Annotated in this window: 53 protein-coding genes and 1 tRNA gene (2 of these 54 cut by a window edge); 27 read left to right on the forward strand and 27 right to left on the reverse strand. The window is 66.1% G+C overall.

Translation table 11 applies throughout. The features are described from left to right. The 5 genes from G7Y82_RS13070 to G7Y82_RS13090 all read left to right on the forward strand — a co-directional run. Positions 1-454: the 3' portion of a peroxiredoxin gene (locus G7Y82_RS13070; RefSeq protein WP_168148576.1), read on the forward strand. It extends 5 nt beyond the left edge of the window; the window shows 454 of its 459 coding nt (coding positions 6-459); its start codon lies off the left edge, out of view; it ends in the stop codon at positions 452-454. A gap of 269 nt (positions 455-723) precedes the next feature. Further along, on the forward strand, positions 724-2157 hold the full coding sequence (locus tag G7Y82_RS13075; RefSeq protein ID WP_168148577.1) for a PhoH family protein: 1434 nt from the start codon (positions 724-726) through the stop codon (positions 2155-2157). Between the two features lie 71 nt (positions 2158-2228). Next, positions 2229-2561, forward strand: a complete 333-nt coding sequence (locus tag G7Y82_RS13080) for a hypothetical protein (protein WP_240954281.1) — start codon at positions 2229-2231, stop codon at positions 2559-2561. A 13-nt stretch (positions 2562-2574) separates the two neighbouring features. Beyond that, the gene (locus tag G7Y82_RS21730) at positions 2575-2937 is read left to right on the forward strand and encodes an MmcQ/YjbR family DNA-binding protein (RefSeq protein ID WP_168148578.1); all 363 of its coding nucleotides are present in this window, start codon (positions 2575-2577) and stop codon (positions 2935-2937) included. A gap of 1 nt (position 2938) precedes the next feature. After that, positions 2939-3715 (forward strand): sulfite exporter TauE/SafE family protein, encoded by a 777-nt coding sequence (locus G7Y82_RS13090; protein WP_436286675.1) that lies wholly within the window; start codon positions 2939-2941, stop codon positions 3713-3715. Between the two features lie 23 nt (positions 3716-3738). On the opposite strand, the gene epmA is transcribed toward G7Y82_RS13090, so the two are convergent. Beyond that, on the reverse strand, positions 3739-4701 hold the full coding sequence (epmA, locus tag G7Y82_RS13095; RefSeq protein ID WP_168148579.1) for an EF-P lysine aminoacylase EpmA: 963 nt from the start codon (positions 4699-4701) through the stop codon (positions 3739-3741). Positions 4702-4793: 92 nt separating this feature from the next. Next, complete coding sequence (efp, locus tag G7Y82_RS13100) at positions 4794-5363, reverse strand: elongation factor P (protein WP_168148580.1); 570 nt, start codon at positions 5361-5363, stop codon at positions 4794-4796. 88 nt (positions 5364-5451) lie between these two features. Between efp and epmB the strand changes: the two genes are divergently transcribed. After that, positions 5452-6489: an EF-P beta-lysylation protein EpmB gene (gene epmB / locus G7Y82_RS13105; RefSeq protein ID WP_168148581.1), complete on the forward strand. Its 1038-nt coding sequence runs from the start codon at positions 5452-5454 to the stop codon at positions 6487-6489. Between the two features lie 216 nt (positions 6490-6705). Continuing rightward, complete coding sequence (locus G7Y82_RS13110; protein ID WP_168148582.1) at positions 6706-8817, forward strand: EAL domain-containing response regulator; 2112 nt, start codon at positions 6706-6708, stop codon at positions 8815-8817. A 65-nt stretch (positions 8818-8882) separates the two neighbouring features. Here the strand turns inward: G7Y82_RS13110 and htpX are convergent, their stop codons facing one another. The 7 genes from htpX to G7Y82_RS13145 form a co-directional block, all read right to left on the reverse strand. Further along, a complete protein-coding gene (htpX, locus tag G7Y82_RS13115) occupies positions 8883-9767 on the reverse strand; it encodes a protease HtpX (RefSeq protein WP_168148583.1) in 885 nt (294 codons plus the stop codon). 105 nt (positions 9768-9872) lie between these two features. After that, positions 9873-12107 carry a DNA topoisomerase IV subunit A gene (parC, locus tag G7Y82_RS13120; RefSeq protein WP_168148584.1) on the reverse strand — a complete coding sequence of 745 codons (2235 nt, stop codon included), beginning with the start codon at positions 12105-12107 and terminating at the stop codon, positions 9873-9875. Between the two features lie 70 nt (positions 12108-12177). Further along, positions 12178-14061, reverse strand: coding sequence for a DNA helicase RecQ (gene recQ / locus G7Y82_RS13125; RefSeq protein ID WP_168148585.1), 1884 nt, complete (start codon positions 14059-14061; stop codon positions 12178-12180). A 51-nt stretch (positions 14062-14112) separates the two neighbouring features. Further along, positions 14113-16041, reverse strand: coding sequence for a DNA topoisomerase IV subunit B (gene parE / locus G7Y82_RS13130; protein WP_168148586.1), 1929 nt, complete (start codon positions 16039-16041; stop codon positions 14113-14115). 118 nt (positions 16042-16159) lie between these two features. Beyond that, positions 16160-16546, reverse strand: a complete 387-nt coding sequence (locus G7Y82_RS13135; RefSeq protein WP_168148587.1) for a hypothetical protein — start codon at positions 16544-16546, stop codon at positions 16160-16162. After that, the gene (locus G7Y82_RS13140) at positions 16543-17103 is read right to left on the reverse strand and encodes an RNA polymerase sigma factor (protein ID WP_168148588.1); all 561 of its coding nucleotides are present in this window, start codon (positions 17101-17103) and stop codon (positions 16543-16545) included. Before G7Y82_RS13140 ends, G7Y82_RS13135 begins: the two co-directional genes overlap by 4 nt. A gap of 20 nt (positions 17104-17123) precedes the next feature. Next, on the reverse strand, positions 17124-17537 hold the full coding sequence (locus G7Y82_RS13145; RefSeq protein ID WP_168148589.1) for a DUF6249 domain-containing protein: 414 nt from the start codon (positions 17535-17537) through the stop codon (positions 17124-17126). Positions 17538-17718: 181 nt separating this feature from the next. On the opposite strand from G7Y82_RS13145, the gene xseB reads away from it, so the two are divergent. The 3 genes from xseB to dxs all read left to right on the forward strand — a co-directional run bounded on the left by xseB (position 17719) and on the right by dxs (position 20837). Further along, positions 17719-17976 (forward strand): exodeoxyribonuclease VII small subunit, encoded by a 258-nt coding sequence (gene xseB, locus G7Y82_RS13150; RefSeq protein WP_168148590.1) that lies wholly within the window; start codon positions 17719-17721, stop codon positions 17974-17976. After that, entirely contained in the window at positions 17973-18866 is an 894-nt protein-coding gene (locus tag G7Y82_RS13155; RefSeq protein ID WP_168148591.1) for a polyprenyl synthetase family protein, read from the forward strand. Before xseB ends, G7Y82_RS13155 begins: the two co-directional genes overlap by 4 nt. A gap of 90 nt (positions 18867-18956) precedes the next feature. After that, positions 18957-20837, forward strand: coding sequence for a 1-deoxy-D-xylulose-5-phosphate synthase (gene dxs, locus G7Y82_RS13160; RefSeq protein ID WP_168148592.1), 1881 nt, complete (start codon positions 18957-18959; stop codon positions 20835-20837). A gap of 39 nt (positions 20838-20876) precedes the next feature. Here dxs and G7Y82_RS13165 read toward each other — a convergent pair whose 3' ends face one another. The 3 genes from G7Y82_RS13165 to G7Y82_RS13175 form a co-directional block, all read right to left on the reverse strand. Then, a complete protein-coding gene (locus G7Y82_RS13165; RefSeq protein ID WP_168148593.1) occupies positions 20877-21773 on the reverse strand; it encodes a hypothetical protein in 897 nt (298 codons plus the stop codon). A gap of 301 nt (positions 21774-22074) precedes the next feature. Beyond that, on the reverse strand, positions 22075-23475 hold the full coding sequence (gene cysG / locus G7Y82_RS13170; protein WP_168148594.1) for a siroheme synthase CysG: 1401 nt from the start codon (positions 23473-23475) through the stop codon (positions 22075-22077). A gap of 24 nt (positions 23476-23499) precedes the next feature. Next, the gene (locus G7Y82_RS13175) at positions 23500-24321 is read right to left on the reverse strand and encodes a sulfite exporter TauE/SafE family protein (protein ID WP_366515662.1); all 822 of its coding nucleotides are present in this window, start codon (positions 24319-24321) and stop codon (positions 23500-23502) included. 61 nt (positions 24322-24382) lie between these two features. On the opposite strand from G7Y82_RS13175, the gene cysB reads away from it, so the two are divergent. The 5 genes from cysB to G7Y82_RS13200 all read left to right on the forward strand — a co-directional run bounded on the left by cysB (position 24383) and on the right by G7Y82_RS13200 (position 28830). After that, a complete protein-coding gene (cysB, locus tag G7Y82_RS13180) occupies positions 24383-25366 on the forward strand; it encodes an HTH-type transcriptional regulator CysB (RefSeq protein WP_168148595.1) in 984 nt (327 codons plus the stop codon). A gap of 100 nt (positions 25367-25466) precedes the next feature. Beyond that, positions 25467-27137, forward strand: coding sequence for a nitrite/sulfite reductase (locus G7Y82_RS13185; RefSeq protein WP_168148596.1), 1671 nt, complete (start codon positions 25467-25469; stop codon positions 27135-27137). Further along, positions 27134-27643 carry a DUF934 domain-containing protein gene (locus tag G7Y82_RS13190; RefSeq protein WP_168148597.1) on the forward strand — a complete coding sequence of 170 codons (510 nt, stop codon included), beginning with the start codon at positions 27134-27136 and terminating at the stop codon, positions 27641-27643. Before G7Y82_RS13185 ends, G7Y82_RS13190 begins: the two co-directional genes overlap by 4 nt. A 143-nt stretch (positions 27644-27786) precedes the next feature. Further along, the gene (locus G7Y82_RS13195) at positions 27787-28527 is read left to right on the forward strand and encodes a hypothetical protein (RefSeq protein WP_168148598.1); all 741 of its coding nucleotides are present in this window, start codon (positions 27787-27789) and stop codon (positions 28525-28527) included. Between the two features lie 30 nt (positions 28528-28557). Continuing rightward, positions 28558-28830, forward strand: a complete 273-nt coding sequence (locus G7Y82_RS13200; RefSeq protein WP_168148599.1) for a hypothetical protein — start codon at positions 28558-28560, stop codon at positions 28828-28830. 148 nt (positions 28831-28978) lie between these two features. On the opposite strand, the gene G7Y82_RS21735 is transcribed toward G7Y82_RS13200, so the two are convergent. The 3 genes from G7Y82_RS21735 to G7Y82_RS13215 form a co-directional block, all read right to left on the reverse strand. After that, positions 28979-30280 carry an N-acetylmuramoyl-L-alanine amidase gene (locus tag G7Y82_RS21735; RefSeq protein WP_168148600.1) on the reverse strand — a complete coding sequence of 434 codons (1302 nt, stop codon included), beginning with the start codon at positions 30278-30280 and terminating at the stop codon, positions 28979-28981. A gap of 102 nt (positions 30281-30382) precedes the next feature. After that, positions 30383-30877: a tRNA (adenosine(37)-N6)-threonylcarbamoyltransferase complex ATPase subunit type 1 TsaE gene (gene tsaE / locus G7Y82_RS13210; protein ID WP_206370682.1), complete on the reverse strand. Its 495-nt coding sequence runs from the start codon at positions 30875-30877 to the stop codon at positions 30383-30385. Then, positions 30874-32361, reverse strand: coding sequence for an NAD(P)H-hydrate dehydratase (locus G7Y82_RS13215; RefSeq protein ID WP_168148601.1), 1488 nt, complete (start codon positions 32359-32361; stop codon positions 30874-30876). Before G7Y82_RS13215 ends, tsaE begins: the two co-directional genes overlap by 4 nt. Before the next feature lie 80 nt (positions 32362-32441). On the opposite strand from G7Y82_RS13215, the gene queG reads away from it, so the two are divergent. Beyond that, on the forward strand, positions 32442-33509 hold the full coding sequence (queG, locus tag G7Y82_RS13220) for a tRNA epoxyqueuosine(34) reductase QueG (RefSeq protein ID WP_168148602.1): 1068 nt from the start codon (positions 32442-32444) through the stop codon (positions 33507-33509). Between the two features lie 12 nt (positions 33510-33521). Here the strand turns inward: queG and pgi are convergent, their stop codons facing one another. The 7 genes from pgi to pcnB all read right to left on the reverse strand — a co-directional run bounded on the left by pgi (position 33522) and on the right by pcnB (position 40253). Continuing rightward, entirely contained in the window at positions 33522-35162 is a 1641-nt protein-coding gene (pgi, locus tag G7Y82_RS13225; RefSeq protein WP_168148603.1) for a glucose-6-phosphate isomerase, read from the reverse strand. A gap of 68 nt (positions 35163-35230) precedes the next feature. Beyond that, positions 35231-35851 (reverse strand): TIGR02466 family protein, encoded by a 621-nt coding sequence (locus G7Y82_RS13230; RefSeq protein ID WP_168148604.1) that lies wholly within the window; start codon positions 35849-35851, stop codon positions 35231-35233. A 4-nt stretch (positions 35852-35855) separates the two neighbouring features. Continuing rightward, positions 35856-36242, reverse strand: a complete 387-nt coding sequence (gene panD / locus G7Y82_RS13235) for an aspartate 1-decarboxylase (protein WP_168148605.1) — start codon at positions 36240-36242, stop codon at positions 35856-35858. Between the two features lie 157 nt (positions 36243-36399). Beyond that, entirely contained in the window at positions 36400-37251 is an 852-nt protein-coding gene (gene panC / locus G7Y82_RS13240) for a pantoate--beta-alanine ligase (RefSeq protein ID WP_168148606.1), read from the reverse strand. Positions 37252-37265: 14 nt separating this feature from the next. Then, complete coding sequence (panB, locus tag G7Y82_RS13245) at positions 37266-38201, reverse strand: 3-methyl-2-oxobutanoate hydroxymethyltransferase (RefSeq protein WP_168148607.1); 936 nt, start codon at positions 38199-38201, stop codon at positions 37266-37268. Between the two features lie 217 nt (positions 38202-38418). Beyond that, positions 38419-38904, reverse strand: coding sequence for a 2-amino-4-hydroxy-6-hydroxymethyldihydropteridine diphosphokinase (gene folK / locus G7Y82_RS13250; protein WP_168148608.1), 486 nt, complete (start codon positions 38902-38904; stop codon positions 38419-38421). Further along, positions 38901-40253: a polynucleotide adenylyltransferase PcnB gene (gene pcnB, locus G7Y82_RS13255; protein WP_168148609.1), complete on the reverse strand. Its 1353-nt coding sequence runs from the start codon at positions 40251-40253 to the stop codon at positions 38901-38903. Before pcnB ends, folK begins: the two co-directional genes overlap by 4 nt. Before the next feature lie 52 nt (positions 40254-40305). Here pcnB and G7Y82_RS13260 point away from each other — a divergent pair. Further along, a tRNA-Glu gene (locus G7Y82_RS13260) sits at positions 40306-40381 on the forward strand. Positions 40382-40444: 63 nt separating this feature from the next. Here G7Y82_RS13260 and G7Y82_RS13265 read toward each other — a convergent pair. Next, positions 40445-40966, reverse strand: coding sequence for a DUF4405 domain-containing protein (locus tag G7Y82_RS13265; RefSeq protein WP_168148610.1), 522 nt, complete (start codon positions 40964-40966; stop codon positions 40445-40447). A gap of 312 nt (positions 40967-41278) precedes the next feature. Between G7Y82_RS13265 and G7Y82_RS13270 the strand changes: the two genes are divergently transcribed. Both G7Y82_RS13270 and G7Y82_RS13275 read left to right on the forward strand, forming a co-directional pair. Beyond that, positions 41279-41671, forward strand: coding sequence for a hypothetical protein (locus G7Y82_RS13270; RefSeq protein WP_366515663.1), 393 nt, complete (start codon positions 41279-41281; stop codon positions 41669-41671). After that, a complete protein-coding gene (locus G7Y82_RS13275; RefSeq protein ID WP_168148611.1) occupies positions 41668-42990 on the forward strand; it encodes a di-heme oxidoredictase family protein in 1323 nt (440 codons plus the stop codon). Before G7Y82_RS13270 ends, G7Y82_RS13275 begins: the two co-directional genes overlap by 4 nt. 18 nt (positions 42991-43008) lie before the next feature. On the opposite strand, the gene G7Y82_RS13280 is transcribed toward G7Y82_RS13275, so the two are convergent. Then, positions 43009-43920, reverse strand: a complete 912-nt coding sequence (locus tag G7Y82_RS13280) for a recombination-associated protein RdgC (protein ID WP_168148612.1) — start codon at positions 43918-43920, stop codon at positions 43009-43011. A 232-nt stretch (positions 43921-44152) separates the two neighbouring features. Between G7Y82_RS13280 and G7Y82_RS13285 the strand changes: the two genes are divergently transcribed. Both G7Y82_RS13285 and G7Y82_RS13290 read left to right on the forward strand, forming a co-directional pair. Next, positions 44153-45421, forward strand: coding sequence for an MHYT domain-containing protein (locus tag G7Y82_RS13285; protein WP_168148613.1), 1269 nt, complete (start codon positions 44153-44155; stop codon positions 45419-45421). A gap of 94 nt (positions 45422-45515) precedes the next feature. Further along, positions 45516-46064 carry an RDD family protein gene (locus G7Y82_RS13290; protein WP_168148614.1) on the forward strand — a complete coding sequence of 183 codons (549 nt, stop codon included), beginning with the start codon at positions 45516-45518 and terminating at the stop codon, positions 46062-46064. On the opposite strand, the gene G7Y82_RS13295 is transcribed toward G7Y82_RS13290, so the two are convergent. From G7Y82_RS13295 to lptF, 3 genes are all read right to left on the reverse strand, one after another. Further along, the gene (locus tag G7Y82_RS13295) at positions 46061-46582 is read right to left on the reverse strand and encodes a CC0125/CC1285 family lipoprotein (protein WP_206370684.1); all 522 of its coding nucleotides are present in this window, start codon (positions 46580-46582) and stop codon (positions 46061-46063) included. The genes G7Y82_RS13290 and G7Y82_RS13295 overlap by 4 nt on opposite strands. Positions 46583-46707: 125 nt before the next feature. Then, positions 46708-47772, reverse strand: a complete 1065-nt coding sequence (lptG, locus tag G7Y82_RS13300) for an LPS export ABC transporter permease LptG (RefSeq protein WP_168148615.1) — start codon at positions 47770-47772, stop codon at positions 46708-46710. Next, positions 47769-48875, reverse strand: a complete 1107-nt coding sequence (gene lptF, locus G7Y82_RS13305; RefSeq protein ID WP_168148616.1) for an LPS export ABC transporter permease LptF — start codon at positions 48873-48875, stop codon at positions 47769-47771. The genes lptG and lptF overlap by 4 nt, the downstream gene beginning before the upstream one ends. Before the next feature lie 251 nt (positions 48876-49126). Here lptF and G7Y82_RS13310 point away from each other — a divergent pair, with 251 nt between their 5' ends. From G7Y82_RS13310 to G7Y82_RS13335, 6 genes are all read left to right on the forward strand, one after another. Then, a complete protein-coding gene (locus G7Y82_RS13310) occupies positions 49127-50638 on the forward strand; it encodes a leucyl aminopeptidase (protein WP_168148617.1) in 1512 nt (503 codons plus the stop codon). Positions 50639-50706: 68 nt separating this feature from the next. Then, positions 50707-51141 (forward strand): DNA polymerase III subunit chi, encoded by a 435-nt coding sequence (locus tag G7Y82_RS13315; RefSeq protein ID WP_168148618.1) that lies wholly within the window; start codon positions 50707-50709, stop codon positions 51139-51141. Continuing rightward, complete coding sequence (locus G7Y82_RS13320; protein ID WP_168148619.1) at positions 51138-51503, forward strand: hypothetical protein; 366 nt, start codon at positions 51138-51140, stop codon at positions 51501-51503. Before G7Y82_RS13315 ends, G7Y82_RS13320 begins: the two co-directional genes overlap by 4 nt. 211 nt (positions 51504-51714) lie before the next feature. Next, entirely contained in the window at positions 51715-54546 is a 2832-nt protein-coding gene (locus tag G7Y82_RS13325) for a valine--tRNA ligase (RefSeq protein WP_168148620.1), read from the forward strand. Between the two features lie 70 nt (positions 54547-54616). Beyond that, a complete protein-coding gene (locus G7Y82_RS13330; RefSeq protein ID WP_168148621.1) occupies positions 54617-56362 on the forward strand; it encodes an ABC transporter ATP-binding protein in 1746 nt (581 codons plus the stop codon). Positions 56363-56643: 281 nt separating this feature from the next. Next, positions 56644-57233, forward strand: partial view of a fatty acyl-AMP ligase gene (locus tag G7Y82_RS13335; RefSeq protein ID WP_168148622.1) — the 5' end (the start) only. The gene runs 1141 nt beyond the window's last position; only the first 590 of its 1731 coding nucleotides appear in the window; the start codon lies at positions 56644-56646; the stop codon falls past the right edge of the window.

A 57233-nucleotide genomic window follows, 5' to 3' on the forward strand; every position in this document is an offset into this window, starting at 1 on the left:
GCCCGGCGACAAGATTCCCGACCTCAAGCTGGCGGCCAGCGGCGGCCAGACCATCGGCCTGCGCGGCTTCAAGGGCAAGGCCCTGGTCGTCTACTTCTATCCGAAGGACAACACGCCGGGTTGCACGCAGGAAGGTCAGGATTTCCGCGACCTGTATGCGCAGTTCACCAAGGCCGGCGCCGAGATCGTCGGCGTATCGCGCGACAGCGTGAAGTCGCATGACAACTTCATCGCCAAGTTCGAATTCCCGTTCGCGCTGCTGTCCGACGGCGACGAGGCGATGTGCCAGGCCTTCGACGTGATCAAGGAAAAGAGCCTGTACGGCAAGAAATATCTGGGCATCGAACGCAGCACCTTCCTGTTCGACGCCAAGGGCGTGCTGAAGCGCGAGTGGCGCGGCGTCAAGGTCAAGAACCACGCGGCCGAAGTGCTGGCCGCGCTGAGCGAAATTTGACCAATTCTGGCGCGCGGCGAATAGCCAACTTACCGGCAATTCGCGCGTCTGAAAAGCACTTTCTTTCTGCGGACCGCCTGCGCTAGATTGAGGCCGGACGCCGCCGACGCGGCGCCGCATCTCCACCCAGGCTGCACCGCCAACATTACGAACGACCGCTTCAGCGCAGGCCAGACACACCGGGTTCCGAACGGAGCCGGTTGGCCTTCCACTCCGATTCCAGTCAGCGCCACGCCGTCCGGACGTGCGCGCAGGATTCCCTATTGCCGATGAGCAAGCGCAAGATCTTCGTCCTCGATACCAACGTCCTCCTACACGACCCGTCCTCGCTGTTCCGATTCGAAGAGCACGATCTGTTCGTGCCGATGGTGGTCCTTGAAGAGCTCGATGCCGCCAAGAAGGGCACGAGCGAAATCGCCCGCAACGCGCGCCAGGTCAGCCGTTTCTTCGACGAGCTGATGCAGGACAAGAACCACGCGCAGATCGAAAAGGGCCTGCCGCTGCCCAGCACGCGGACCGGGCCGGCCAACAGCAGCAATCGCACCCGCAGCGGCGCACCGGCCAGCGGCAAGCTGTTCTTCCAGACGCGGCCGGCCGAAGCCGTGCTGCCGGGCATGATGCCGGGCAACAAACCCGACAACAGCATCCTGCTCAACGCGCTGGACCTGCAGACCAAACACCCCACGCGTCGCGTGGCGCTGGTCAGCAAGGACATCAACCTGCGCATCAAGGCCGCCGTGGTCGGCGTGCATACCGAGGATTACCACAACGATCAGGTCCTCGACGATCTGGATCTGCTCTACACCGGCTACAAGGAAGTGCCGGCCGACTTCTGGCAGACGCACGGCGAGAAGATGGAAAGCTGGCAGGACGCGCGCGGCCGCGCCTGCTATCGCATCAAGGGACCGCTGGCCAAGGAATGGCACGTCAACCAGTTCCTCTACATCCCCGACGATGACGACGACAAGGGCCTGGAACTGGTCGTCAGCAAGGTCGAAGGCTCGATGGCCGAGCTGCGCGTGGTGCGCGACTACCGCGCGTCGAAGACCGCGGTCTGGGGCATCCACGCCAAGAACCGCGAGCAGAACTTCGCGCTGAACCTGCTGCTCGACCCGGACGTCGATTTCGTCACCGTGCTCGGCACCGCTGGCACCGGCAAGACGCTGCTGACGCTGGCGGCGGGTCTGGCGCAGACCATGGACGAACAGCGCTATCGCGAGATCATCATGACCCGCGTGACCGTGCCGGTCGGCGAGGACATCGGCTTTCTGCCGGGCACCGAAGAGGAAAAGATGGCGCCGTGGATGGGCGCGCTGATGGACAACCTCGAAGTGCTGACGCAGAACAGCTCCAGCGGCGACTGGGAACGCCAGGCGACCAACGACATTCTCGCCAAGCGCATCAAGATCCGCTCGCTGAACTTCATGCGCGGCCGCACCTTCCTCAATCGCTACATCATCATCGACGAGGCGCAGAACCTGACCGCCAAGCAGATGAAAACGCTGATCACGCGTGTCGGCCCCGGCTCGAAGATGATCTGCCTCGGCAACCTCGGACAGATCGACACGCCGTACCTGTCGGAGACCACGTCCGGCCTGACCTACGTCGTCGACCGCTTCCAGGGCTGGCCGCACGGCGGGCACGTAACGCTGGCGCGCGGCGAAAGATCGAGGCTTGCGGCCTACGCTTCGGATATCCTTTAGCCCCCCGGCCGCGCCGCTGATGGCGGCGCGGCCGGAAAAACAAGGAATACGAATTCATCGGAGACGGCCGCATGCTCGGACGCCTGGGTACATCTATGAAGGAAGGCGCGCTCGCGGTCGCGCTGCGTGCTTACGTCAACGACCGCTACAAGGAATACGGCGAGGTCCTCGACTGCCAGGTCGACACCAAAGAAGGCCGCCTGCAGTTCCGCGTGCTGCTGCGCGGCGAGAAGGAACCGGCGAGCGCGTCGATCGACCGCTACGAGATCGAAAAGGAGGGCGAAGACGTCTACCTGAAGCTGCGCAGCTTCTCGACCTCGCGCGAGTGGATCACGCTGCTGCTGAACCAGCTGCTGGCTGGCAAGCGCTTCAAGATCCCGTCCAAGGTCGCATCGCTGCTCTGAGCCGGCACGCGCCGTGGCCTTAAGCCAAGCCCAGTACCGCAAGTGCGTCTCGCCCTGGCCGGGCGTGACGCTCGACGTCAAGTGGATCGATCATCTCGTGGCGTCGGTCGACGGCAAGATGTTCGCGATGCTCAATCTCGGCGGCAAGTATCCCGACCGCGTGCACTTCAAGGTCGAGGACGATCTGTTCCTGTCGTTGACCGAGCAGCCCGGCATCGCGCCGGCGATGTATCTGGCGCGCGCGAAGTGGGTGACGGTCGTCGAACCGAAGCGCTACCCGCTCGACTGGTACGCGCAAAGCCTGCGTCGCGCTTACGAGATCGTCGCCGCCAAACTGTCGAAAAAACGCCAGCGCGAGCTTGGATTGCTGAGCTGATGTGATCGACCTGTCCTGGTCGCTCGCGGCGCTGTGCGGCTTCGCGTTTCTGGCCGGCTTCGTCGATTCCGTGGTCGGCGGCGGCGGCCTTGTGCAGATGCCGGCGCTATTCGTGATGCTGCCACACGTGCCGCCGGTCACCATCCTCGGCACCAACAAATTCGTCAGCACCTGGGGCACGGCGGCGGCGGCGATGCAGTACGCGCGGCGCGTGCGCATCGAATGGCGGGCAACGATCCCGACATTCGTCGCCGCGCTGCTGTTCGGCTTTCTCGGCGCGCGCATCGCCGCACTGGTGCCGAGCGAGGCCTTCCGGCCGATGGTGCTGGTGCTGCTGATCGCAGTACTGGCGTACACGCTGTGGAAGAAAAACCTCGGTGCACTGCACGCACCGCGCCTCAACCCGAGTCAAACACTGTGGGCCGGCCTGGCGACCGGCACGGTCATCGGCTTCTACGACGGCTTCTTCGGCCCCGGCACCGGCTCGTTCCTGATCTTCGCGTTCGTCGGTCTGTTCGGCTTCAGCTTCCTCGCCGCGTCGGCGTCATCGAAGCTGATCAACGTCACCACCAATGGCGCCGCCCTCGCCTTCTTCATCACGCATGGCCACGTCCGCTACGACATCGCGACACCGATGATCGCCTTCAACGTCGCCGGTGGGCTGGTCGGCTCGCGACTGGCGATCCGGCACGGCAGCGGCTTCGTGCGCGTCATCTTCATCGTCGTCGTCAGCGCGCTGATCGCGCGCTTCGCCTGGGACATCTGCACCCGGCACTGAGGGGCACGGCGCAGGATCGTCACTCAGGCGCGGTCGGCCGGAAATGCGATGACGTCCTCGATGCGCGCACAGCCGAGAATCTGCATCAGCAGGCGATCGGCGCCGAGCGCAACGCCGGCGCAGGGCGGCAAGCCGGCCTGCAGCGCCGCGATCAGCGCCGCGTCGTAAGGCGGCACCGCGCGGCCATTGGCCGCGCGCCACTGCTGATCGGCCTCGAAACGGCGCTGCTGCTCGGCAGCGTCGGTCAGTTCATGAAAGCCGTTGGCAAGCTCGACGCCATGCCAGAACAGTTCGAAACGCTCGGCGACCGGTGGCTCGTCATCGCGCACGCGCGCCAGTGCTGCCTGCGACGCCGGGAAGTCGTAAACGAAGGCCGGCGTCTGCGGCCCGAGCTGGGGGCCGATCACCAGCGACATCCACAGGTCCAGCCAGAAATCCGGATTGGCGATCTCGTCGTCGCTGAGCGCCTCGGGCTCGGCGATGCCGCGCTCGCCCAGACGACGGCGCAGTTCGGCGGCATCAGCCTTGAACGGGTCGAAGCCGGCGAAGATCACGAACACGTCTCGATACCGGTAGCGCTGCCAGCCGAACTCCGGCGCGCCGCAGCGGCGCAGCAATGCCTCGACCTCGTCCATCAGCGTCAAATGGTCGAAGCCCGGCCGGTACCACTCCAGCATCGTGAATTCGGGGTTGTGATCGCGGCCCTGCTCATCGCGGCGAAACACCGGCGCAGCCTGCCAGATCGGGCCGCTACCGGCTGCCAGGAGGCGCTTCATCGCGAATTCCGGCGAGGTCTGCAGCCACCCGCCGCCATCGGTGGCGAAGCTGTCGATGTGACGATCGACGGTCGCGTAGCGTGAACGCAGCGGCGTCGAGACCTCCAGCACGTCGCGCTCGGCGAAGAAGATGCGGAAAGTGTTGAGCAGTGCGGCGCGGGCACGCAGCACCTCGAAGCTCGCGGTCGGTTTCCAGTTCGTCGCAGTCATGGCGCAGTCCAAAATAACAAAGGCCGCGCGAGGCGGCCTTTGCGGGCGGGCGATACCGCAGGCCGGCCTGCGCCGGCAGCGGCTGACCGCAATTACTTGCCGACGCGGCTCAGGTACTCGCCGGTGCGCGTGTCGACCTTGATCTTCTCGCCTTCGTTGATGAACAGCGGCACCTTGACCACCGCGCCGGTTTCCAGCGTCGCCGGCTTGGTGCCGCCGGTGGCGGTGTCGCCACGCAGGCCCGGGTCGGTTTCGGTGATGGTCAGTTCGACGGTGTTCGGCGCGTAGACGATCAGCGGCACCTCGTTCCACAGCGTGACGCGGACGGTTTCCTCGCCCTTCAGCCACTGCGCGGCCTCGGCCATCGCTTCCTTGCCGGCCTGCACCTGCTCGAACGAGGTCGGGTCCATGAACGTCCAGAACTCGCCGTCGTTGTACAGGTACTGCATGTCGGTGTCTTCGACGTCCGCCGCTTCCCAGCTGTCGCCGGACTTCAGCGTCTTTTCGAGGACACGGCCGGTCTTCAGGTTGCGGATCTTCAGCGTGTTGGTCGCCTGGCCCTTGCCCGGCTTGCGGTACTCGTTGTCGATCACCGCGTACGGGTCGCCATCGATCAGAACCTTGGTCCCGGACTTCATTTCATTGGTGCTGATAGATGCCATGACAGCCTCGCAAAGTCTTTACTGAAAATGGATACGGGAAGTTTTCCCGGTTGCCGGGCCACGACGGCGCGGCGAAAATTGGCGGCGAATGATACCGTCCGCCCCCCAAAACGACCAGAGCGCCGCTGTCCGGGCGCCTGGCTGGCAGCACGAGCTGCGCCACGCGTTCAGCCGCCCGGCCGAGCTGCTGGCCCATCTCGAACTCGATCCCGAGCATCCCGACCTGGCGCTGAGCCGGCGCCGCAGCTTCGCATTGCGCGTGCCGCGCGGCTTTGTCGCGCGCATGCGCAAAGGCGACCCGCACGACCCGCTGCTGCGCCAGATCTGGCCGGCTGCCGACGAAGACATCGAAACACCGGGATATGTCGTCGACGCGGTCGGCGATCTGGCGCGCGTGCGCGGCGCCGGCCTCATTCACAAATATCACGGCCGGGTGCTGCTGGTCGCGACCGGCGCCTGCGCCGTGCACTGCCGTTACTGCTTCCGGCGCCACTTCCCGTACAACGAGCAGCTGGCCGCGCGTGATCACTGGGCCGAGGCGCTGGCCGAGATCGCCGTCGACACCAGCGTCGACGAGGTGATCCTGTCCGGCGGCGATCCGCTGTCGCTGTCGGACGACAAGCTCGGCGAGCTGATCGACGCGCTCGATGCGATTCCGCATTTGCGCCGTCTGCGCGTGCACACGCGGCAACCCATCGTGCTGCCGGAACGCATCGACGAGCGACTACTGGCCTGGCTCGACCGCACGCGCTTGCAAACGGTGTTCGTGCTGCACGCCAACCATCCCAACGAGCTCGACGACAGCGTAATGACGGCGCTGGAGCCGCTACGTCGGCGCGGCATCACACTGCTCAATCAGGCGGTCTTGTTGCGACAGATCAACGACGATGTCGAAACCCTGGTCGCCCTGTCCGAACGGCTGTTCGGCTGTGGGGTGCTGCCCTACTACCTGCATCTGCTCGACCGCGTGCAGGGCGCCGCGCACTTCGACCTGCCGGAGGCCGACGCACAAGCCTTGATGCGCGTGCTATCGTCTCGTCTGCCCGGATACTTGGTACCGCGGCTCGTGCGAGAAATCGCCGGGGCGCCATCGAAAACCTGGATCGACTGGGACACACGGGGATAAACGGGGTAGATGGGCCTGGTTCACTGCGGTTTCACGGACCAGCCATCGTCGGGGGTGGGGGCGATCACCAGCCATGAATGAAACGCACGGATTCGCTGACCGGTCGCGGCCAGCTGTATGCCGCCCGTCGCCGCAGGCGGTGCGCTCGGCAGGCGGCCGCCATCGTGCGGCCCCGGGGGGCGCATGCTGACCCCTGCCGTTGCTGTGAACACGCTGATGCCTACTGACTCGTTGCCACCGCTTCCCTCGATCGTCGCCGCCCAACAAACGGCCGGCAGCGTCATTCTTACCGTCATCGACTCCGAGAGCGTCGCCAAGCGCATCGAAAGCTATTTGCGCAATGCCGGTCACCCGGTGCGCACCGCCTGGGTCACCGACATCGAGGACGTCGAGGAAACGCTGCGCCGCAGCCCGCCCGACATGGTGCTCTGCGCCGACGGTCTGGCCGACGCCCCGTTGGCCGACGTCATCACGCTTTGCGCGCGCCTCGCGCCAGACCTGCCGGTGGTGTTGCTGAGCCCCAGCATCGTCGCCGAGGACAGCATCGCGGCCATGGCCGCCGGTGCCCGCGATCATGTTTCGTACGAAGATTTGCGCGGCCTGCGCCACCTCGAACTGGTGGCCCTGCGCGAATTCGCCGCGCACCGCCAGCAGCGCGAACTGCGCGCGACCCGCAAGCGCCTCGAAAACTTCGAGTCGCTGCATCACGAATTGCTCAGCGCGACCAATGACGCGGTCGCGCACATCCTCGAAGGCATCGTCTCCGACGCCAACCCCGCGTTCGCCGCCCTGCTCGGCTACGACGATGCCGCGTCGCTGGCCGGCGTGCCGCTGATGGATCTGGTGGCGCCGGGTTATGCGCCCAAGGTGAAGGAACAGCTGCGCCAGGTCCTGCGCGGCAAGACCGACAAGCGCTCGCTGGACTGCTCGCTGCAACACCGCGAAGGCGCGTCGATCGCGATCAATGCACGCCTGACGGTAACCGAAGTCGAAGGCGAGCAGATGATCGAGATGCTGATCCGCTCGGAAGCCGAGGCCGCCGCCACGGCGTCAGTCGACCACGTCAACGATCGCCTGCAGTTTTTTGAAAGACTGGAGGCCGCGGTTGCCACCACCGGCGCCCAGCAATCACAGCCGCACGCGCAGCGCACCGCGCTGCTGGTGTCGATCGATCATTTCGCCGCGCTCGAGGAGCGCATCGGCCTGCACGATGTCGAGCAGACCGTGGTCCAGCTCAGCGACTGGCTGAAATCACAGCTGCAGGCCGACGACTCGGTGTTTCGCTTCTCGACCTCGGAACTCGCCGTCATCGCCACGTTCAAGGACGGCGGCGCCATCGAGCCTTGGGGCGACAAGTTCGTCGCCGACACCGCGCGACGCATTTTCAGTACGGCCGGCCACGAAGCGCAGTTGTCGCTGACCGTCGTCGCCTATCCGTTCTCGGGCAGCGAGAAGGCCACGGCTGTCGCATCCGAGCTGGTCGCGACGACGCGCAAGCTGTCGGCACAGGGCGGCAAGCAGTTCGCCAATATCGGCGCCACTGCCGCCAATTCGCTGCAGGAGCGCGAGCTGCGTCGCCAGGCCGACATGGTGCGCAAGGCGCTGGTCGACGATCGCCTGAAGCTGGCCTATCAGTCGATCGCCAGCCTGGAAGGCGATACGCGCCACCACTATGACGTGCTGGTGCGCCTGATCGACCCCGAGGGCCGCGAGGTGCACGCCTCGGAGTTCATCGCCGGCGCCGAGAAGACCGACCAGATGCGCGCCATCGACCGCTGGGTCACCGCGCGCAGCCTGAAGATGCAGGCCAAGCGCGACGGCGCACAGGACAGTTCCAGCCTGTTCATCAAACTGTCCGAGGACACGCTCAAGGACAGCGAGAACTTCGTCGCCTGGCTGCGCACGCTGCTCGAGAACCGGCCGCTGCGCAACGGCGAGCTGGTCTTCCAACTACGCGAAAAGATTCTGCAGAACCACGTGCGCAAGGCCAAGCTGCTGATGCAGAGCCTGATGGAGATGGGCGCGCAGACGGCGATCGAGCATTTTGGTGCCGGTCCGAATTCGGCGCAGCTGATCGAGCATCTGCCATTGCGCTTCATCAAGTTCGATCAGAGCTTTGCCAAGCACTTCGGCGACAAGGACACGCAAAAGCGCATGTCCGCGCTGATGGAGCAGGCCAAGGCGCGCAACATCAAGGTCATTGTCAGCCACATCGAGGACGCCAACCTGATGGCGCGCCTGTGGCAGATGGGCGTCAACTTCATCCAGGGCTACCACGTCCAGGAACCGGAAGTGGTGCTGATGTCGGCCGACGTTGGCGTGCGCTGAACATCGCGCGACGCGCATGAAAAAGGCGGCCCTCGGGCCGCCTTTTTCGTTTGCCGCTTTCGATCTTAGACCGTCTGCGCCTTCTGCAACGCTTCGATGCGTACTTCGAGCGGCGGATGCGACGCGAACAGCTTGGCCAGCTGGCCGCCGGTGATGCCCATCGCCGTCATGTTCTGCGGCAGCGTCGACGGCTCATGCGCCGATTGCAGACGCTGCAGCGCGGCGATCATCTTGCGCTTGCCGGCCAGGTGCGCGCCGCCAGCGTCGGCGCGGAACTCGCGCTGACGCGAGAACCACGCGACGATCATGCTGGCAAGGATGCCGAACAGCACTTCGAGCACCATCACCGTGATGAAATAGCCGAAGCCCGGCCCGCGATCATCGGAGCCGCGGCGGAACACTGCCTGGTCGATCGCATAGCCGACCACGCGTGCGAGAAACATCACGAAGGTGTTGAGCACGCCCTGGATCAGCGTCAGCGTCACCATGTCGCCGTTGGCGACGTGGCTCATCTCGTGGCCGAGCACCGCCTCGACCTCATCCTGCGTCATCGAACGCAGCAGGCCGGTCGACACCGCCACCAGTGCGTTGTTCTTGCTCATGCCGGTGGCGAAAGCATTCGGCTCCGGGGCGTCGTAGACGGCGACTTCCGGCATACCGATGCCGGCGGCGCGCGCCTGGCGCTCGACCGTCTGCAGCAGCCACATCTCCGACGAGTTGCGCGGCTCCTTGAGGATTTGCGCGCCGGTCGACCACTTGGCGATGGTCTTCGACAGTGCCAGCGAGATGAACGCGCCGCCCATGCCGAACACGAAGCAGAAAATCAGCAATGCCTGATAGTTCAGGCCGTTGGCCATGATCCAGCGGTTGACGCCGAGGATCGACGTGACGACGCTGAGCACGAGGACGATCGCGAGGTTGGTCGCGAGGAACAGGAAAACGCGTTTCATAGGGTGTTCGAGACTGCCTTTTCAGTCGGGACTCAATCGACAGCTGGGGTCGGAATCGACGCCTTTCAAGACCGCGAAAGGCGTCGTCCGGTTCCGTCCGAACCCTTACTTGCCTTCCGCATACATGCCGTCGACGCGCTGGAATCCGCGCGGCAGATGGCTGCCGCGGCTGGCGCGCGAGCCACTGTAGTGCGCCAGATCGGTCGGCTTCAAGGTCAGCGTACGCTTGCCACAGACCAGCGTCAGGCTTGCGTCAGGCGGCAACACGCAGGACGCGAGAATGCGGTCTTCGCCCTTCAGCGCGACCAGTTTGTTGCCCTTGCCCTTGGCCAGTTCCGGCAGCTCGGCGAGCGGGAACACCAGCAGCCGCCCTTCGGCGGTGACCAGCGCGTAACGATCCTGCGAGACATCGGCGACGCGTGCCGGCGTCAGCACCTTGGCGGTCTCCGAAACATTGATGACCGCCTTGCCGGCCTTCAGCCGTGACTCGAGATCGCCGAGGCGGGCGATGAACCCGTAGCCCTCGTCACTGCCGAGCACCAGCTTGTCGCCGCCATCGCCCATCAGCAGGCCGTTCAGACGCGCCCCACCCTGAATGTCGATCTTGGTCGTCACCGGCTCGCCCTGCGAGCGCGCCGACGGCAGCTCGCGCGGATTGAGCGTGTAGCAACGACCCTTGTGATCGAGCAGGATCAGCAACTGGTTGGTCTTGCCCTGCACAGCAAAGCCGAACTCGTCACCGGACTTGTAGCTCAGCGCCGTCGGATCGAGTTCATGGCCCTTGCCGGCGCGAATCCAGCCGGCCTTGGACAGCACCACCGTGACCGGTTCGGCCGGCAGGATGTCGGTCGCCTCCAGCGCCGCGGCCGGCGGCCGCGCGTTGATCTGGCAACGACGCTCATCGCCGAATTTCTTGGCGTCTTCCTTGAGCTCCTCGCCGATCAGCTTCTTCAGCTTTTCGTCGTCGCCGAGCAAGTCTTCGAGCCTGGCGCGTTCGGCCGCCAGCTCTTCCTGCTCACCCTTGATCTTCATCTCCTCGAGCTTCTGCAAATGGCGCAGCTTGAGGTCGAGGATCCATTCGGCCTGCGCGTCGGACAACGCGAAGGTGCTCATCAGCTTGGCCTTGGGCTCGTCCTCGAAGCGGATGATGCGAATGACTTCGTCGATGTTCAGATACGCGATCAACAAGCCTTCGAGGATGTGCAGGCGATCGTTGACCTTGCCGAGGCGATGATTGAGTCGCTTGGTCACCGTCGCGAAGCGGTACTCCAGCCACTCGGTCAAAATCTCCTTGAGGTTCTTGACGCGCGGCCGGCCGTCGAGACCAATCATGTTCAGATTGACGCGATAGCTGCGTTCGAGATCGGTGGTCGCAAACAGGTGCGCCATCAGCTGTTCGGCGTCGACTCGATTGCTGCGCGGCACGACGACCAGACGCGTCGGATTTTCATGGTCGGACTCGTCGCGCAGATCTTCGACCAGCGGCAGCTTCTTGGCGCGCATCTGCTCGGCGATCTGTTCGAGGATCTTCGCCGGCGAGACCTGATGGCCGAGATGGGTGACGATGATGTTGCCGTCCTCGTCACGCTCCCAGCGCGCGCGCACGCGCACTTGGCCATAGCCGGTCTGGTAGATCTTCAACAGATCGTGCGGCTCAGAGACGATCTCGCAACCGGTCGGATAGTCCGGCGCCGGCACGAACTCGCAGAGCTTCTCGACGTGCGCGTTCGGATGCTTGAGCAGATACAGGCAGGCGTTGACCAACTCGCGGATGTTGTGCGGCGGAATGTCGGTGGCCATGCCGACCGCAATGCCGGTCGTGCCGTTGACGAGGATGTTCGGCAGGCGTGCCGGCAGCAGGCGCGGCTCGTCACGCGTGCCGTCGAAGGTCGGCAGCCAGTCGACCGTGCCCATGCCGAGTTCGGCGAGCAGCGTCTGCGCATACGGCGTCAACCGCGATTCGGTGTAGCGGTAGGCGGCGAATGACTTCGGGTCGTCCTGCGAACCCCAGTTGCCCTGACCGTCGACCAACGGATAGCGGTACGAAAACGGCTGCGCCATCGTCACCATCGCCTCGTAGCAGGCGCTGTCGCCGTGCGGATGGTATTTGCCGATGACGTCGCCGACGGTCAGTGCCGATTTGCGCGGCTTGGAACCGGCGTTGATGCCGAGTTCCGACATCGCATAGACGATGCGGCGCTGCACGGGCTTGAGGCCGTCGGCGACGTTCGGCAAGGCGCGGTCGAGCACGACGTACATCGAGTAATCGAGATAGGCCTTCTCGGCGAACACGCGCAGCGGCACGCGTTCGTTGTCGAGATTGTCGGTGGTATCGGTCATCGCGTGATTCCCTGGTGGGCTTGCATCCGGTCCGCGCCGTCAACGCCGTGGCGCTGCGAGGGGCGGCCGGTCATGAAAAATAGGTGCTGTCCGCATGCGCGCGGATCAGCTCGATAAAAGGTGTGCCGTACTGTTCGAGCTTGCGCGCGCCGACGCCGTTGATCTCGGCGAATGCGTCGAGATCGCGCGGTTGACGCTCGGCCATTTCGCGCAGGCTGGCGTCGCTGAACACCACGTACGGCGGCACGTTTTGCGCGTCGGCCAGCGTCTTGCGCAGGGCGCGCAGCTGCGTGAACAAGCTCTGGTCCTGTGGGCTCAGGCCGGTATCGACCAGCGAGCGTTTCTTGGCGCGACGCTCGGCGGCACTCTCGCGCTTCGGCGGCGGCACCACGTCGATCTGCCGCTGGCCCTTGAGCACGTCGCGACTGGCGGCGGTGAGGCGCAGCACCGGATAACCGTCGGTGGTTTCGTCGAGCACACCCTGATGCAGCAGTGTGCGCACCACCGCGCGCCATTCGTCGAGCGTGCGCGCACGGCCAATGCCGTAGGTCGACAGCTGCTGATGGCCGCGGTCGATCAGCTTCTGGTTTTCCGAGCCGCGCAGGATATCGATGACGTGCGCACTGCCGAAGCGCTCGCCGCGCTGTGCAAGGCGCGCGACACAGGACAGCAACTGCTGTGCTTCCAGCGTCCAGTCCTCCGTGACCTTGGGCTCCAGGCAGTTGTCGCAGGCGCCGCAATTGCCTTCGAAGGTCTCGCCGAAGTAGCGCAGCTGCACCGCACGGCGGCATTCGTGCGACTCAGCGTAGTCCAGCACCTGGCGCAGCTGCTGGCGGGCGACGCGCTGCTCCTGTTCGAGCGGCAGGCTGGTTTCCGGATGCGTCTTTTGCGCGATCAGGAACTCGGCAGTGCGAATGTCGCCGAGCCCGAAAAAGAGAATGCAGCGCGACGGCTCGCCATCGCGACCGGCACGGCCGGCCTCCTGGTAATAGCCTTCCATCGTGCGCGGCAGATCGTAATGCGCGACCCAGCGCACGTCCGGCTTGTTGATGCCCATTCCGAACGCGATGGTGGCGACGATCACTTGCGCGTCGTCGCGAATGAAGCGCTCCTGATTGTCGGCGCGCGTGTCGGCATCGAGACCGGCGTGATACGGCGCGACGCGCACGCCGTCGGCGGCGAGCTTGGCCGACAGTTCGTCGACGCGACGTCGCGACAGGCAGTAGACGATGCCCGAACCGCCATCACGCGCCAGCGCCAGCAGCTGCGTATAGGTCTGTTGCGTTTTCGGCCGCACCGCGTAGTAGAGATTCGGTCGATTGAAGCTGGCCAGATGCATGGCCGGCTCGCGCAGATGCAACTGCGCGGCGATGTCGCCGCGCACACGCTGTGTCGCAGTCGCCGTGAAAGCGAACATTGGCACGTCCGGCAGCTGCTCGCGCAATGCACCGAGCTGTCGGTATTCGGGGCGAAAGTCGTGGCCCCATTCGGACACGCAGTGCGCCTCATCGATGGTGATCGCCGACACGCCCGGCGACGCCATCAGCCGCATCAGCAGGCCCTCACGAAACTCCGGCAGCATCAAGCGCTCCGGCGCCAGATACAGCAGCTTGTAGTCGCCGCGCAGCAGCGCCGCGCTGCGCGCCGACGCTTCAGCGCCACTGAGCGTCGAATTGAGGAACGTCGCGGCGATGCCCATCTCGCCGAGCAAGCGCACCTGATCCTGCATCAGCGCGATCAGCGGCGAGACGACGATCATCACACCCGGCTTGAGCAGCGCCGGCAGCTGAAAGCACAGCGATTTGCCGCCACCGGTCGGCATGATCGCCAGCAGGTCGCGACCGGCCAGCGCATCGCGCACGACAGCCTCCTGCCCCGGCCGGAAATGGTCGAAGCCGAACCAGCGTTTCAGCGCAGCGCCGAGTTCGTTCTGGTTGGGAGCGGAAGCGTTCATGGGCACATCGTCGACGCTTGCGGCAGAGGCAGCGGCCTCGTCCGCCACGCCTTACGAAACTTCGGCGCGATTGCCCTCGCGCTCCAGCCATTCCTTGCGATCGGACGCACGCTTCTTGGCGAGCAACATGTCCATCAGCTTTTCGTCGGCACCGACATGCTCGGGTTCCTCGCCGCCCAGCGTCAGCTGCACCAGGCGCCGCGTGTCGCGCGCCATCGTCGTCTCACGTAGCTGCAGCGGGTTCATCTCGCCGAGACCCTTGAAGCGCGTCACCTGCGGCTTGGCGCGGCTGCCCTCGGCGATCAGCCGATCGAGCACGCCGTTCTTCTCCGCCTCGTCGAGCGCATAGAAAACCTGCTTGCCGGCATCGACGCGAAACAGCGGCGGCATCGCGATGAAGATATGCCCGGCCTCGACCAGCGGCCGGAAATGGCGCAGGAACAGCGCGCACAGCAGTGTCGCGATGTGCAGACCGTCGGAGTCGGCGTCGGCCAGCACGCAGACCTTGCCGTAGCGCAGACCGCTGGTATCGGAGCTGCCCGGATCGACGCCGATCGCCACCGAGATGTCGTGAATTTCCTGCGAGCCCAACGCTTCGCCCGAATCGACTTCCCAACTGTTGAGGATCTTGCCGCGCAGCGGCATCACCGCCTGATAGTCGCGGTCACGCGCCTGCTTGGCGCTGCCGCCGGCCGAATCGCCCTCGACCAGAAACAGCTCGGTGAGCTTGACGTCGCTGGACACGCAGTCGGCCAGTTTGCCCGGCAGCGCCGGACCGCTGGTGACCTTCTTGCGTACCACCTGCTTGGACAGCTTCAGGCGCGCATTGGCGTTGGCGATGACCAGTTGCGCGATCTGCTCGCCGACATCGGTGTGCTGGTTCAGCCACAGGCTGAACGAGTCGTGGACCACGCCTTGCACGAAAGCCGCGGTCTCGCGCGAGCTCAAGCGCTCCTTGGTCTGGCCGGCGAACTGCGGGTCCTGCATCTTGACGCTGAGCACGTAGGCGCAACTGCTCCAGACGTCTTCCGGCGTCAGCTTCATGCCACGCGGCAGCAGATTGCGGAACTCGCAGAACTCGCGAATCGCCTCGGTCAGGCCGGTGCGCAGGCCGTTGACGTGAGTGCCGCCCTGCGCGGTCGGAATCAGGTTGACGTAGCTTTCGGCGACCGGCTCGCTGCGCCCGCCCTCGGTGTTGAGCCAGACCAGCGCCCACTCGGCTTCCTCGCGTGCGGCCTTGAACTGACCAACGAACGGCTCGGCCGGCAACGTCTCGGCACCGGCCAGCGCGTCCTTGAGATAGTCCGGCAAGCCGTTTTCGTACTGCCAGGTGATTTCTTCACCGTGCGCCTTGTCGATCAGCGTCACGCGCAGATTCGGGCACAGCACGGCCTTGGCGCGCAGCACTTGCTTGACGCGCGGCATCGAGAATTTCGGCGAGTCGAAATACTTCGGATCGGCCCAGAAACGCACCGTGGTGCCGCGCTTGCTCTTCGGTGCGGTGCCGACCGGACGCAGCTTTTCGGCGAGCTCGCCGCCTGCGAACTCGATCAGGTATTCCGTGCCGTCACGGAACACCCGCACATCGAGCTTGGTCGACAGCGCATTGACCACCGACACGCCGACGCCGTGCAGACCGCCGGAGAACTGGTATTGCTTGTTCGAGAACTTGGCGCCCGAATGCAGCTTGGTCAGGATCAGCTCGACACCGGTGACGCCGTGCACCGGATGCACGTCGACCGGCATGCCGCGACCGTCGTCGGAGACCTCCAACGAGCCGTCCTCGTGCACGGTGACGACGACGTTCTTGCAGTAGCCGGCAAGTGCCTCGTCGACCGCGTTGTCGATCACTTCCTGCGCCAGATGGTTGGGGCGCGTGGTGTCGGTATACATGCCCGGACGCTTGCGCACCGGGTCCAGGCCCTGAAGAACTTCAATTGCTTCAGCGCTGTAAGAGCTATTGTTCGGGTTGGCAGCCATCGTTAGGGTCGCGTTTCGGACGCGCGAAGGTAGCCAATGCACCGGCTGCCGGCAAGGTTGCCAGCGGCCCGATCTTCGGGCAGCGCGTCCGACGCCGATCGTACCCGCAATGGCGCCGTCAGTCGTCCAGCAGCGCCGTTCCGGTAAAACCCAGCGCCAGCAGCATGCCAAGCCACGGCCACAGCTGGTCGAGACGAAAATCGAGCAGATGCGCAAACAGCTGGCGAACCGCATGACCGGCCAGTTCGGCCGCGTGATCGGCCGGATGCACCAGCAGACCGGTCACGAACAGCAGCGCGAAACCGAGCATGCCGATCATGACCAGACCGCCGATCCAGTCCGGCCCATGGTCGCGCGGCGGCGGCAGCGTCTGCAGCACCTGCATCGTGAAGCCGGCGTCGTCGAGGTGCGGGGCCTGCTCACCGTCTTCACGCAGCAGCTGGCGCAGCCAGGCGTCTTCGTCGTCGCGGTGCGTGTCGGCGCGGGAATCGGAATGGGAATTCATGATGCCAGCTCCCAGGCCCGCAGGCGGGCCTTCAATTTCTGCTTGCCGCGCGAGATGTGCGACTTCAGCGTGCCGACCGGACAACCGAGCGCGGCGGCGGCTTCCTCGTGACTCATGTCGAGATGGTAGCACTGCACGATCGCCGCTCTTTCCGCCGGCGACAGCACCGCGAACGCGCGATTCATGTCGAGCTGCAGATCGGCGCGCGGCGCCTCGTCGTCGGCCGCCAGGCCCTCATCGACTGCCGGCACGTCGTCGAGCGACAGCTCGATGCGGCGCGCGCGCAGGTGCTGCAGCCAGGCGTTGGTGGCAATTCGGTGCAGCCAGGTCGAGAACCGCGCGTCGGCGCGAAACTGCGCCAGCTTGCGATAGGCCTGCAGGAAGGTCTCCTGTGCCAGATCGTCGGCCAGCGCGTGCTGGCCACCGGTCAAGCGGCGCAGCAGGCTGCGCACCGCCGACTGATGGCGGCGTACCAGCGCGGCGAAGGCCATGCGATCGTCACCCGCGAGCACGCGGGCGATCAGCGTCGCATCGGCCGGTTCGGCAGCGATGGGCACGGGGCGAGTCCAGCCGGCCTTCAGCGACCCTTGCTGTCCGAATGGCGATCCTCGACGCGCCAGGCGATCAGCCGCGCAACACCGACCGCCAGCGGCACCAGTGCCCACGGCCAGGCATCGTTGTCGGTGAAATACAGGGCCAACCCGCCCGCGACCCCCACGCCGAGCATGGTCAACGCGCGGCTGAGGCTGGAGCGTTGCGTGCGCGTCATCATCATCAAAATTTCCGGCGGAACCGGCTGGCCGGCAGCGATCAGCTTGTCGACCATCTCGTTGAGCAGACGTTGCTGGCGCAGGCGATAGATGGTGATGACGATGACGAGTACCGCGGGCAGCGTGAACGCCATGATCACCGCAGTCAGGCCGGTCACATCCAGCGAGTCGACCGGTTCGATCGGCAGGCTGGCCGTCGCAGTGGCAAGAACATTGAGCATCGGCAACTCCGTAGCGAATAAGGGGCACGGCCGGATTGTCACGACCGGTTTCATGCATTGGATGCGGGTTGCACGCGTTTTGGATGCACGGCGACCGCAACCAGTCGATGCAGGTCCCGCGCTGCGCGGTGCCGCGCCCTCGGCGGGCGTTTACAATATCGCCCCGTTCCGTATGCCTGCCATGCCCGCCAAGACCCCGCCCCAGGAATCCGCGCCCGACACCGTCGGCCAGTTCGAGGACGCGATGAAGGAGCTCGAAACGATCGTGCAGTCGCTTGAACGCGGCGAACTGCGCCTCGACGAGTCGCTGCGCCTCTTCGAGCGCGGTGTCGCCCTCGCCCGCCAGTGCCGCGGTTCGCTCGACAGCGCCGAGCTCAAGGTTCACGAACTGCTGGCCAGTGCCGGCGACACGCGCGACGGCGAGGATCCGGCGGCGTGAGCGCGCCGTTCGCGGAGCGACTCGCCCCCTACCGTCAGCGTCTCGACGACAGTTTCGCGCGCTGGCTGCCGACCGCACAGACCTATCCGGCGCGCCTGCACGAGGCGATGCGCTACGCCAGCGACGGCGGCAAGCGCCTGCGACCGCTGCTGGTCTACGCCGCGGGCGAGGTATTGGGCCTGCCGGCCCGCGCGCTCGACGCGGCGGCCTGTGCGATCGAGATGATCCACGTCTATTCGCTGGTTCATGACGATCTGCCGGCCATGGACGACGACGCGCTGCGGCGCGGTCGGCCGACGACGCATGTAGCGTATGACGAAGCGACCGCGATCCTGGTCGGCGACGCCCTGCAGACCCAGGCGTTCCATGTGATCGCCGCCGATGACGCGTCCGGCATCGACGCCGCGCAGCGCCTGCGCATGATCGCGGTGCTGGCCGAAGCGGCCGGCTCGCGCGGCATGGTCGGCGGCCAGGCCGTCGATCTCGAGTCCGAGGGACGGACGCTGAGCCTGGCCGAACTCGAAGCCCTGCACGTGCACAAGACCGGCGCGATGATCCGTGCCTGCCTGCAACTGGCGACACTGGCCGCCGGCGAGCGGCCGCCGGCGCAGGTCGAGGCGCTCGACCACTACGGAAAATGCATCGGTCTGGCGTTTCAGATCCAGGACGACATTCTCGACATCGAGTCCAGCTCGGCGGCGCTCGGCAAGACCGCCGGCAAGGACGAAGCACACCTGAAATCGACCTATCCGTCGGTGATGGGCCTGCCCGCCGCCAAGGTGCGCGCCGCCGAACTGTTCGAATCGGCACGCGAATCGCTTGCGATTTTCAGTGACGCTGCGGAACCCTTGCTGTGGCTGTCGCGCCATATCGAAGGTCGTGATCGCTGAGCGACAGTCCGGCCATGCACTGGTTCGGGGCGCCGTGTTTCCCGATAATCCCCGCTTTGATCCTGAGGGTGCCACGGGCACCGGAGTCTCATGACTGACATCCCCGGTTACGCCCTGCTCGGGCGTATCCAGACGCCGGACGATCTGCGCAAGCTGCCAGCCGATGAACTGCCAGCGCTTGCGGTCGAGATGCGGCGCTACCTGATCGAGACCCTCGGCCGCATCGGTGGCCATTTCGCCGCCAATCTCGGCACCGTCGAGCTATCGCTGGCGCTGCACGTCTGTTTCGACACGCCGTACGACCGCGTCGTCTGGGACGTCGGCCATCAGGCCTATCCGCACAAGATCCTGACCGGCCGGCGTGAACGTCTCGAGACGATCCGCAAACTCGGCGGCCTGGCGCCGTTCTGCCATCGCGCCGAAAGCGAATACGACACCTTCGGCGTCGGCCACTCGTCGACGTCGATCTCCGCCGCCGCCGGCATGGCCGCTGGTGCGCGCCTCAAGGGCGAGCCGCGTCGCGTGGTCGCCGTCATCGGCGACGGCGGCATGACCGCCGGCATGGCGTTCGAAGGCCTCAATCACGCCGGCCACCTCGGCCTCGACATGCTCGTCATCTACAACGACAACGACATGTCGATTTCCGAGAACGTCGGCGCCCTGCGCGACCACTCGGCGCGACTGATGCAGAAGCTCGGCCTGACCGCGCCGCATCACGCGCGCGCGCCGCAGGCCGCACATAACGAGGCGCACCTCGAGCACCCCGGCGCACTATTCGAGACCTTCGGCTTCACGTATTCGGGGCCCGTCGACGGCCACGACCTGCCGTCGCTGACCGCAACGCTGGAACGCCTGCGCAACGCCAAGGGCCCGCAGCTGCTGCACGTGGTGACGACCAAGGGCAAAGGCTTCGAGCCGGCCGAGGCCGACCCGATCAAGTATCACGGCATCACCCAGTTCGACCCGGTGACCGGCGCGTTCCCGGCCAAGAAGGCCGCCGCCGCGCCGACCTACACCCAGGTGTTCGGCGACTGGCTGTGCCAGGCCGCGGCCGCTGATCCGCTGGTGGTCGGCATCACGCCGGCGATGCGCGAGGGCTCGGGTCTGGTCGAGTTCTCGAAGCGCTTTCCTGACCGCTATTTCGACGTCGGCATCGCCGAGCAACACGCGGTGACGCTGGCCGCCGGCCTGGCCTGCGAAGAACTGAAACCGGTCTGCGCGATCTACTCGACCTTCCTGCAGCGCGGCTACGACCAGTTGATCCACGACGTCGCAATCCAGAATCTGCCGGTGGTGTTCGCGATCGACCGCGGCGGCCTGGTCGGCGCCGACGGCGCCACGCATCACGGCGCCTTCGACCTGTCGTATCTGCGCTGCATTCCGAACATGGTGGTGATGGCACCGTCCGACGAAAACGAGTGCCGGCGCATGCTGAGCACCGGCGTGGCGCTGAACCAGCCCAGCGCGGTGCGCTATCCGCGCGGCAACGGCACCGGCGTGGCGCTCGACGCCGAGCCCAAGCCTCTGGCCGTCGGCAAGGGCCGCATCGTTCGTGAAGCGCACGGTCGCCGCCGGCCGCGCGTGGCGATCCTCGCGTTCGGCGCGATGGTGCAACCGGCGCTTGAAGCGGCCGAGATTCTCGACGCCGTGGTCGCCGACATGCGCTTCGTCAAACCGCTGGATGCCGAACTGATCCTCGAACTGGCGAACGAAAACGATCTGCTCGTCACGCTCGAAGACAATGCCCGCCTCGGCGGTGCCGGCTCCGGCGTCAACGAAGTGCTGGTCGCCCAGCATCACACGGTGCCGGTACTCAACCTCGGTCTGCCCGACCATTTCATCGAGCACGGCACGCGCGAGGAATTGCTGGCGCAGATCGGCCTCGACACCGCCGGCATTCTGCGCGCGATTCAGAAGCGCCTGCGCTCGCGCGATCTCGACGACGCCAAGCGCGCGACCGGTAGCACCTGACCCGCATGCATCGCGACGGCGCGCAGGGCGCCGTCGTCTTCAGTGCTGAGGGTCGGGATTGGCTGCGCGCAGACGCTGCAACAAGCGGTCGCGCCACCGTGGCGCATCGACCGGCACCGGAGCCGGCGCGCGTTGCGAGAGACCCAGCCCACAGGCGTCACAGGCCTGCAGGAAGATCGCCACGGCCTCCGGCTCGACGTGCGCAAACTCGGCGCCCTGCTGCAAGGTCGCGTGCTGACGGGTGTAGAACGCCGCCAGCCGCATCAGCTCCGGTGTCGTTCGCCATTCGCCGAAATGCGGCCAGGATTCGAGGTGATATTCCACGCCAGCCTTCCGCCAGCCGCGTGCCGGATCCGCCGGCGCTTGCAGCGACAAGGCCCAGATCAGGCGCGGCAGCGCATAGGCGTGCATGGTGCGGCTCAGCGCCTGCGGCGCGTCGACCCGACGCCACGGCAAGGCCGGCGGCAAATCAAGAAAGGCCTGTACGAGGCCGTCGAAATTGAGCACGTTCGCCAGCAATTCCTGATCGTCAGGCAGGACCAGCACCGAGACATCGTCGTGCGCGATCAGCGTCGGCACCGCGAGCCGACGCAGGCGCAGGACCGGCCCCTGCGCTCGCAGCCGCGCGGCGTGCGCCGACAGCAGCAGCGCCTCGGCCTCATCGAGCAGCGTCAGCAACGATGACAGCCGTAGCGGCCAATCGAGGAGCTGCGCGCGCAATTCATCGCCTGCCGCATCGCGGATACGCGCCAGCGCGCGACCATCGGCCTGTCGTTGCGGATGTTCGATGGTCAGCGCCGCAGCCTCGCCAGGCGCGGCGAAAGCCCAGTTGACGCGGGTCCGCCGCTGCAGCGTCCGCAGTTGCTGTCCCAGCAGATGGCGCTCCTCGGCACTGAATCCGTGGACGGCAACGCGCAACTCGGTGATCGGGGTCATGCAAATCGCTGCAGGCAGATGAAGGCACCGCGCATCGTCGCTCCGCATGAGGCGGGGCCGTCGATACGCCGTACGCTCCGGACATGGCGCGCAGCGCTCGCTGCACGCGCTAAAGGCCGCCTCGATCCTGAGGCTGCTGCGATCCGTGCAGAACGTCCAATAATCCTGAAGGCTCGGCGTTCGGTGCCCGCACACGGGCCAACGCCTCACAGGGCAAACCTTACAGGAAACTAAAGGTTATGTAAGCAATACCCTACAAAGATGACGCCGAATTTATGGGGCCGTCGTGCACGGCTCCGGCTCATTCGGTGGTATGCGCGCCGCTGAACCAGGCCAGCTTCTCGCGCAGCTTCACGACCTCGCCGACCATCAGCAGGCTCGGCCCCTTCACATCAAGCGCCTGCACCCGATCCGCCAGATCGCCGAGCGTACCGGTCACCACCCGCTGGCGTGGCGACGTGCCTTCCTCGACGACCGCCGCTGGCCAGTCCGGTGGCAGGCCGTGCGCAAGCAGCTGCGCACAGATTTGCGCGAGCGTCTGCAGGCCCATGTAAAACACCACGGTCTGACCGCGACGCGCGAGCTGATCCCAGTGCAGTTCGAGCACACCGTCCTTGCGCGCGTGACCGGTGACGAAGATGCACGATTGCGCGTAGTCACGGTGGGTCAGCGGAATACCGGCGTAGGCCGCGCAGCCGGCCGCAGCGGTGACGCCCGGCACGACCTGGAACGCGACGCCATGTGCCATCAGCGTTTCGATTTCCTCGCCACCGCGGCCGAAGATGAACGGATCGCCGCCCTTGAGGCGCAGCACCCTGCGCCCGGCCTGGGCCTGACGCACCAGTTCGAGATTGATCTGATCCTGGGGCACGGTGTGCTGGTTGCGCGCCTTGCCGACGAAGATGCGCTCGGCGTCGCGGCGCACCAGCTCCATCACACCGGGCGAGACCAGACGGTCGTAGAGCACCACGTCACATTGCTGCATCAGGCGCAGCGCGCGAAACGTCAGCAGGTCCGGATCGCCCGGCCCGGCACCGACCAGATAGACCTCGCCAGCGGCCGGCGTCTGCGCGATCAGCTCGTTGATCGTCCGTTCGGCCGCCGCTTCGTCGCCGCGCAGCACGGCCTCGGCACCGCCTCCGTCGAGGAAGGCCTCCCAGACACGCCGCGGCGATGCGGCGCCGCCCGCTTTGACGGCGGCGCGCATGCGATGCATGAAGCGCGCAAGGCCGCCGTAGGCGGCCGGCAACATCGTCTCGATGCGCTCACGCAGACGTCGCGCCAGCACCGGCGCGGCGCCGCCCGACGAAACCGCCACCATCAGCGGGCTGCGATCAACGATGGCCGGCACAATGAAGGTGCTCAAGGCCGGATCGTCGACGACATTGACCGGGATGTTGGCCGCCGCCGCCGCCGCCGCAACGCGAGCATTGAGTTCACGATCGTCGGTGGCGGCGACGATCAGACGCTGTCGGCGCAGCTGCTGCGAATCGAACGCCGTCGCCAATTGCTCAGCCGCGCCGTCGGCCACCGCTGCCTGCACGTCGCCGTGCAGCGCCGCTGCGACGATCTGCACACGCGCACCGGCACGGCGCAGCAACAGCAGCTTGCGCGCAGCCACCTCACCGCCACCGACCAGCAGCACCGGCTGATCCTGCAGCTGTAAAAAAACAGGGAAATACGGCCAGTTCGACTCGTCCATGGCGCCTTTTCGCACGATTCGCGCTCAGTGCGCGAGTGCCCAGGCCTTGGCCGCCATCGTCACACCGATGAAAACCAGAAAGCCCGCGACCGCGCGCTTGAGCAACAACGGCGACATGCGAAACCCAAGCCGCGTGCCCAGCCAGATGCCCGGCAGCGCTCCCACCAGCAACAAGCCGAGCATACGGTAGTCGACCGCGCCAATCCCGGCGTGTCCCAGACCGGCGATGCCGGTAATCAGCACCGCGTGCGCGAGATCCGAGCCCACCAGTTTGACTGGCTCGTGACGCGGATACAGCAGCAGCAGAATCATCATGCCGATGACGCCGGCACCGACCGACGAGATCGTCACCAGCGTGCCGATCAACACTCCGGCAAGCAGTGTCAGCGGCCGCTGCAAGCGCTGCAGCGCGTCGTCGCCGACCGCGACGCCGTGACGGCCCATCCAGCGCCGGATCGGCTCCTGCAACAGCGTGAACGACGCGGTGACGATGATCGCTGCAGCCAAAACGCCCTGGATCAGGTGATCGAGCGACGGCCCGGGCCGCAGATGGTGCAGCACCAGCAGCGTGACGGCGGTGGCTGGCAGGCTGCCGGCCGACAACCACATCACGATCTTCCAGTCGACGCTGCCGTTGCGGCCGTGTAGCGCAACGCCGAAAGCCTTGCTCAGGCTCGCATAGAGCAGGTCGGTACCGACCGCGATCGTCGGCTTGATCCCGCAGAACAGGATCAGGATCGGTGTCATCAACGAACCACCGCCGACACCGGTGGCGCCCACTGCCGAGCCGACGATCAGACCGGCGAGGATAAGTCCCAGTTCTTGCATGTTCTTTTTGCGCGTCACGCCCTTGGAAGCCGGGGCGCAACGCCTATACTGTTATTACGGTTTCGAATAAGGACGAGCCATGAAGCTTCGTCAATTGCATTACATCCATGAGGTCGCACGGCGCGGCCTCAACGTCACCGCGGCGTCCGAAGCGCTGTTTACATCGCAGCCCGGCGTCAGCAAGCAGATCCGCCTGCTCGAAGAGGAGCTCGGCGTCGACATCTTCGTGCGCAACGGCAAGCACCTGTCGGAAATCACCCCGGCCGGTCAGCGCATCCTCGAGTACACGCAGCGGCTGATCGGCGAGATCGACAACATCAAGCGCGTCGCCGACGAGTTTCACGACGCCGACCGTGGCGAGCTGGCGATCGCCACCACGCACACCCAGGCGCGCTACGCGCTGCCGGCGGTCGTGCAGCCGTTTCGCCAGCGCTACCCCAAGGTCAGCCTGCACCTGCATCAGGGCTCGCCGCCGCAGATCGCGAAAATGGCGTCCGAAGGCCAGGCCGATTTCGCGATCGCCACCGAAGCCATGCACCTGTTCGAAAACCTGGTGATGCTGCCGTGCTACCACTGGAACCGCGCGGTGCTGGTGCCGCCCGACCATCCGCTGGCGGCGACGTCGCGGCTGACGCTGCAGGACATCGCCGCGCACCCGATCATTACCTACACCTTCGGCTTCACCGGCCGCTCCAAGCTCGATCAGGCATTCATCGCCATCGGCCTGCGCCCGGACGTGGTGCTGACCGCGGTCGACGCCGACGTCATCAAGACCTATGTGCGGCTCGGCCTGGGCATCGGCATCGTCGCGTCGATGGCCTATGACGCGCAGGCCGACCGCGACCTCGTCGCCCTGCCGGTCGATCACTTGTTCGAGGACAGCGTCACGCATATCGGCTTTCGTCGCAGCTTGTTCCTGCGCGGCTTCATGTATGAATTCCTGCAATTGTTCGCCCCGCACCTGACACGCGAGGTGGTCGATGAAATGGTCGCGATCGGCGATGCCGAACAGCGTCGCAAACGGGCGCTAGCGTTGATCAGCGAGCTGCCGCCCGCAAAATAACGATTCGGTCTTTACTTAGAACCGTCACAAAAACACGCGGGGGACGCTTCATCACCGGGGGAAAACCCCTGATAATGAGCGACCCGCGCTTTTGATTGCCATGTACACATACGATTCCTACGACCAGCAGCTCGTCGACGAACGCGTCGCGCAGTTCCGCGACCAGACGCAGCGCTATCTCGCCGGCAAGATTCCGGAAGACGAGTTCAAGGCACTGCGCCTGCGCAACGGCCTCTACGTCCAGCGCTTTGCGCCAATGCTGCGCATCGCGATTCCGTACGGCCTGCTCGCTGCGCGCCAGCTGCGCATGCTGGCGCACATCGCCCGCGAGTACGACAAGGGCTTCGGCCACTTCACGACGCGCCAGAACCTGCAGTTCAACTGGCCGCAGCTCGAGCGCGTGCCGGACATCCTCGCCGATCTGGCCAGCGTGCAGATGCACGCGATCCAGACGTCCGGCAACTGTATTCGCAACATCACCTCGGACCATCTCGCCGGCGCCGCGCGCGACGAACTCGTCGACCCGCGTCCGTACTGCGAGCTGACCCGGCAGTGGGCGACCTTCCATCCGGAGTTCAACTGGCTGCCGCGCAAGTTCAAGATCGCCTTCTCGGCGACCACCTCCGACCGCGCTGCGACCAAGGTGCATGACATCGGGGTGCACATCGTGCGCAACGAAAGCGGCGAGCTGGGCTACGCCATCTACGTCGGCGGCGGCCTCGGCCGCATGCCGATGATCGCGCACCGCATTCGCGACTTTTTGCCGGAACTCGATCTGCTGTCGTATCTGGAAGCGGTGCTGCGCGTCTACAACCGTCTCGGTCGCCGCGACAACATCCACCGTGCGCGCATCAAGGTCTTGGTCAAGGAAACCGGCCCGGCCAAGTTCGCCGAAATGGTCGAGGCCGAATGGGCGCTGATCCGCGACAGCGAACTGCGCCTGCATCGCGAAGACATCGACTTCATCAAGTCGCGCTTCGACGAGCACGCCTACGACGCAGCGGCCGCGGCCGACACCGGCTTCGAGCAGCGTGTCACCGAAGATCCAGCGTTCGCCGCCTTCGTGCGTCGCAACGTGTTGGCGCACCGCGTCGACGGCTACAAGGTCGTGTTCGTGTCGCTGAAACCGCCGGCCGGCGTGCCGGGCGACGCCTCCGCCGAACAGATGGACGTGCTCGCCGATCTGGCCGAGCGCTACAGCTTCGGCGAAGCGCGCGTCACGCACGATCAGAACATCGTGCTCGCCGAGGTCAAACAAGGCGACGTCTACGCCGTCTGGCAGACCCTGCGCGAACACGAACTGGCGACACCGAACATCGGTCTGCTGACCGACATGATCTGCTGCCCGGGCCTCGACTACTGCTCACTGGCCAATGCCGGCTCGATCGGCGTGTCACAGGACATCAACGACCGCTTCGATTCGCTCGACCATCAGTACGACATCGGCGACATCAAGATCAAAATGTCGGGCTGCATGAATGGCTGCGGCCATCACACCGTCGGCCACATCGGCATCCTCGGCGTCGACAAGCACGGCGAGGAGTGGTACCAGGTCACGCTCGGCGGTTCGGCCGGCGACGACGCCAGCCTCGGCGACCGCACCGGCCCGGCGATCAGCCGCGCCGACATCGCCGAAGCCGTCGAACGCATCATCGACGTTTATATGGAACAGCGTCACTCGGAAGACGAAAGCTTCCTGCAGTGCTACCGGCGCGTCGGCATGCCACCGTTCAAGGCGCGCATCTATGCCAACGAAGCGGTGGCCGCATGAGCGCACTGATCATCGACGGCCGCGTCGCGGCCGATGCTTACGTCGAACTCGCCGACGATCAGACGCCAGCCGGCACGCCATGCATCGTGCCGCTGGCACGCTGGCTCGAACAACGCGAAGCGTTGCAGGCCAGCGGCGCACCGATCGCGGTGCGACTGCCGAACACGGCCGAAGTCGGCACGATCTGGCCCCTGCTCGAGGATCGGCCGATGATCGAGCTGGACTTCCCGACCTTCGCCGACGGCCGCGCCTACAGCCAGGCGCGCGTACTGCGCGACCGCTACGACTACAAGGGCGAGATTCGCGCACGGGGTGGCGCTGTGGTGCGTGATCAGCTGCACAACATGCTGCGCAGCGGCATCAATGCTTTCGCCTTGCGTGACGATCAGGACGTCGACACCTGCCTGACGGCGCTGTCCGACTTCGATCTCGCCTACCAGCCGGCAGCCGATCGCAGCGACATGCCCATCGTCGGTCGCCTGCGGCGACGCCACGCCGCGGTCTGAGGATCCAGCGTCAGCCCCGGTTCAAGATTGGCTGCGCAGACTCGCGCAGCGACGACGTTCATCTAAGCTTCGGGCGTCGTCAGCAACCACCAGAGGGGATCAGTATGAAAAACAGATACAAGGCAGCTCTCGCGATGGGAGTCATGACGCTCGCGAGCACGCCTGCCTGGGCCCAGAGCAACACCGCGGCCAGCGTCTCGGCCAGCGATATGAAGGGCTTTGCGGCACCTGCCCTGCAGGCGCCGGTCGCCTTCGGTGCGCGCTGGGGCACGTTCGGTGCTGGCTTTTACGGCCAAAGCTGCGACTGCAATCAGGACAATGCCGACGGCTCACTCGGCGTTGCCTTCGGCCTCGGCGATCCGGACAAGTATGCGGCACTGGAAGTGTCGGTCGCCTCGTCTTCGCTGTTTGGTGATACCGGCAGCGGTGACAGCTTCGGCGAATCCGGCTCGGTCGGCCTGAAGCTGCACACCAACATGCCGGGCTATGCCTCGTTCGCCATCGGCGTCAACGGCACCGGACGCTGGGGTAGCGATCAGTTCAAGAATGCCAATCGCGCCAGCGTCTACGCGGTGGCGACCAAGATGGTGCCGGTCGGCCAGTACGCGGCGATCCTCAACATCGGCATGGGCAATGAGCTTTACAACGAACCGGGCAAGGACAAGCCGGGCGTATTCGGTTCGGCGGCGTTCTACTTCACGCAACAGATCTCGGTGCTGGCTGAATACACCGGCCGCTTCACCAACGCGGCGCTGTCGGTTGCACCGCTGCGCTCGTTCCCGTTGACGGTCACGCTAGGCGCGACCAATCTTGGGGAACGCTACGGCCAGAACGTCGAGTTCGCCGGCTCGGTCGGCGTTGGCTTCGCCTTCAATACGCTTTAAACGATTCGCTCGCGAATCAAGGAGTAAAGCATGAACAAGTGGATGATCCGTATGAGTGCCGCCACCCTCGCCGTCGCACTGGCGGCGCCGGCGTTCGCGCAGTCCTCTGGCACCGGTGCAACGTCGGGCAGCAGCGGCACCAGCGGCAGCGCCGGCCTCGGCATCGACTACGCGGCGTTGGTTGCCGCCGGTGGCACCGGCAACCCGGGCGTCGGCACGCCGGGGCCGAACCAAGGGCAAACCCTGGGCGGTCCGATCGCCGGGCTGCAGAAGCAGTTCTCCAAGCCTTACGGCCAGCGCTGAACGGCATAGCCTCCAGCAAAAAGCCCCGGCCATGCCGGGGCTTTTTTTGTGCCGCCAATCGCGACAAATCGTGCCGGGATCATCGTTATCTGGCGTGAACACGGCTCGGAAATTCCGCGGTGCGCACACCCAACCACCCGCCGCTGATCTAGCGCTGCAGATTGGCTTCCTGCAGGCCGCCGCGCTTCGCCGCGCTGACCTTGGTCATGTGCGGCTGCGCCTCGACCAGCTGTTGCGGCGGTGACTGCGGCTGTTTTGGACGGTAGGCGTGAAAGTAACCTTCGATGCCCTTGAGGATGCCGCCCGCCAGCTTGGATTGATAAGCGCCGGTGCCCAGCAGCTTTTCCTCGTGCGGATTGGTAATGAATGCGGTCTCGACCAGCACCGACGGAATATCCGGCGCCTTGAGCACGACGAATGCCGCCTGCTGCACGTCGTGGCGCTGCAGCGTATTGATCTTGCCCATCGAATGCAGGATGCGTGAGCCAACATCGAAGCTCGCCTCCATCGTCGCGCTCTGAGACAGGTCGATCAACGTCGCCGCCAAGTCATCGTCCTTGTCGTGCAGATCGACGCCGCCCACGAAGTCGGCCGCGTTTTCCTTGTTGGCCAGCCAGCGTGCCTGCTCGGAGCTGACGCCGCGATTGCTCAACACGTAGACGGCGGTACCGCGCTCGGAGCTGCGCGTGAACGCGTTGCAATGAATCGAAATGAACATGTCCGCCTGCTGCTTGCGCGCGATCTCGACGCGCTGCCGCAGACCGACGTAGTAGTCACCGTCACGCGTCAGCACCGCACGCATGTTCGGCTGCGTATTGATCATCAGCGCCAGCTTGCGCGCGATGGCCAGTGTCACGTCCTTTTCCTTGAGGCCGGACGGACCATGCGCACCCGGATCCTCACCACCATGACCGGCATCGATGGCGATGATCACCGGCTTGTCCTGTAACGCACCGGTGCCCGGCACGGTATCGCCGACTTCCAGCGCCGCCCCCTTGGACGCGCTGGTCGCCGGCGCGACCGGAGTCGGCGCCGGCGCGGCGGCAGCTGGCGGCGGCGTGGTGACCTGGCCCTTGGGCGTCAGATCGACGACCACGCGGTCGCCGTACTCGTGATTCGGCGCCAGGGCAAACGAATTGACACTGACCTGCTGGGCGACGTCGAGCACCACGCGCACACCATCGCCGCGCACGCCGCCGCGCACGCCGCGCACGACGCCCTTGGCTTCGGTGTGATCGGCCACTTTGACGCCGCTGGCGTCGATACCGTCGAGGTCGATGACGACGCGATTGGGGTTGCTCAGCGTGAAGACATGCGAGGCGGACGCCGCGCTGACATCGAGCACCACGCGCGTCGATGCCGGCGAATCCCAGACGCGCACGTCACGCAACTCGGCCGCATGGGCGAGCGTCGTGGCGACGAGCAGACCGAGACCTATCCCCCAGCGCATGGAGCGATTCCCTGAGAATTTGGACCCGAAGCTAACCCAATCTCGATGTCAATGCAAATTTATGCCTTACAAACAGCTGGATAGGAGGCATTTTTAATGTCATTACTTGGACGCGATACGAACGGCTGCCCCCATCTCGGCACGCAGGGATGACAGGTCGGCCCCGGCCCTGCCCTGCGCCCGCAAGATGCGCCCGGCGCCTTCAGCCTGCAGCGTGATCCGCAGGTCGGCCGGCGGCAGATAGCCGTCGCCATGTTCAGGCCACTCGACCAGCCACCAGCACTGCGTCAGCGGGTAATCGCGCAAACCCAGGCCTTCGATCTCGTCCGCATCGCGCAAGCGGTAGAGATCGAGATGCAGCACCGTGCGGCCACCCACGGTGTACGGCTCGATCAAGGTATAGCTCGGGCTGCGGATCGGCCCACTGACGCCCAGCGCCCGCAACAGGCCGCGCGCCAGTGTCGTCTTGCCGGCGCCGAGGTCACCGCACAGATAAATCAGACCACCGGAGCCGCGCTGCATCCAGACACTGAGCGCGGCACCGGCGCGCTCGGTCGCCGCAGCATCGGCGAGCTCGCATTCACACATCGTGTTCATCGTGACTCCGGATTGACGACGGCGCGCAGCGCATCGATCAGATCGCTCGGCAACAAGCCGCGCTCGCCGTCGCGCGCGGCGCGATCGCCGGCCAGCGCATGGACCAGTACGCCGAGTTGCGCAGCGGTTTCGGCGTCGCGGCCAGCGCCACGCAGGGCGGCGACGATACCGGTCAGCGCATCCCCCATGCCGCCGACCGCCATGCCCGGATTGCCGTACGGACAGACCGCCGGCGGCTGTCCGCTGACGACCGTGCCGGCGCCCTTGAGCACGACCGCCGCGCCGTAGCGCGCCTGCAGCGCCTGGACGGCGGCGAGCCGATCGGCCTGCACCTCGCGCGTCGCCAGGCCCAGTAGACGTCCAGCCTCGCCCGGATGCGGCGTGATGATGGCGTCGTGCAGCGCCTGCGGCGTGGCGGCCAGCAGATTCAGCGCGTCGGCGTCCACGACCAGCGGCTTGTCGCTGGCGAGCGCTGCCGCGAACAGGCTGCGCGCCCAATCGTCGCTACCGAGCCCGGGGCCAATTGCGACGACATCAGCGCGCACCATCAGCGCCTGCAGCGCGTCCGGGGTCTCGCAGCGATGGCACATCAGCTCCGGCTGCGCGGCGGTCAACGCCACCGCGTGCTCGTCGCGCGTCGCGACGCTGACCAGTCCGGCCCCGGCATGCAGCGCCGCGCGACCGGCGATCAGGATCGCCCCCATCATGCTGTGATTGCCGCCGACCAGCAGCACGTGGCCGCTGTCGCCCTTGTGTGCGGTTCGCACGCGCGGCGGCAAGGCCCGCAGCAAGCTGTCGCGACCCTGCAGGCGCGCGATCGGCGCGATGCCGTCATAGGCCGCGGCCGGCACGTCGAGCGCATCGAAGTGGCGCTCACCGGCCCAGGCCGGACCGTCGCCGCTGTACAGCCCGAACTTGCGCGCGATGAAGCTGACGGTGGCATCGGCGCGCACGGCCAGCGCCGACGGCGTCACGCCGCGGCTGGCATCCAGGCCCGACGGCACGTCGACCGCCAGCACTTGCGCGCCAGCGTCGCGCGCGGCGTTGATGGCCTGCACCGCGCGCAGACCCGCATGATCGAGTGGCCGACTCAAGCCGGTACCGAATAGTGCATCGACGATCAGGTCGACCGCCGGCAGGGGACCGTCGAGCACCTCGATCGCACCGCCGTCGGCAAGCCAGGCCGTTCGAGCGCGCGCGGCATCGCCGGCGCCGGGCGCCGCGCCATCGGCATAGACACGCACACTGCAGCCGTCGGCACGCGCCAGCCGCGCGATCTCATAGCCATCGCCGCCGTTGTTGCCGACGCCGCAGACTACGACGATCTTCAGCGCGTCCGGCCAGCGACGGCGCGCGTAAGCCCAGCACGCGCGCGCCGCGGCCTGCATCAGCGCATAGCCCGACCGGCCATGGTCGACGATCGCGCGGCGGTCGATGTCGCGCACCTGCGCTGCCGTATAGAGATTGCGGTCGCGTTCGTTCATCGGCGGCAGTATAAGAAGCCGCTTGCCGAACTTCTGCATAGAATCGGCGGTTTTCCGCCCGCCACGCGACGCAGCACCCGATGTCTACGCCCCTCGATCCCGCACAGCTTGCGCAGCAGATTCCGCACTGGGCCCGCAGCCTCGGGTTTGCCGACGCGGCCGTTGCGCATCTGCGCCTCGACGACGACCTTGCGCACTTGCGGCGCTGGCTCGACGACGGGCTGCACGGCGGCATGGACTGGATGGCGCGCAATCTGGAGCTGCGCGCACGGCCGGCGGCGCTGCATCCGGGCACCGTCAGCGTCATCTGCGCACGACTCGACTACCGTCACGACGCGGTCGCCGCCGAGTCCATCCTCGCCGACGGCGCGCGCGCCTATATCTCGCGCTACGCGCTCGGCCGCGACTATCACAAGCTGATGCGCGCGCGCCTCGCCAAGCTCGCCGAGCGCATCGCAGCGGCGATCGGCCCGCACGGCTATCGCGTGTTCAGCGACAGCGCGCCGGCCCTGGAGAAGGCGCTGGCGCGCAACGCCGGACTCGGCTGGATCGGCAAGAACACCCTGCTGCTGCGCCGCGATGCCGGCTCGTGGTTCTTCCTCGGCGAGATCTTCACCGACCTGGCGCTGCCGGAAAGCGAAGCGCCTGCCACGGCGAATCTGTGCGGCAGTTGCACGGCCTGCCTCGATGTCTGTCCGACGCAGGCGATCATCGCGCCGTACCGGCTCGACGCGCGACGCTGCATCTCGTATCTGACGATCGAGCATCACGGCAGCATTCCGGTCGAATTGCGCGCGGCGATCGGCAACCGCATCTTCGGCTGCGATGACTGTCAGCTGGTCTGCCCGTGGAATCGTTACGCCAAACCGACCGTCGAGGCCGACTTTGTGCCACGCCACGGCCTCGACGCAGCGGCGCTGGTCGACCTGTTTGCGTGGGACGAGGCGCAGTGGCGCGCACGCACTGAAGGCATGGCCTTGCGTCGCAGCGGCTATTCGCGCTGGCTGCGCAATCTCGCCGTTGCGCTGGGCAATGCGCCTCGTTCAGAGGCCGTGCGCGACGCACTGCTCGCGCGCCGCGACGACGCCGACGAGCTGGTTCGCGAGCACGTCGCCTGGGCACTGACGCGCCAGAGCGGCGACGCCTGATCCGGGCCTGCGCTAACGCGCGTAGAACTGCACCTTGCGCATCAACTCGTCGGTCGACGGGTCAAGCGAAACCTCGGTCTCGGATTCGAGCAGGCGCTTGGTCAACTGCTTGCCGAACTCGACGCCCCACTGGTCGAAGGCGTTGATGCCCCACAGCACGCTCTCGACGAAGGTGCGGTGCTCGTAAAGCGCCAGCAAGGCGCCGAGATGGAAGGCGTCGATGCGCGGGATCAGCAGCATGTTGCTGGGCCGGTTGCCGGGGAACACGCGGTGCGGAATCGCCGCTTCGAGGGCATCACCCTCCAGCCCCTTGGCCTGCAACTCCTCGCGCACTTCGTCGGCGGTCTTGCCGCGCATCAGCGCCGACGCCTGGGCAAAGCAGTTGGCGGTCAGCTTGCGGTGCATGTCGCGGAACGGATGATCGGCGAACACCGGCAGGATGAAGTCGACCGCATGCACCGCCGGTCCCTGATGCAACATCTGGAAATACGCGTGCTGGGCGTTGCTGCCGACATTGCCCCATAGCACTGGCGTCGTCTGGAAATCGACCGGCAGGCCGTCGCGCGTCACGCCCTTGCCGTTGGACTCCATCTCCAGCTGCTGCGCCCAGTCCGAGAACAGCGACAGGCGCTGCGCGTACGGCGCCATCACATGGCTGGCGCAGCCGAGGAAGTTGTGGTTCCAGACGGCCAGCAGGCCGAGCAGCACCGGCAGATTGTGTTCGAGCGGCGTGCGTCGGAAGTGCGTGTCCATCGCATGCGCGCCGCGCAGCAGGGCGTCGAAGCGGCGCGGCCCGAGTGCGACCATCGCCGTCAGACCGACGGCGCTCCACAAAGAATATCGGCCGCCGACCCAGTCCCAGAAGCCGAACATATTGTCCGGCGCGATGCCGAACGCCGACACCGCTTCCTCGTTGGTCGAGACCGCGACGAAGTGCTGGGCGGTCGCCTCGATATCGAGCGATGAGATCAGCCAGGCGCGCGCATGCAGCGCATTGGCCAGCGTCTCCTGCGTCGCGAAGGTCTTGCTGACGACGACGAACAACGTCGTCTCCGGGCGCAGACGCGACAGGGTCTGGTGCAGTTCAGCGCCGTCGACATTGGCGACGAAGTGCGGGCGCGGCCCATCGATGGCCGGCGACAACGCACTACATACCAGGCGTGGCCCGAGGTCGGAGCCGCCAATGCCGATGTTGACGATGTCGGTAATACGCTTGCCGGTCGCCCCGCGCCACTCACCATCGCGAACACGTTCTGCAAAAGCGGCCATGCGCTCACGCACGTCCTGCACCTCGTCACCGACGCGACGACCGGCATCCCGAAAATCGGCGACGCGCGGCGCGCGCAGCGCCATGTGCAGCGCCGCGCGGTTCTCGGTGTTGTTGACGTGCTCGCCGCCGAAAAGGCGCGTACGCCACGCATCGAGTCCTTGCTGGCGCGCGAACGAAAACAGCAGATCCAACGTCTCGTGGTTGGCGCGCTGCTTGGAGTAGTCGAGATAGATGCCGACGTCTTCGCAGACGTAGTGTTGCGCGCGCTGCGGGTCAGCTGCGAACAGGTCCGCAATACGGACATCGGCAAACCGCGCAGCATGCGCGCTCAGCGCACGCCAGGCAGGGGTCGCACTGGGCGACTTGGGGATCGGTGCATTCATGAACCCCCAAGACTAGCCGTTCGCCTGCTTCTCGGAAATACCCCCGCCCCCGAGCTTGCGTCCGAAACTCAGGTCCAGTGGTAGTTGAAGCTGATGCTGACGCGCTCGGTCTCGACCGGGCTGGCCGGCACCTCGTGGCGCAGCCAGCTCTCGAACAGAATCACGTGACCGGCCTTGGCCGGATAGATGATGTGCGCCTGGGTCGACGCCGGCGCGCGCGCGCGTCGAGGCGGCGCCGCCATCAATCGCGACAGACGCGGGTCTTCGAACTTCAGACCGCTGCAGCCGGCCGGCGTCTGCACGTAATAGGTACCACTGACCACCGCCTGCGGATGCAGATGGAAACTGTGCGCACAGCCGCGCGGCATGATGTTGATCCAGCAGTCGGTCATTTGCAGACGGCCGCCGCGCAGATCCCAGTGCTGGGCACGCGCGTAGGTCTTGACATGCTCGTCAATGCGTTCGCGCAGTAGATCGAAGGTCGACGAGAAAAGATGCAGCCGGTCGAGCGAGCCGTAGCTGGTATAGCCGAGCGGATAGTTCGGTGCCGACCATTGCCGGCCGGCCTCGTCGTGCTCGCGGATGCGCAGGCATTCGTCGAGCAGCTCAGCATTGAGCGCCCGCAGGCCGCGGGCCTGCAGGCGTTCGTTATGAATCAGCGTGGGAAACCACGCCTGAAGCGACTTCACGCGATCAGGCGCTCAGCGCCTGGACCGGAATCGTGTTGGCGGTACGCAGGACGCGATTCTGCTCGTCGAGGTAGACCAGGCGCGGCTTGTAGACACGCGCCGCAGCGGCGTCCATCGACGAGAAGGCGCAGATGATCACGCGATCACCGACACCCGCCTTGTGCGCCGCCGCGCCGTTCACCGAAATGATGCCCGAGCCCGGCTCGGCGGTGATGGCGTACGTGGTGAAGCGCTGGCCGTTGGTGATGTTGTAAATCTGGATCTGCTCGAACTCGAGAATGCCGGCCAGTTCGAGGAGCTTCGAATCAATGGCGCAGGAGCCGTCGTAATCGAGTTCGGCGTGGGTCACACAAGCACGATGCAGCTTGCATTTCAGCATGTGCAATTGCATGGAGATGCCTCTTGGAATTTCTCGAATCGGGCGCGGCCCACTAAGACATACGCGCGTCGACTCTCAGGTCGTATAAGGCGGGTGGCCCACTAAGACATACACCCGGTGCCCGGAACCCTCCGGGAAAGATTGCAGTTTAGCCGATTTCAGCAGCCGATCAAAGCGCTGTCGACACTGCAATATTGTCGATCAGCCGCGTTTTTCCGAGAAATGCCGCCAAAAGGATTCTAAATTCGCTGTCATCGATTGCCGGTTCCGACAAGTCGGGGCGACGCACGACCAGATACTGCGGCGCAAAACCCCGATCGCGCAAGCGCTCGATCTGTGCGTCGCACAAGGCCGTGTAATCGCGGCGCCCGCCGCGCAGGCCATCGGCGACGGCCTGCAGCGCCGCGTAGGCCTGCAGCGCCCGCGTGCGCTCGTCGCCCGCCAGATACTGGTTGCGCGACGACATCGCCAGGCCGCCGTCCTCGCGTTCGGTCGGCACACCGGCGATTTCGATCGGCATATGCAGATCGCCGACCATTTGCCGAATCACCAGCAGCTGCTGGTAATCCTTCTCGCCGAACAGCGCAACGTCCGGCATCACGATGTTGAGCAGCAGGCTGACCACCGTTGCCACCCCGTCGAAATGGCCGGGCCGGCATTCGCCTTCCAGAACATCGGCGTAGCGCGGCACGCTGACGACCGTGAAGCCGTCGCGGCCATGCGGATACATCTCGGCGACGCTCGGTGCGAACAACAGATCGCAGCCGGCGCCGGCCAGCTTCTCGGCATCGTCCGCCAGCGTGCGCGGATACCGGTCAAAGTCCTCGTTCGGCCCGAACTGCAGCGGATTGACGAAAACGCTGGCGACCACGCGCTGCGCCCGCGCCCGCCCGGCTTCGACCAGACGCAAGTGACCGCGGTGCAGATTGCCCATGGTCGGCGTCAGCGCGATGCGATCGCCGGCGGCGCGCCACTGCGCGAGCTGCGCGCGCAGCTCGGCGATCGTATGAATCGTCTTCATCTTGCGGGTCCGCGCTACTTCTTCTTGGCTGGCTTCTTGGCTGGATTCTTGACCGGCTGCTGGCGTCGTGCCGGCGCAACGCCCGGCAGCGCCGTCTTCGGCGCAGCGGCGACGGCCTTGTTCGCCACGGCGTCGGCGAAGCAATGCTCGGGCGCCGGATAAGCGCCGGATTTCACCTCGTCGACGTAGGCACGGATCGCCGCTTCGATATCCGGCGCGCCGGCCATGTAGTTCTTCACGAAGCGTGGCTTGTGGCCGATCGTCACCATCGGCGAAATATTGAGGATGTCCTGCAGCACCAGGATCTGGCCGTCGGTCTCGGCGCCGGCACCGATGCCGATCACCGGCACCGGCGATTGCTCGGTGATGCGTCGCCCCAGCGACGCCGGCACGCACTCGACGAGCAGCAGGTCGGCGCCGGCATCGGCCAGGACCCTGGCGTCGTGCAACATCGCCTCGGCCGCTTCGTCCTCGCGCCCCTGCACCTTGAAGTTGCCGAGTTTGTGCACGAACTGCGGCTGCAGACCGAGATGCGCGCAAACCGGCACGCCGCGCGTCGCCAGGTACTCGACGATGCTGGCCTGCTCGCGGCCGCCTTCGAGCTTGACCATCTTCGCGCCACCCTCCTGCATCAGGCGCTGCGACGAATCGAGCGCGCGCTCCAGCGTCGCGTACGACAGGAACGGCAGGTCGGCAACCAGAAAGGCGCGCTTGAGAAACGGCGCCACGCAGCGGCTGTGATAGACGATGTGATCGACCGTCACCGGCGTGGTCGTGGTCCCGCCCTGCATGACCATGCCCAGCGAATCACCGATGAGGACCAGATCGACGCCGGCACGATCTTCGAGCAATGCAAAGCTCGCGTCATAGCAGGTCAGGCTGGCGATTTTCTCGCCGGCGGCACGCATGCGGCGCAGCTCGGCGACGTTGACCGATTTCAAGATATCCATGAAGAACTCCCGGAAAAGACCGCGACGGTCGGCCATGGCAATGGCGGCTCGGGATGCACGCGCGGGTCTTTCGATAGGGAAACGCCGGCGGCCCACCAAGACATACGCGCGACGTTTACAACGGCAGATCGAACGGGTGGCCCACTAAGGCAGACACCCACGGGCAGGCGAACGGCCTGCTCAGGTGCGGCGCAGTGTAGCCGTTCCGGCGTGACGGTCAACCACGGGCCGACCAAGCCCAGAGTCCGTCGCGGCCGATCGCGCGGGCACGCTCGGCAACCGCGCCAATTCCTGGCACGACCAGGTCCGGGGCGATGTCGGCCAACGGCACCAGCACGAAATTGCGCTCGGCGATGCCGGGGTGCGGCAGGCGCAGCCGCTCATCGTCGGAGCGCTCGCCCTCGACGTGCAGCAGATCCAGGTCGAGGGTGCGCGGCCCCCATTTGCGGTCGCGGACGCGGCCGGCATCGCGCTCGATCCCGAGCAGCGCCGGCATCAGCTCGGCCGGCGCCAGCTCCGTGTCGAGGCAGCAGACCGCGTTGCAGAAATCGGGCTGATCACCCGGCCCCATCGGCACGCTGCGGTAGAACGGCGACACCATGACGATGCGGCCCAGCCCGGCCAGGCGTTCCAGCGCCCAGCGCAGCCGAGCGGCAGGATCTTCGAGATTGCCGCCGAGGCCGATGTAGGCGCGGCGCGTCACGCGCCCGGCGGCGACGGCTGATCTCCGCCAGGACGACGCCGACCACGACCGCCTCGGCGGCGGCGGCGCTTGCGCGGCGCGCCGGGCTCGGCCTCGTCGGGCCGCGTCGGCTTCAGCGGCGGCAGCCCCTCGCCCTGCTGGGCTTCGGTCCACCAATCGGCCAGTTCCTGCGCCACCTCGCCACTGTGCGCGCGCAGCAGCAGGAAGTCATAGGCGGCGCGGAAACGCGGGTGCGTCAGCAGGCGCTGCGCGCGGCCACCGCGGCGCATCTCGAAGCGCGGCTGCAGCGCCCAGATCTCGCGCATCGGCACCGAGAAGCGCTTGGGAATCATGATGTACTTCAGCGCCTGCGCCAGCACCTCGTCGGACGCCTGGGCGATGGCGACGTTGATCTGCGCATCGTCTCCATCGCACAACTTGACGATCCGACGCGCGACCGCGGGCCACAGCAACGCGGCGTACAAAAAGGCCGGGCTGACCGTCTGCTCGGCGGCAATGCGCTCGGCGGTGTTGCCCAAAGCCCGCTCGACGAAGGCATGCATCTGCGGGTTGTCGAAGGCCGCGTCGGTATGCGGCAACAGCTGCGCCAAGAGGCCGTATTCACGCAGGCCGTGCAGGTTGGCCACCGCGTCGCGGCATTGCAGCAGCTTGACCACCTCGTCGAACAGGCGCGCCGGCGGAATCTCGCGCAACAGCGGCGCCAGCTTGCGCAACGGCGCGGCGGTACCCTTCTCGATGCGGAAACGCAGTTTGTTGGCGATGCGCACTGCGCGCAGCATGCGCACCGGGTCTTCGCGATAGCGCAGCTCCGGATCACCGATCAGGCGGATCACGCCGGCCTTGATGTCCTCCAGCCCGCCGGCAAAATCGACGATCGAGAAGTCGCGGATGTCGTAATACATCGCGTTGACCGTGAAGTCGCGACGAAACGCGTCGGTCTCGACCGTACCGTACTCATTGTCGGACAAAATGCGGCCGGTCTCGTCACGTTCGTGACTGTCGGTAATCGGCCCGCGGAAGGTCGTGACCTCGCTGATCTCGTCGCCGAAGCGCACGTGTGCGATCAGGAAGCGGCGCCCGACCAGCCGGCACGAGCGGAAAATCCGCCGGACCTCCTCGGGTCGCGCGTTCGTCGCGATGTCGAAATCCTTGGGCTCCATGCCGGCCAGCAGGTCGCGTACGCCCCCGCCAACGACATAGGCCTCGAAGCCCGCATCCTTCAGGCCGTAGAGCACCTTCAGCGTGCCGCTCGGAAACTGCGAGCGCGAGATCGGATGCTCGGCGCGCGGCACCCGTTTAATGACGGGTATTTTTCTGTTGCGCGGAAACAGAGTCTTGAGCCAATTCATGGGCCGCGTATAATACGCGGCCTCTTGTGCCACCAAAAGCACGAGTGATAAAGCTCCTATCGTCTAGAGGCCTAGGACGGAGCCCTCTCAAGGCTTAAACCCCGGTTCGAATCCGGGTAGGAGCGCCAAACAAGCAAGGCACCCGGCGTCGCGCCGGGTGCCTTTTTTGTTGTTTTTGCGCTGTATCGGGCTCAACGCGGCGGGCGGTCGCCGCCCTTGGGCATCACCTCGCCGAGCACCGCCATCGGCTCCTTGCCGGCGGTCGAGGCCACCGACGCCAGCGTCATGTCGGCCGAATCGACGCTGTAGCCGCGATCGCGCAAGGTCGCCAGCAGCGCGTCCGGCGTCGTCTTCAGCACCGGCGCCAGCGCCGACAGCGGCGCCTGCGTCAGCAGGCCTGCGGCCCGAAAAGCGGGATTGCCGCCACGCTTGCCGCCACCATTTCCGGACGACATCGCGAACGGCACCGCCACCACCACCGACAGCAGCAACGGAATCAGCAGCGTGCGACGGCGCAGGTAGCCGACCAGTGAATTCCAGTTCTTCCAGACGTGGAATGCGAACGGCAGCAGCAGCACCATGCTCAGCCATTCGTGCATCGAGTGGAACCAGCCGCCCTGCCAATGGAAGAACAGTGCGACGCCGGAAATGGTGGAGACGGCAAACAAGCCGGTCGTCAGCGGCGTCGCATAGCGATGGATGAACGATTTCAAGGTCAGTGATCCTGGCAAAAGTCGAGATTCAGCCGACGACGGCCAGCAGCCGGGCACCGAACAGAGCCCCCAAGCCGTCGTGCGGCCCGCATTCTAAGCAGGCTTTTCGTAACGAAACGTCAGGGGTCTCGTTGTATATTCACTTATATGACGAATCGATCCCGCCGCCGCCCCCTCACGCCGCTGATCCTGGCCCGCATTGCCGCCTTGATACTGGGCCTGGCAACGATCGGCGCACACGCCGCAGCCGCTTGTGGCAATTTCAAATGGAACGTCGAGCACGAACTCACGCTGTTCGCCGGCGCGCCGCACGTGTTGAAGGCCGCCACGCGCGCCGCCGATGCGCCCGAGCTCAGGCCCGGCACGCTGTACGCGCTGCAGCTGGCACCGCAGGAGCAGGTGCAGTTCCCCCACGCGCCTAGCAAGCGCATGCTGACCGATGGCGCCTACGGCGGCCTGGTGCACTTCAAGGTGCCGACCGCCGGGCGCTATCGTATCGCGATCGACAGCCCATTCTGGATCGACGTCGTCGACGGCGGGAAAGCCGTGTCGTCCATCGATTTCGGCGGCGACCCCAGCTGCAATGCGCCACGCAAGATCGTGATTTACGCCCTGCCGGCCGGAGACGATCTGACTCTGCAACTCAGCGCCGGCACCACCTCGACCTTGCGCATCACGATCACTCCCGATCCCACCCAACCATGAGGCGCCGCGGCATTGCCGCGGCGCTGGTCGCTGCCGGTCTGGCAGGTAGCGTCTGGGCGGCCGGCGACGCCACGGCGCAGGTCGCCTTCAAGGACCGCCGCGACCCGCCAAGCTACCGGCCGCTGACGCCGGACGAACAACAGTCGCGCGATTTCGGCCTGACGATTTTCGATACCACCTGGGTTGCCGCCGGCATCCCACGCGCCGCGAGGCGCGATGGCGTCGGTCCGCTGTACGCCGCCGCCAGCTGCGATGCCTGCCATAACGACGGCGCGCGTGCCCCCGGCCCGGCGGACGACGGCCGGCAACCCGCGGGGCTGCTGGTGCAGCTGCGCCGCGCCGGCAGTGACGACACCGGCGATGTGCGCTATGGGCACATCCTGGGCACCCAGGCGATCGATGCCTGGCGCCCGGAGGCGTCCGTCACCCTGCACTACCGCCTGCGCAACGGCCGCTATGCGGACGGCACGGGCTGGCAATTGCGCGAGCCGCAGTACACGGTAACCGGCACCCGTTACGGCCCGCTCGCCGACGACACTGTGATCGCACCACGACTGGCGCCGGCGATCTTCGGCGACGGGCTGCTCGAAGCCGTGCCGATCGAGACGCTGCAGGCGCTGGAGCAACAAGAGCGCGGCACGGTCTCCGGTCACATCGCCTGGCGCACTCATGATGGCCGGCGCGTTCCCGGCCGCTTCGGCTGGCAGGCCGATGCGGTGTCGGTCGCCGATCAGACGACACGTGCGTTCGCGCGCGAGATGGGCCTGACGTCCAGCGCGCAGCCTCACGACGATTGCACGGCAGCACAGACCGACTGCCGCACCGCACCGTCCGGCGGTAGCCCGGAAGTCCCGGACGACTTCATCACCAGCGTGCTGATGTTCGAGCAGACTTTGGCGGTTCCAAACAGCAGCGCGGACAACAAGACGGACGGCGATCCGCGTGGCGCGGCCCTGTTCGAACGCAGCGGCTGCGCCGCATGTCATCCGCCGAGCCTGCCGGTGCGGGGCATCGACGGACTGACCCAGATCCACCCGTACACCGACCTGCTGGTGCACGACATGGGGCCGGCGCTCGCGGACCGGCGCGTCGATGGCCGACCGGCGCCGCGCGCTTGGCGCACTGCGCCACTATGGGGACTGGGTTACGCCTTGCACGCGGCCAACCGGCAGCTCGGCCTGCTGCATGACGGCCGCGCCCGTAGCGTCGCCGAGGCCGTGCTCTGGCACGGCGGGGACGCCGCCGCATCGCGCGCCGCGTTCATGGCCCTGAGCGCCACCGACCGCCGTCGCCTCAGCGACTGGGTCGGTACGCGCTGACCGCCGCGGCGCTTCGACCTAGGCGGCAGCCTGCTGGCCCTGCTGACCCCCGAGGGCCTGCTCGAGGTCGCCGAGCAGTGCCACCAGCTCGCCCGACATCAGCGCGAACTCGGCGTCGAACTGTTCTTCCGGGCTTTGCGCCGCGACGTCTTCGCGTGCCTGCTCGATATCTTCGAACTTGAGCTTCTTGACCTCGAACTTGTCGGTCAGCACGAAGCTGACGCGGTCGTTCCAGCGCAGGCCAACGCGCGTCGCCAGCTTGCCTTCGCTGATGTGCTTGCGAACTTCTTCGGTGGCCAGCGAATGGCGCAGATAGCGGACGGTTGGCTTGGTCTGGTCATTGCCGCGCAGCTCGCATTCCTGATCGAGCGCGAACGTCCCCGGCGCGTCGCCGCCCGCCAGCCAGGCGGTCATCGCCGCGCCCGGCGCCTGCGCCAGTTCCGGCAGTTCCAGACTCAGGCCGTCAACGGCGTCGCGCAGCGCTTCCAGCAATTCCTCGGCACGCGACGGCGATGACGAGTCGACCACCACCCAGCCGCTGCTCGGATCGATCCAGGCGCGCGTACTGCGCCGCCGCGCGAACGCACGCGGCATCAACTCGGCGATGACCTGATCCTTGAGATCGCGCAGCTGCTTGCGCCCGGGCTTGAAACCTTGCCGCTGCTCGAGCTCGCCGGCGCGCTCGTCGACGGTCTGCTTGACCACCGATGACGGCAACAGCTTCTGCTCGACGCCCAGCGCCACCAGCATCTGCCGTCCCTGCGAATACACGAGCTGCGGTCCGGCACCCGGCGCCACCCAACCGCGGCTTTCGGGATTGAGGCCCATGCAGGGCTGCAAGGTGTGCTTGGCAAGCTCGGCCTCGAGCGCGCCCGGCGCGAGCGTCCACTCGCCTGCCAGACGGTAGGTCTGCAGATTCTTGAACCACATGGAGAATTAAACCGTTTGTGAGCGACCGCGCGGGTCGCCGTGGGTGATTTCACGCCGGCCCGGGGGCCGACGAGCCGCAGTGTAGCAACCGGCGCAGCAGATCGGGGTTGTCCCGACCCCTGTCGGGGCCGACGACCGGCGGTCTCAGCCGGAACAGCGGCGCCCTCCTGCCCCACCATTTCCTGCATTCTGAGCGGGACCCGGAGGGTCGCACCATGCACAGGGGGATTACGTGAATAGTGCCTTTTTGACCGGCCAGTACAACATTGGCTTGGTCGTTCTTTCGTACCTGATTGCAGTTCTCGCGTCTTACTCGGCCGTCGACCTGTCCAACCGGATTTTCCGGAATCCGGAGCGCCAGTCGCTGTGGATCGCGCTCGGCGCAATCGCCATGGGCTGCGGCATCTGGTCGATGCACTTCATCGGCATGCAGGCATTTTCGTTGCCGATTGCCATGCGCTACGACCTCGGCGTCACGACGTTCTCGCTGGTCGCCGCCATCGGCGTCGCCGCTCTGGCGCTGTATGTCGCCAGTCGCGAGCGCATGGGTCCCAAGGCCATCATCATCGGCGCCCTGATGATGGGCACCGGCATCTGCGTCATGCATTACAGCGGCATGGCGGCGATGAAGATGGAACCCGGCATCGTCTGGAACCCGATACTGGTCGCACTGTCGGCACTGATCGCGGTGCTGGCCTCCGGCGTCGCCCTCTGGATCGCCTTTCATCTGCGCCGCATCAAGGCATCGCGACAGTTGCAGGCACGCGCCGGCGCTGCGGCAGTCATGGGTCTGGCCGTATCCGGCATGCACTACACCGGCATGGCCGCCGCCAGCTTTCCGGTTGGCGCGATTTGCAGCGCCCGAGCCGGCCTGACCGGCTCGTGGACGGCCGGCCCGGTCGCCGCATTCACCGTGCTCCTGAGCCTGCTGATCATGGCGCTGGCCGCCTACGATGCACACAAGCAGACTCAGGCACGTGAAGCGCGGCTGCGTCGCGAGCAGGAGCAGCGCGCGCGCATCCTCGCCCTGCATGACCCGGAAACGATGCTGCGCAACCGCCCGTCGTTCCAGCAGGAAGCGATCAATTTCATCCAGCGCTGCACGCGCAACGGCACCAAGTTCGACCTGTTCTACGGCGCGCTGCGCTTCCCCGAAGGCGCCGACGCCCGCGCGATGAAGGCGATCGCCGATCGTCTGCGGCCGCTGGCTCGGCCACAGGATTTCCTGGCGCGCTATGGGCGCACCGAATTCGCGCTGCTGCGGGCACGAGAGCCGGGCGAAGGCACGCCGCAGCTGCTGCGCGACCAGTTGCTGGCGGCCTGCACGCTGCCGCTGGACCTTGGCGAGATTCGCATCGAACCGCATGCGCATATCGGCATCGGCACCTTCCCCGACCACGGCCAGACCTCACGCGAGTTGCTGATGGCAGCGGCGCGCACTGCCGACGCTCCGCAGACCAGTGCCAGCACGCTGCTGCTGCGCCAGCAACCCGCGGCCTGACCGCCCACGCATCGACGCAGACCAAGGCCCGCCGTTGCGGGCCTTTTCTTTTGGGAAGTCGTCGCTATGCTGGGCGCCCCGCACCGGTCCGACGATGACGAGCAGCGACGCTTACCTTCCCGCCCCTCTATGGCGCCGACTGGCCGCCGCGGTCTACGACGGCCTGCTGCTGCTCGCGCTGTGGATGGTAGCGGTCATGGCCGACACCGCGGTGCGCGCCGCAGCCGGCCTGCCGCCGCATCCGCTGCTGCTGCGTGTCGTGCTGTTCAGCCTGGGCATGTTGTTCTTCGGCTGGTTCTGGCGCCGCGGCGGACAGACCTTGGGCATGCGCGCCTGGCGGCTGCGCCTTCAAGCCGACGACGAACGCCGCCCCCTCGATTGGCTACGCGCCGCGATCCGCTACGCGGTGATGCTGCTGATCTGGACGCTGGCGCTGACGCCGATGCTGGCGCGGCTCCCGGTACTGCGCAGCGAACCGCACGCCGATCTGGCGACCGGCGTGGCCGTGGTCGTGATCATCGGCGTACTGTTGGCGGCACGCCTGGACGCCCGGCGCCGGCTACCGCATGACTGGCTCAGCGGCAGCCGACCGGTGCTCATCGCAGCGCCGGCCGGTGCAGCCGGCCATCGAACCGTCGATTAGCCCTTCGGTACCGGGCGGACGATGACGTTCTCGAGGTTCTTGCGAACCTCGCGCGCGTCGAAGGCCTTGGCGTCATCGGCCTTCTTCTGCCCGGCGAACATCAGCACGCTGGCCTGCGCCTGGTACTCGGTCACCGGCGTCGAAGTCGACATGCCCAGGCCCAGACCCGGGTGCGGGCCCCAGTAATAGCTGCCCCAGCCCCAGTAGCCGTCAAAGGTGTGCAGATAGCGCGTGCTCGCATCGGTGTTGTCCGACGCCATCACGAAGTAGTCGTAACCGGACTTCAGCGTCAGCTCGGCGGCGCGAAACAGCAGATAGTTCTCGACCGTCTGCTTGGGCGTGTCGGCATTGCCGGTGAAGGTGATGCGGTAGCGATTGTTCTCGATGCGCTGTTCCGCATAGCCGTAGCCGGACCCACCGCTGGCTGGCTGGTAGGGCGTCGCCGTCGCACATCCAGCGAGGATCGCGGCGATCGCCACCGCCGCGACCGGGAACAGGGACTGACGAATGCTGGACATGATCTTTCCTGGAAGTCTTGCGAGTGCCACTTAGATTGTGAATACGCAACAAAGTTTTATGCGGATGCACCGACCTTTGTAACAGTCGGTAGCGACCGGTGCCGGTCAGCCCCCTGCCCGCCGCATCAACTGGCGCGTCGCAGCCTCATGAGCGCCAAGCCGGCCAGTGCGGCCGTCGGCAGGCCCGCGGCCAGGAACGGCGGCCAGCCATAGATCTGCCCCATGCTCGCCGTCACCTCGTTGATCACGTAGAACACCAGGCCGACGATGATGCCGACCAGCAGGCGCTGTCCGGCACCGCCACCACGTTGCGAGCCGAGGATGAACGGCACCGCGAACAGCATCATCGCCATCACCGTCAGCGGCGCAACCAGTTTGCGCCACAGCGACAGGCGATAGCTGCTGGCGTCGAGTCCATTGCGGTCGAGATAGGCGATCAAACGGATCAGGCCCGGCGTCGTCAGACTGTCGGCCTCGAGCACGAACAGGCGCAGCACATCCGGCGTCAGGCGTCCGCCGACGTCCATGGCCGGCAAGGTATCGGACTCGGCGCGGCCGTCTCGAAAGCGCGTCCGCTTGATCTGCGTCAGGTGCCAGTGGCCGTCGACGTACTCGCCGTTCTGCGCATGCAGCGCGCTCTGCAGAGATAGATCGTCGCCCAGTTCGTAAAGATCGACGTCGGCGATGCGGTCCTCCGCTTTCAGCGTGCCGATATGCACCACGGCACTGCCATCACGCAGCCACAGCGGCCGCGCGGCAACGCCGGCGTCGGTGCCGTTCTGCGACTCGCTGCGAAAGCTGCGCGCGGTCTCGGTGCCGATCGGTGCAAAGACGTCGCCAAGCACGACCTCCAGCCCGCCCAGCAATACGCCGGCGATCAAGGTCGCCGCGCCGAGCTGTACGACTGTCATGCCGGACGCGCGCATCGCCGTGATCTCGTTTTGCGCGGCCAGCGTACCCAGGCCCATCAGCGTGCCGAGCAGTGCGATGACCGGCATCAGCGTGTAGAGCGCCGTCGGCATCAGCATCAGCGTGTAGTACAGCAGCTGCAGCACGCCGAAATCGCCCTCGCCGGTCTTGTCGATCTCGGAAACGAAGGTGACGAAGGTATAGATCGCCACCAGCGCCAAACCGACGATCGTCGAAAAGCCCGCGATGTGGGCCACCAGATGTCGCGCCAGCCGCTTCATGAGGCGCGCGCCTCCGCGGTCCGCAGCCGCGGCAGGTGCAGCCAGTTCTGCTGGCGCGCGATCAGCAGCAGCGCCCAGGCCAGCATCAACGCATGTACCCACCACAGGCCCAGCACGCCCATCGGCTTGCCCTTGGCCACCCAGTTCTGCGCAACGCCCAGCAATTGCGAATAGACCAGATACGCGAAGATGCCGATCACCAGCTTGCCGTAACGTCCCTGCCGCGGCCGCACGTACGACAGCGGCACCGCCAGCAGCGACAACACGAACACCGCGATCGGCGCGCCGATGCGCCACTCCAGCTCGGCGCGATCCTGAAGATCGCCGGTCCCGATCAGCTGGCTGGTCTTCTCGATCTTGCGCTTCGACGAGCTGTAGATGAACTGCGGCGGCTTGATGTTGGCGGTCAGCTTGTTGAACTGCACGACGTCGAACTGCGACGAGCCCGGCTGGCCGACGTAGCGGAAGCCTTGATCCAGCACGATGTGCCGTTCACCGGTCTTGGCATCGACCGACTGCGAGCCGTGGCGGGCAGTGACGAAGCTCGTGCCCTTGTTGTCACGGATCTGCGCGACGACGTTGTCGAGCTGGTCGCCGCCGGCATTCATGTGCTCGGTGAAAACGACCGCGCGATCGTCGTCGATCGACTTGAAGTGGCCTTCCTCGAAGGGGTTGTACTTGATGAAGCGCACCGCTTCCTTGACCAGATAATCGGCCGTGCGCCCGGCCCAAGGCCCGATCTGGAACGACAGCAAGGCCGTCAGCACCGCCAGCGCCGCGCCGAGCAACAAAAATGGCCGATACAGCGTCCACAGGCTGACGCCGCAACCGGTCATGGCCGCAACTTCGTTGTCCTGATAGAGCCGCCCCAGCGCCATCATCACCGCCAGCAGCAGCGACACCGGAATCAGCAGCACCAGATATTGCAGGCTCGACAGCGCCGCCACCTGCAGCAGCAGGTTCTGTGGCAGCTCTCCGGCCGCAGCCTCGGCCAGAAAGCGCGCGAACCGGGTCGACACCATGATCGCCAGCAGCACCAGCGTCACGCCGAGCCAGGCCATGCCGGCTTCGCGCAACAGATAGCGGCCGAGCACCCCTCTCATCGCGGCGACAGCTCCACCGCCACGACGTGCTGCACGCGCGCAGTGATCAAAATTTGTACTTTCATGCTGTCCCTGCGCAGTCGGCCGGAATATTGCCGCTTGTTATAGGTATCCGAGCCGCTAGAATGGGGATTCCCCCACATTCCTCAAGATTTGTCGATGATACCGAAACGAGGCTGGCATGGGGATCCGACACCCGCAGTCGTCCGACTTCGACGTATCCTGCGGAAATTCGTTCGACCGAGTGCATCATGGAATATTTCGTAAAAAGCGGAAATCCCGAAAAACAGCGCGTTGCCTGCGTCATTGTCGGCATCTTCGACCGACGCTCGCCCACCGAAGCCGCGGAGACCATCGATCGCGTCAGCGACGGCGCCATCGGCACGGTCATGCGGCGCGGCGACATGGACGGCAAGCTCGGCTCGACGCTGGTCCTGCACAACGTCGCCGGCACCTTTGCGGACCGCGTGATGCTCGTCGGTCTGGGCAAGGAACGCAACTTCGACGAGTCCGCGTTCCGTAAAGTTCAGGCGGCCGTGGCGCGGGCACTGCGCCAGACCGGCGCGATCGACGCCGTCTCCTATCTGACGCACATCGGCGTCAAGAGCCACGATTTCCAGTGGAACGTCGCGCAGGCGCTACTGGCCACCGAGGACGTCTACTATCGTTTCGACGAGTGCCGTGGCGAAAAGGCGCGCGGCGAGATCAGCGCACCGAAGCTGGAGCGCTATACCTTCGACGTGCCTCGCCGCTCCGACCTGCCGGCCGGCGAGCGCGGCCTTGCCGAGGCACTAGCCACCGCCAAGGGCGTGGCGCTGGCCAAGGACCTGGGCAATCTGCCCGGCAACATCTGTACGCCGACCTATCTGGCCGAACGTGCCAAGAAGCTGGCCGCGCAGTACCCGATCAAGACCAAGATTCTCGAAAAGGCGGACATGGAGAAGCTCGGCATGGGCTCGCTGCTGTCCGTGGCACGGGGCTCCAGCCAGCCGCCGAAGCTGATCATCATGGAGTACATGAAGGGGCCGAAGGGCGAAAAACCCGTGGCACTGGTCGGCAAGGGCCTGACCTTCGACGCCGGCGGCATCTCGATCAAGCCGGCAGCGGCGATGGACGAGATGAAGTTTGACATGTGTGGCGGCGCCTCAGTGTTCGGCGCCATGCTCGCCGCGGCCGAGCTGAAGCTGCCGATCAACCTGGTCGGCATCGTCGCCGCCAGCGAAAACCTCATCAACGGCGAGGCGGTCAAGCCGGGCGATATCGTCACCAGCATGTCAGGGCTGACCATCGAAGTCCTCAATACCGACGCCGAAGGCCGCCTGATCCTCTGCGACGCGCTGACCTATACCGAGCAGACCTATGAACCACGCGTCTGCATCGACATGGCGACGCTGACCGGCGCCTGCATCATCGCGCTCGGCAGCCCCGCCAGCGGCCTGTTCAGCAACAACGCGGCACTGGGCCGCGCGCTGCTGACGGCCGGCGAGCAGGCCGGCGACCGCGCCTGGGAGCTGCCGCTGTGGCCGGAGTACGACGACAACATCAAGAGCGAGTTCGCCGACGTCGCCAACATCGCCACGCGCGGCGGCCGCGAAGCCGGCGCCATCATCGGCGCCACCTTCCTGCACCGCTTCACGCGCAAGATGAAATGGGCGCATCTCGACATCGCCGGCACCGCCTGGGTCGGCAAGAAGTCGTCGGGTCGCCCGGTGCCGATGCTGGTCCAGTACCTACTCAACACCGCCGCGAAAAAGCACGATTGATACGGATCGCAACAAAGGCCGGGGCTTTGCTCCGGCCTTTTTGCTTGCGTCCTTTATAAAATGAGCGCATGACGCGTATCGACTTCTACATCCTGCCGGACGGCGGCGCCGCCGGCGCGCCGGTGGCCACCGCCTGCCGCCTTTGCGAAAAGGCCACGGCCGGCGGGCACCGCATCTACGTCAATGTGCCGGACGAAGCCATCGCCGGCGATCTCGACGATGCGCTGTGGTCGCTGCGCCAGGGCGGCTTCATTCCGCACGAGCGCTACGACGGCGAGCCGCTCGACGAGCCGCTGCCGTCGGTGCTGATCGGCGCCGTCGAGCCGCCAGACTCGCATCACGGCATCATGCTCAACCTCGGCCTCGAGGTTCCGGATTTCTTCAGCCGCTTCGAACGCGTGCTGGAAATCGTCGCCGCCGACCCGCAGGCACGCGCAATGTCCCGAGAACGCTACAAATTTTACCGCGACCGCGGTTACGAACTGGCCACGCACAAACTGTGAAAACCTCTCTCCCCCTGCTGTTGTCCGCCACCGCCCTGCTCGCTGCCTGCAGCTGGTTCGTGCCCCAACCCGACAGCGATCTGGTCGAGCGCGTGCACAAGGCGATTCCGGACGGCACGCCGCTCGAAGCCGCCGAGGAAACGCTGCACCGCATGAATTTCAATTGCGCGCGCCGCCGCGGCTCGTACACCGATGAAGCCGGCACCAACCACGACGACGCCTATTTCTCGGAGTGCACGGAGCTGCCGACCAGCAAGATCAGCCTGTCCTGTTCGAACCGCAATCAGGTGATCCTGGTGCCGAACAGTCAGTCGCTGGTGCGCTCGGTGTCGGTGATCCGCAGCCCGTACTGCGGCAGCTGAGCCATCGGCAAAGGGGCGGCGGCATAGCCTGTCGTCGCGCACCGGCCGTTGCCACGCCCAGCCGTCTCGCGGCGCACGGCATGACGCTGCCCTTCCGCCGTCCGTTTCAAGGCTTCGACGGACCAGTACAATAGGCGACCGTCATCAGGGAACCTGGCGCCCGGACCCTCCGGTTGCCGCCGGCCTTTTATTGCATTCGAACAACGATCCGATGGACAAGACCTTCGAGCCGCGCGACGTCGAAGCGCGCTGGCGTGAGTACTGGGAACAAAACGGCTGCTACACCCCGTCCGGCGAGGGTGAGCCGTACAGCATCATGATCCCGCCGCCGAACGTCACCGGCACGCTGCACATGGGTCACGCCTTCCAGCACACGGTGATGGATGCGCTGACGCGCCACGCGCGCATGTCCGGCAAGGACACGCTGTGGCAACCGGGCACCGACCACGCCGGCATCGCCACACAGATGGTCGTCGAACGCAACCTCAAGCTGGCCGGCGAACCGGCGCGCCTCGATCTGGGCCGCGAGAAGTTCGTCGAAAAGGTCTGGGAGTGGAAGCGCTACTCGGCCGGCACCATCGGCGGTCAGATCCGCCGCATGGGTTCCAGCGTCGACTGGTCGCGCGAAGCGTTCACGATGGATCCGTCGTATTCGAAGGCGGTGATCGAGCACTTCGTGAGGCTCTACGACGCCGGCCTGATCTATCGCGGCAAGCGCCTCGTCAACTGGGATCCGGTGCTGCTGACGGCAATCTCCGACCTGGAAGTGGTCAGCGAGGAAGAAAACGGCAAGCTCTGGCACTTCCGCTATCCGCTGGCCAATGGCGCAACAACCGCCGACGGCAAGGACTACATCGTCGTCGCGACCACGCGCCCGGAAACGATGCTCGGCGACACCGCGGTGGCGGTACATCCGGAAGACCAGCGCTACCAGCACCTGATCGGCAAGCGCGTGACGCTGCCGCTGACGAATCGCGAGATTCCGATCGTCGCCGACGACTACGTCGACCGCGAGTTCGGCACTGGCTGTGTGAAGATCACGCCGGCCCACGACTTCAACGATTACGCGCTGGGCCAGCGGCACGGCCTGCCGCTGATCAACATCTTCACGCCGACCGCGACGATCAACGACGAGGCACCGGATGCGTATCGCGGCCTCGACCGCTACGTCGCGCGCAAGCAGATCGTCGCCGACCTCGACGCGCTGGGCCTGGTCGACAAGATCGACGACCACAAACTCAAGGTGCCGCGCGGCGACCGCAGCGGCGCCGTCGTCGAGCCCTACCTGACCGATCAGTGGTTCGTCGACCTGACGCGCGAGACACGCCACGACGGCCAGCCTGGCCCCGGCGGTCTGGCCGCGATCACCCGACCGGCGATCGACGCCGTCGAATCCGGCCGCGTGCGCTTCGTGCCGGACAACTGGAAGACCACGTACTTCCAGTGGCTGCACAACATCCAGGACTGGTGCATCAGCCGCCAGCTGTGGTGGGGTCACCGCATCCCGGCGTGGTTCGACGAGCAGGGCGACGTCTACGTTGGTCGCAGCGAGGAAGAGGTGCGGCAGAAATACGCCTCGCGCCTCACGCCTCACGCCTCACTCAAACAGGACGAGGACGTCTTCGACACCTGGTTCAGCTCCGACATCTGGCCGATGGCGACGCTGGGCTGGCCGGAACCGACCGCAGCACTGAAGAAGTGGTATCCGAGCTCGGTGCTGGTCACCGGCTTCGACATCATCTTCTTCTGGGTCGCGCGCATGGTGATGATGGGCCAGTACTTCCAGCACGACGTGCCGTTCCGCGAGGTCTACATCACCGGCCTGGTGCGTGACCCGGAAGGCAACAAGATGTCGAAGTCCAAGGGCAACGTGCTCGACCCGCTCGACGTGGTCGACGGCATCACGCTCGAAGACCTCGTCAAGAAACGCACGACCGGCCTGATGAAGCCGGAAACGGCGCCGAAGATCGAAGCCAAGACGCGCAAGGACTATCCGAACGGCATCGAGGCGGTCGGTGTCGACGCACTGCGCTTCACCTTCGCGGCGCTGGCGACGCAGGGCCGCGACATCCGCTTCGACGCCGGCCGCGCCGGCGGCTATCGCAATTTCTGCAACAAGATCTGGAACGCGGCGCGCTACGTGCTGATGAACTGCGAAGAGCAGGACTGCGGCGTCGACGGCACACAGCCGCTCGAGCTGTCGGACGCCGACCGCTGGATCGTCTCGCGCCTGCAGAAGGTCGAAGCCGAAGCCGCCGAACATTTCGCGACCTACCGCTTCGACCTGCTGTCGACGGCGCTCTATCAGTTCATCTGGAACGAGTACTGCGACTGGTATCTGGAGTTGTCGAAACCGGCACTGCAGCAAGGCTCGGCAGCGCAACAGCGCGGCACGCGGCGCACCCTGTTGCGCGTGCTCGAAGCGGCGCTGCGGCTACTGCATCCGTTGATGCCGTTCATCACCGAGGAAGTGTGGCAGCGCATCGCGCCGCTGGCCGGCGTCGGCGGCGACAGCATCATGAGCCAGCCTTACCCGCAGGCCGAACCGGTGAAGATCGACGAGGCCGCCGAGGCCGATATCGAATGGCTGAAGACCCTGATCCTCGGCGTACGCCAGATTCGCGGCGAGATGAACATTGCGCCGGGCAAGGTGCTGCCGCTGCTGGTGCAGGACGCCAGCGACGACGACCGCGCGCGCCTGGCACGCCTCGATACCGCCATCGCCTTCCTCGCCCGCGTCGAAACGCCGCGCGTACTCGACGTCGGCGAACCGGCGCCACAGTCGGCCACGGCCCTGCTCGGCAGCGCCAGGCTGCTGGTACCGATGGCCGGCCTGATCGACAAGGATGCCGAGCTCGCGCGCCTGGCCAAGCAGATCGGCAAGCTCGAGGGCGACATCGAAAAGACGCAGACGCGCCTCACCAACCCGAATTTCGGCAAGGCGCCGGAAGCGGTGCAGGAACAGGCGCGTCAGCATCTCGCGAAATTGCAGGCCGACCTCGAAATCCTGCGCCAGCAGTCGGCGGGCATCGCCGCGCTGTGAGCGGCAGTGCATCGCAACGGCTCGCTATACTGCGTGACGCCCGGCGTCGTGCCGCATGTCCCGATGGTTTATGACTGACACCCAGAAGCGCAGCGGCTTCGGCCTGATCTGGCGCATCATCACCGCGGTACCGCCGGGGCGTAACGCACTGGTGGCGCTGGCGATCACCTTTGCCGGCGCCGCTGAAGGCATCGGCATCGCCACGGTGCTGCCGCTGGTCGCGGTGCTCGGCGACAACGCCTCGAAGTCCAATGCCCTGAGCAAGGCGATCCTCTCCGTACTCGATGCGATCGGCCTGCCGCACGATCCGATCCTGCTGCTCTGCATCATCGGCGGCGGCTTGCTGACCAAGGCAGCGGTGACCTTGCTGGCGCTGCGTCTGGTCGGCCGCACGGTCGCCGAGGTCGTCGCCAATCTGCGCCTGGAGCTGATCGACGCGGTCATGCGCGCACGCTGGAGCTTTTACGTGCGCCAGCCGGTCGGCCGGTTCTCCACCGCACTGAGCGGCGAGGCGCAGAAAGCCGGCGAAGCCTACAACGGCATGACGCAGATGTTCTCGCAGTCGACGCAGGCGCTGATCTACCTGATGATCGCCGCGGTCGCCTCGTGGCGCCTGGCGCTGCTGGCAGTGCTGGTCAGCGCCATCATGATCGTCTCGCTCAACCGCCTGCTAGTCGCGTCGAAGAACAATGCCCGCGCGCAAACCGGCCGCATGCGCTCGCTGGTGTCACGTCTGACCGATGTACTGGTCGGCATCAAGCCGATGAAGGCGATGGCGCGCCAGGCGCGCTTCAATGCGCTGTTCACCGAGGACCTCAAGGCGATCAAGAAGTCGATTCGCCGCCAGGTCTTCGCCAAAAACACCAACAAGGCGCTGCAGGAACCCATCCTCGCGCTGTGCCTCCTGATCGGCATCTACTTCGCGTTGAAGGTGTTCGCGATGCCGGTTGGCGAGGTCATCGTCATGGGCCTGCTGCTGACCAAGACCGTGTCGGTGGTCGGCAAGGCGCAGCAGGAATTGCAGAACATCTACGCCAATGAGAGCGGCTTCTCGGCCGTCTATGAAGTCACCGACGCCGCCCGCGCCGAGCGCGAGACCGCCAGCGGCAAGGCGGTGCCGACACTCGAACGTGGCTTTGCATTCGACGACGTGTCGTTCGCATTCGGCGAGCGTCAGATTTTGCGTCACGCCAGCTTCACCGTGAATGCGGGCGAGATCATCGCCCTGACCGGGCCTTCCGGCGCTGGCAAGACGACGCTGGTCGACTTGCTGCTCGGCCTGCAGGAACCGGCCGAAGGCACCGTGCGTGTGGACGGCGTGCCCCTGCATGAGATCGACGTGCTGAAGTGGCGCGCGCAGACCGGCTACGTCCCCCAGGAATTGATCCTGTTCCACGACTCGGTGTTCGCCAACATCACCCTGGGCCAGCCGGAGTTCTCGCATGAGGATGCCGAGCACGCTCTGCGTCGGGCCGGTGCCTGGGACTTCGTCGCCAATCTGAGCGATGGCATCGACACCATCGCCGGCGAACGCGGTGCGTTGTTGTCCGGCGGCCAGCGCCAACGCATCGCGGTCGCGCGCGCGCTCGTGCACCGTCCGAAGCTGCTGATCCTCGACGAGGCGACCAGCGCGCTCGACCCGCAGACCGAGCAACTGATCGTGCGCAACGTCTGCCAGCTGGCGCGGGAAAAGGGCCTGACCGTGCTGGCGATCTCGCACCACCCGGCCTGGGTCGAGGTCGCCGACCGCGTGTTGCGCCTCGAAGACGGCGATCTCGTCGAGCAGCTGCATGAGGGGCAGCGCGCGGCCGTCTGAGCCTGGGCGCGTGTCGCGCCGCGCGAGCGAGCTGCCGCCATCCTGCAATTCGCAACACCGGCCTCAAAACGCTGGGACGCCGCCAGCCGTTCAGCCTTCGGGCCTACGGATTGCTTGCGGATTGCCCGATGGCCGGCCGCGCGGCCAGACACCACCCATTCACGTCTGTCGGGCCATAGCACGCGCACGCCCCCCGCGCGTTATCATATGAGGTCTTGAGCAGGCGCCGGGGGGCGCGGGATCAGGCGTCTATGCACGATATAAGCGAATTTCGACCATCGATGAACGATATTGCGAACCCCGCGAATGCGGTTCTATTCGTGGACGGTAGCCCGTTCAACACCTTGAACGAGGCACTGGATCTGGCCGCCACGAGCGGCGCCGGAATGAATTTCTATTCTGGCCGAGGCGAGTTGATCGAAGCCCTGGATTACAGCCGCCTGCGCACCGAGGCCATTGATCTGGCCCGCCACCTGCTCGCCAGCGGCCTGCAGCCGGGCGATCGCGTCGGCGTCATCGCCGAGACGGACGGTGACTTTGCGCGCGCGTTCTTTGCGTGCCAATACGCCGCGTTGGTGCCGGCGCCGCTGCCGCTGCCGGCCGCGCTGGGCGGCCGGCCGCAGTACCTTGAACACATTCACGGCATGCTCGACAGCGTCGGCGGCACGGCGCTGCTGGCGCCGATCACGCTGGCGGAGTGGGTCGAGGATATCGGCCGCGCGCTGTCGCTGCGCTTCTGCGGCACGGTCGCTCAACTCAAGGACACGGTCGCCCCGTATACCGGCGAGCTGCCGAAGGTCGCGCCGGACGCCCTCGCCTACCTGCAGTTCTCGTCGGGTAGCACGCGCTTCCCGCAGGGCGTCGCCGTCAC

The sequence above is a fragment of the Solimonas marina genome (assembly GCF_012241385.1).
GTDB classification, from domain to species: Bacteria; Pseudomonadota; Gammaproteobacteria; order Nevskiales; family Nevskiaceae; genus Solimonas; species Solimonas marina.

Excerpts from the sequence above, each read along its gene's own strand:
- G7Y82_RS13075 (WP_168148577.1), top strand. The coding sequence starts at position 724 with ATGAGCAAGCGCAAGATCTTCGTCCTCGATACCAACGTCCTCCTACAC.
- G7Y82_RS13080 (WP_240954281.1), top strand. The coding sequence starts at position 2,229 with ATGCTCGGACGCCTGGGTACATCTATGAAGGAAGGCGCGCTCGCGGTC.
- epmA (WP_168148579.1), bottom strand. The coding sequence starts at position 4,701 with ATGACTGCGACGAACTGGAAACCGACCGCGAGCTTCGAGGTGCTGCGT.
- efp (WP_168148580.1), bottom strand. The coding sequence starts at position 5,363 with ATGGCATCTATCAGCACCAATGAAATGAAGTCCGGGACCAAGGTTCTG.
- epmB (WP_168148581.1), top strand. The coding sequence starts at position 5,452 with ATGATACCGTCCGCCCCCCAAAACGACCAGAGCGCCGCTGTCCGGGCG.
- G7Y82_RS13110 (WP_168148582.1), top strand. The coding sequence starts at position 6,706 with ATGCCTACTGACTCGTTGCCACCGCTTCCCTCGATCGTCGCCGCCCAA.
- htpX (WP_168148583.1), bottom strand. The coding sequence starts at position 9,767 with ATGAAACGCGTTTTCCTGTTCCTCGCGACCAACCTCGCGATCGTCCTC.
- parC (WP_168148584.1), bottom strand. The coding sequence starts at position 12,107 with ATGACCGATACCACCGACAATCTCGACAACGAACGCGTGCCGCTGCGC.
- recQ (WP_168148585.1), bottom strand. The coding sequence starts at position 14,061 with ATGAACGCTTCCGCTCCCAACCAGAACGAACTCGGCGCTGCGCTGAAA.
- parE (WP_168148586.1), bottom strand. The coding sequence starts at position 16,041 with ATGGCTGCCAACCCGAACAATAGCTCTTACAGCGCTGAAGCAATTGAA.
- G7Y82_RS13135 (WP_168148587.1), bottom strand. The coding sequence starts at position 16,546 with ATGAATTCCCATTCCGATTCCCGCGCCGACACGCACCGCGACGACGAA.
- G7Y82_RS13145 (WP_168148589.1), bottom strand. The coding sequence starts at position 17,537 with ATGCTCAATGTTCTTGCCACTGCGACGGCCAGCCTGCCGATCGAACCG.
- xseB (WP_168148590.1), top strand. The coding sequence starts at position 17,719 with ATGCCCGCCAAGACCCCGCCCCAGGAATCCGCGCCCGACACCGTCGGC.
- dxs (WP_168148592.1), top strand. The coding sequence starts at position 18,957 with ATGACTGACATCCCCGGTTACGCCCTGCTCGGGCGTATCCAGACGCCG.
- G7Y82_RS13165 (WP_168148593.1), bottom strand. The coding sequence starts at position 21,773 with ATGACCCCGATCACCGAGTTGCGCGTTGCCGTCCACGGATTCAGTGCC.
- cysG (WP_168148594.1), bottom strand. The coding sequence starts at position 23,475 with ATGGACGAGTCGAACTGGCCGTATTTCCCTGTTTTTTTACAGCTGCAG.
- cysB (WP_168148595.1), top strand. The coding sequence starts at position 24,383 with ATGAAGCTTCGTCAATTGCATTACATCCATGAGGTCGCACGGCGCGGC.
- G7Y82_RS13185 (WP_168148596.1), top strand. The coding sequence starts at position 25,467 with ATGTACACATACGATTCCTACGACCAGCAGCTCGTCGACGAACGCGTC.
- G7Y82_RS13190 (WP_168148597.1), top strand. The coding sequence starts at position 27,134 with ATGAGCGCACTGATCATCGACGGCCGCGTCGCGGCCGATGCTTACGTC.
- G7Y82_RS13195 (WP_168148598.1), top strand. The coding sequence starts at position 27,787 with ATGACGCTCGCGAGCACGCCTGCCTGGGCCCAGAGCAACACCGCGGCC.
- G7Y82_RS13200 (WP_168148599.1), top strand. The coding sequence starts at position 28,558 with ATGAACAAGTGGATGATCCGTATGAGTGCCGCCACCCTCGCCGTCGCA.
- G7Y82_RS21735 (WP_168148600.1), bottom strand. The coding sequence starts at position 30,280 with ATGCGCTGGGGGATAGGTCTCGGTCTGCTCGTCGCCACGACGCTCGCC.
- tsaE (WP_206370682.1), bottom strand. The coding sequence starts at position 30,877 with ATGAACACGATGTGTGAATGCGAGCTCGCCGATGCTGCGGCGACCGAG.
- G7Y82_RS13215 (WP_168148601.1), bottom strand. The coding sequence starts at position 32,361 with ATGAACGAACGCGACCGCAATCTCTATACGGCAGCGCAGGTGCGCGAC.
- queG (WP_168148602.1), top strand. The coding sequence starts at position 32,442 with ATGTCTACGCCCCTCGATCCCGCACAGCTTGCGCAGCAGATTCCGCAC.
- pgi (WP_168148603.1), bottom strand. The coding sequence starts at position 35,162 with ATGAATGCACCGATCCCCAAGTCGCCCAGTGCGACCCCTGCCTGGCGT.
- panD (WP_168148605.1), bottom strand. The coding sequence starts at position 36,242 with ATGCAATTGCACATGCTGAAATGCAAGCTGCATCGTGCTTGTGTGACC.
- panC (WP_168148606.1), bottom strand. The coding sequence starts at position 37,251 with ATGAAGACGATTCATACGATCGCCGAGCTGCGCGCGCAGCTCGCGCAG.
- panB (WP_168148607.1), bottom strand. The coding sequence starts at position 38,201 with ATGGATATCTTGAAATCGGTCAACGTCGCCGAGCTGCGCCGCATGCGT.
- pcnB (WP_168148609.1), bottom strand. The coding sequence starts at position 40,253 with ATGAATTGGCTCAAGACTCTGTTTCCGCGCAACAGAAAAATACCCGTC.
- G7Y82_RS13275 (WP_168148611.1), top strand. The coding sequence starts at position 41,668 with ATGAGGCGCCGCGGCATTGCCGCGGCGCTGGTCGCTGCCGGTCTGGCA.
- G7Y82_RS13280 (WP_168148612.1), bottom strand. The coding sequence starts at position 43,920 with ATGTGGTTCAAGAATCTGCAGACCTACCGTCTGGCAGGCGAGTGGACG.
- G7Y82_RS13290 (WP_168148614.1), top strand. The coding sequence starts at position 45,516 with ATGACGAGCAGCGACGCTTACCTTCCCGCCCCTCTATGGCGCCGACTG.
- G7Y82_RS13295 (WP_206370684.1), bottom strand. The coding sequence starts at position 46,582 with ATGTCCAGCATTCGTCAGTCCCTGTTCCCGGTCGCGGCGGTGGCGATC.
- lptG (WP_168148615.1), bottom strand. The coding sequence starts at position 47,772 with ATGAAGCGGCTGGCGCGACATCTGGTGGCCCACATCGCGGGCTTTTCG.
- lptF (WP_168148616.1), bottom strand. The coding sequence starts at position 48,875 with ATGAGAGGGGTGCTCGGCCGCTATCTGTTGCGCGAAGCCGGCATGGCC.
- G7Y82_RS13310 (WP_168148617.1), top strand. The coding sequence starts at position 49,127 with ATGGAATATTTCGTAAAAAGCGGAAATCCCGAAAAACAGCGCGTTGCC.
- G7Y82_RS13315 (WP_168148618.1), top strand. The coding sequence starts at position 50,707 with ATGACGCGTATCGACTTCTACATCCTGCCGGACGGCGGCGCCGCCGGC.
- G7Y82_RS13325 (WP_168148620.1), top strand. The coding sequence starts at position 51,715 with ATGGACAAGACCTTCGAGCCGCGCGACGTCGAAGCGCGCTGGCGTGAG.
- G7Y82_RS13330 (WP_168148621.1), top strand. The coding sequence starts at position 54,617 with ATGACTGACACCCAGAAGCGCAGCGGCTTCGGCCTGATCTGGCGCATC.